Here is a 55,804-nt window from a genome sequence, read left to right as displayed (position 1 = left end):
AGGGGATGCGGATTTGAATGGTGCGAATGTGATTGCGCTCTTGGGGGCTGCCGTAAACCAGCCTAGAGGTTCGGGCCTGTTTTGTTCTCTGGTAGGGCAGAGCAGGCTCAGGGCTACTGAAAGCCCGCTCCGTACCGCTTTAGCGGTCGGAGTCGGGTAGTTTACAGGACAATCCCTTTCACGACAACAGAAGAGATCCCGGAGCTGTTCTGCTTAAGACCTAGGGAGTCGGTGTGGCAGAGGGGATGCGCAGCTCCACAGCCGTATCCAGGCGAGAGCGTGGGGGTGGGGCTTCTCCCTGAGCCAGTTCTAGGTACTGGGCCAGCGGGTGATGCTCCTTCCAGCGGGATCCCACCTCAGCAGCCATCTGGGTGACTTGGATTTGATAAAGCTGGGCCAGCTCGGCAGCATTGAGGTTGCCCCGCTCCACCTGATCGCGACTGGCCTCGGCCAAGACATCCGCCACCAGGTTGCCTTGCTCATCAAACCGCCACAGTTCCAGGCGGCTGCGGGAACGCAGGCTCAACTCCGTTGGCGAAGCCGGTCGGGTGAGGACATCGACGCGGGCAATGACGATGGCTTCCAGGCCCAGGTAATCGAAAAATTGGCCTACTGCTTCGGGCTTGCGGCGATCCCACTCAAACAGTTCGTAGATGGGCCAGCCCACCTTCTGCAAAATGGGCTGAATGCGACGGTTGTCCAGAGGCACCACCTTCTCGCCGTTGGGGATCAAGCCCAGACGCACCGCCTCTATGGCCAGGCGCTGGCCCAACAGTTGGGTATGCTCCAACCCTCCCACCCCCAAAATGCCAAGGCGACGGCGGGGTTGAGGCCGAATCGGCACCTGCAAAACCACATCCACAGGGGTGGTCAGGCCCGCTTGCAGGAGGATCTCCTGCTCTGCCTTTTCATAGTCGGGGTGCCACACCGTCAACAGCCAACGCCCGGCTGGGGCTTGGTCTAGCTCAAAAGCGCCCCGCTCATCGGTTTGAATCGGCTGATTGGGGTTCTCCATGCCCTCCAACTGCACCTGTGCCCCCGCCACAGGTTGCCCCACGCTGTTGCTCACCTGCCCCACCAGCCGCGCCGTTCCCTGGGGCTGCCCTCTGTTTTGGGAGGGAAACAACGGCGTCAACCGCGGAATGGGGGTGGCCGGAGCCTGAGCCAGCGCTCCTGAAGCCAGTGCCAGCCAGCCGCAGAGGGCCAGACTGCCTGTTCGCGAGAGCGTTGCGTAGCGATAGCTAATCCTGTGCCGGAGAGGATGAAAGAAGAAAAAAGGCATGGCGAAGGTTGCACCCGGTAGTAGCAGTCGGTTCTATTCTGCTCCGCACCCCTGACGCGAACAGGGCAAGATCCTGCTGCAGGGATCCTCACCCAGAAAAGGGGTTGTTGGTTTGCCATTGTTGGACAAACACCGGCACCATGTTGCGCACCTGCAGCCGAAATAGGCCCGCTGCCGCATCTTCAAACATCGGATCCCCGCCCACATCATCCCGCCCATAGGCTTCGTAGTAGCGAGCCCGATCCCCAGGCCGATCCCTCTGCAAGTCCACCACCACCACCACCCCGCGGCTGCGCAACTGGTTGGGGGTGAAATTGGGAATTTCCACCGGCACCGTCGGGGCCACAAAGCGTAAGGCTGTATTCAGCAGAGAGTTGCCCTGGCGGTTGTAGTCCCGCGAGATCTGCATCTGGGTCAAAAGGATGTAGCGCAATCCCAGGGCATCCCCGATCACCTTCAGCTTGGCCAAATCGGAGGTGTAGCGCTCATCCCGATCCAACAAAGTCAGGCCCTGGGTGAGGGGCAGAAGCGGCTCAAACCAGGGATCCGGCCCCAGAGGCCCCTTCAAGAGCAGTACCGGTCGCTGGGGCTGCAACTCCTTCAGGGCCATGCTGAGGTGGCGGGCCAGCTCATCCGAGTAAACGGGTTCATCCGGCAAAAGGCCAATGCCCTCCGGCTGGCGGGTCGGTTCCCCTGGCGGCAGGCGAATATCCTGAGTGGAGACAAAGCCGGCCCGGACTTCCACCTGGGTGCTGGTCAGGGGAAAACCCGGCACCTCCACATCTACCAAATACAGGCCAGCCGGCAGTTCCGGCAGCACATAAGTGCCGTCGGCAGCAATGCGAACAGTTTGCTGGGGTTGGGTTGGCGTGGCGGCCAAGTGCAAAACCCCGGTCTGAACGGGTTGGCCGGCAATATCCAGCACCCGCCCGGTCACCACACCGCGGTTGCCTGGAGAGGGGACTCCCCCGTTCAGGACCTCTGTCCCGCCGTCGCCAACTTGAGCCTGAATATCCTGCAAACGGCGCAAGGCCGGGATCCCTGCTGCCACCACCCACAGATCCCGCTCCCCCAGCATCACCAGACCCGTCGGCTGTCCCTGCAGCCGCAGCGAGGCCACCAATCGCCCCGTCTGTAAATCCACCAGCTGCAGGCGGTCGCTATCGCGGGAGGTCACGTAAGCCCAACGTCCATCCGGGGAAAGGGCCAGCCGCGTCGGTCGCCAATCCAGGCCAACCCGCTGCAGGGCCTCGCCGCTGCGGCTCAGATCCAGCACTGTTAGATCTTGGCTGCCGGAGTTGAGCACCACCAAGCGTTGCCGTTCGGCATCCAAAGCCATCGCTTCCGGAGTATTGCCGCCGCGCCAACGGGCCAACAACTCCCCATTGTCTGGGTTGACCACCAGCAAACTGAGGGGATCCTCCCCGGCTAGGCCCACAAACAGGGATCCCCGCTGCGCATCATAGGCCAGCGCCAAGGGGGGGCCGGGCATCGGCAAATTGCGGGCTTGCGGCTGCTCTGAGGGGGCGCTTTGGCGTTTGTGCTCCGCACCGCTGCTGCGAAGGGGAGCAGCCATCACCGCCAAACTCTGGGCAGAGGGCAGGGAGGCAAAAACCCGCCCTGTGGCCGCATCCACGGCAATATCCAAAACTCCCGCCGGCAACCCATAAGCCTGAATCAGCTCCCCCGTCAGCAGATCGAGGGCCACCAGCCCAGGGGCATTGGGGCCAGAGGCGTAGACCACCTGCCGTGCCTCATCCACCCGCACCACACTGGGAGCAAACCCCACCGCCACCTGCCACAGGGGATCCCCGCTGGCCCCATCCAGCAGGGTCACGGCCTGCTCCTCCAACAGCCCAACCGCAACCCAGCCCCGATCCGGTACCCCATCGATGCGATCGGCAGAGCTGCGCAACGGCAAAAGCCAATCCCCCTCTGTCCTCAGGCCGTTCCCGTCCGTCGAAAAGTTCTCCACCGCAGAGGAAGAGCCTGCCTCCGGCAAAGGGATCCCTTGCCCCAGCACGGGGGATCCCAGCCCCAGCACGCTGCTCAGCACAACCAGCCATTGCCACCGCATGACCTTCCTCACTCCACAGCCGCGCCTGCTTTGACTCAGGAGATCCTTGCCCAACCAGCATAGCCAACCCGACCGTCCCCTCGGTGCCGGAAAGCCCAAACCCATTTTTTGACAGGCTGCCCAGACGAACATAGAATGGATATTCGCTGGTTTTGTCAGGATCAACCATGAAGGTACGGCCTTCCGTCCGTCGGATCTGCGAAAAATGCCGGGTCATCCGCCGCCACGGTCGGGTGATGGTCATTTGTTCTTCCAACCCCAAGCACAAGCAGCGGCAGGGCTAGAGGGTCGATGGTGGGTGGGTTCAGCCTGCAACGGGAGACAGAGGCAAAGGCTTCCGACACAACCGAGCAAAACGTTGGCTAGACCTCTCGGTGAGCATGGATCCCAAGACCAGCATCTCCACGGCCACATCCCCCTGAATAAAAATCCCATCTCAGGCAGGCAACTTGGTTTGATTTGATTTCGATAAGGTACCCCTGACTATGGCACGGATTGCGGGAGTTGACATCCCCCGAGAAAAGCGAGTGGAGATTGCCCTCACCTACATTTACGGCATTGGGCTAACCCGCTCCCGCCAGATTTTGGCGAAGACCGGTATCAATCCGGATACTCGTACCCGCGACCTCACCGACGCTGAGGTGGCCGCCCTGCGAACGGTGGTGGAGGGCGAATACCAGGTGGAAGGGGATCTGCGCCGCCAGGAGGCGATGAACATCAAGCGGCTGATCGACATTGGCACCTATCGAGGTCGTCGCCACCGCCTGGGTCTGCCCGTGCGTGGCCAGCGCACCCGCACCAACGCCCGCACCCGCAAGGGGGTCAGGAAAACGGTGGCCGGCAAGAAGAAAGCTCCTGCCAAGAAGTAGTCGCTCGGCTTTGCGCGGAAGGCAAAACTCTTCCACCATCCCGAATCCCAACCCCAAACAGTCGATTGCAAGGACACCTGGATCATGGCTCGGCAGCAACGGCGCGGACGTAAAGTCAAAAAGAACATCCCCAATGGGGTGGCCTACATTCAGTCCACCTTCAACAACACCATCGTCACCATCACGGATCCCAACGGCGATGTGGTGTCTTGGGCCTCGGCAGGTTCTACGGGCTTCAAAGGGGCCAAAAAGGGCACTCCCTTCGCCGCCCAAATGGCAGCAGAAAGTGCGGCGCGTCAAGCCATGGAGAACGGCATGCGCCAGATCGAAGTGATGGTCAGCGGGCCGGGAGCCGGTCGAGAAACCGCCATTCGCGCTCTACAGGCAACGGGCCTGGAAATTACTCTGATTCGAGATATTACCCCCATTCCCCACAACGGTTGCCGTCCTCCCAAGCGGCGGCGTGTCTGAAGGATCCCGCGTTGAGGGCTGGTCGAGCGTCTGTAGGGGGGTTTCTCCAGAGCTACGCCATGCCCCAGCGAAGGTCTGCCCAAGCGTGAGATGACCTCGAAGTTTCATCAGTTCTCCAAACGGATATCGAGCCAGACGGACGGGGCCACCATGACGATTCAAACCAGCCGAACCCTCTCCCACTCTCTGGGCAGCAGAGCGAGCGCAAGTGCTGTTGCCTACCAGACCGAGTGTGTTGAATCTCATCGGGATGATAACGGCGTTCACTACGGCAAATTTGCTTTGGGGCCGCTGGAGCGCGGCCAAGGGATCACGGTGGGCAACGCCCTGCGGCGGGTGTTGCTCTCCAATCTGGAGGGGACGGCGGTGACTGCTGTACGCATTGCCGGGGTGACCCACGAGTTTTCCACGGTGCCGGGGGTGCGGGAAGACGTGATGGAGATCCTTCTAAACATGAAGGAGCTGGTGCTGCGCTCCAGTTCCCCCGAGACTCAGGTGGGCCGCTTGGTGGCTCAGGGGCCAGGGGAAGTTACTGCTGAGAAGCTGCAATTGCCCAGCGATGTGGAGGTGATCAACCCCCGTCACCACATTGCCACCCTGGCGGAAGGGGCGATTTTGGAAATGGAGTTCATGATTGGCCGGGGACATGGCTACCGCGCCGTCGATTACTCCGACAGCAAAGCGATGGCGATTGATTTTCTGCAGATCGACTCTGTCTTCATGCCGGTGCGCAAGGTGAACTACGCTGTGGAAGCAGCTCGGGTGGGCCAATTCCTGGAAAAAGATCGGCTAGTATTGGAAATCTGGACCAACGGCAGCCTCACCCCGCAAGAGGCCCTCAGCCAAGCGGCCCGCATTTTGGTGGGCTTGTTCGCACCGCTGCAGGAGGTCAGCTTCGATGCTCCTGTGCCGCCCAAGCCAGAAGAGGACAACCAAAAAAACCAGATCCCCATCGAGGAGCTGCAGCTCTCGGTGCGGGCCTACAACTGTCTGAAGCGAGCTCAGATCAACACGGTGGCCGATCTGCTGCTCTATACCGAGGAAGATCTGCTGGAGATCAAAAACTTTGGCCAGAAGTCTGCCGAAGAGGTGGTGCAGGCTTTGAAAGCCCGCTTTGGTCTGACACTGCCCCGCACCCGCGAAAAAGGCAAGGCCTAGAGTTTAGGTTCCGTCTCAAGCATCTGCACCGCTAGCACAACCGCGTCAAAACGCAAGGATCCCCGAAGAGTGTAGGACACAAGACAGAGGTTACCATGCGCCACCGCCGTCGTACCCCCCACCTCAATAAGCCCGCCGACCAGCGCAAGGCCCTGATGCGGGCGCTGACCACGGCTCTGCTGCGGGAAGGGCGGATCACCACCACCAAAGCCCGCGCCAAAGCCATTCGGGCCACCACCGAGAAGATGATCACCCTGGCCAAAGAGGGATCCCTGGCGGCGCGGCGACAGGCGCTGGCCTACATCTACGACAAGGAGCTGGTGCGCTCCCTGTTTGAGCAGGCTCCTGAGCGCTACCGGGATCGGCCCGGTGGCTATACCCGCATCTTGCGCACCGTGCATCGGCGGGGGGATGGAGCAGAAATGGCGGTCATCGAGCTGGTGTAGCGGAAAGGGATCCATGCCGTACCGTCGCATTGCCCTGAGAATTCAGTACCTCGGCAGCAGGTTCTATGGCTGGCAGCGCCAGGCAGCCCGCCGTACCGTGCAAGGGGTGCTGGAGGAGGCGATTGCGTCGCGGGCGGGGCATCCGGTAACCCTCTATGGGGCCGGTCGCACCGATACGGGGGTTCATGCTGCAGGCCAGGTGGCCCACTTCGACACCACCTCCGGCATCCCTGCGGCGGAGTGGTCGAGGGTGCTGAACGACTGTCTGCCGGAAGATGTGGTAGTGCTGGCTTCTGCTCAAGTGCCTGACTCCTGGCACGCCCGCTTTTCGGCTCGCTGGCGCCGCTACCGCTACCTGATCCTGAACCGGGAGCGACCGGATGTGTTCTGGCGCCTCTTTAGCTGGCAAGTGCGTTGGCCTCTGCAGGTGGAGCCGATGGCGGAAGCCCTGAATTCCCTGCTGGGGGAGCACAGCTTGGAAGCCTTCCGGCGGCGGGGATCGGATCGGCCCCACTCGCGGGTACAGGTGCAGGAGGTGCTCTGCCAGCGGCTGGGGGACTTGATCAGCATCGAGGTGCAGGCCAGCGGCTTCCTCTACCGGATGATGCGGCTCTTGGTGGGATCCCTAGAGGTGGTGGGCCGGGGCCAGCTCAGCCCGGCACAGTTTGTCCACCTGTGGCAACACAACGACTGGAGCCAGATGCGCACCCGCTACAGCGCTCCTCCGCAAGGGCTGTGCCTGACGGATGTGGGCTATGCTGCGGATCCCTTCGGTCAACAGTTCGCCCACTCGCTGCCCTTTTGGGCCTTGCCCACAGAGCCTCCCTCCGCCCTCCGGTCGCCGGCTGCGTTGGCCCATTCCTGCGGTTGATCTGGGCGATCTCCAAGCTTGTCCTGATATGTTTCCTTGCCTGCCATGAACAAAACTCCCCTTCCCAACCCCGAAACTCTGGCGCCCCGCTGGTATCTGGTGGATGCTGCCAATCAGCGCCTGGGCCGCTTGGCCGCCGCTGTGGCCACCCTCTTGCGGGGTAAGCACAAACCGGACTTCACCCCTCACCTGGATACGGGGGACTACGTGGTTGTGATCAATGCTGAAAAAGTGGTAGTTACCGGCAAAAAGCGCACCCAAAAGCTCTACCGCCGCCACTCCGGCCGTCCTGGCGGCATGAAAGTGGAAACCTTTGCCCAACTGCAGGCGCGGCTGCCGGAGCGGGTGGTGGAAAAAGCGGTCAAGGGAATGTTGCCCCACACCCGTTTGGGCCGGCGGCAATTCACCAAGTTGAAAGTTTATGTCGGGCCAAACCACCCTCATGAGGCCCAGCAACCCCAGGTTTATCCCCTCAACACGATCCCAGGAGCCAAAGCATGACTCAAGCGAGCAGCCAACGAGCCGTTTATTGGGGAACCGGACGCCGCAAAACCGCCGTTGCCCGCGTGCGTTTGGTGCCCGGCACGGGCAAAATCATCATCAACGACAGGCCGGGAGACCAGTATCTGCAGTATCAAGAAGCCCTGCTGGCCAGTGTGAAGGGGCCGCTGGAGATCCTTGGTCTGGAAAACTCCTACGATATTCTGGTGCGAGCCCATGGCGGCGGCGTTCACGGCCAGGCGGATGCGATCAAGCTGGGGGTGGCGCGCGCCCTCTGTGAGGTGGATCCGGCCAATCGCGGCCCTTTGAAAGTAGAGGGTTATCTGAAACGGGATCCGCGCGCCGTGGAGCGGAAGAAATACGGCCTGCGCAAGGCCCGCAAGGCTCCCCAGTACTCGAAGCGCTAGGGATCCCTGCCGTTGTTTTTAGAGGAAGATGTTGATAGACAAGGGTATAGAAACAGGCCCAGAGGAGGAAAGGGTTATGCCCAAAAAAGGATTGCACCCGCAGTGGTATCCAGAAGCCAAAGTCATCTGCAACGGCGAAGTGGTGATGACGGTGGGATCCACCAAGCCGGAGCTCAAGGTGGATGTTTGGTCGGGCAACCATCCCTTTTTCACCGGCAGCCAGAAGATCATCGACAGCGAAGGCCGGGTGGAGAAGTTCATGCGCAAATACGGCATGAGCGGTGGCAAAAAGGCCAAGTAGAGGTTCCCCCATCTGGGTGTGGGCAATACTTGGATTCCTGGGTATCGCAAGTCTATGGCTTCTGCTCAACTGATCGACCAGCTTAAGAATGTCGAAGCCACCTTTCAGGAGCTGACGGTGCGCTTGGCCGATCCAGACGTGGCCACGGATCCAGCTGAGCTGCAGCGGATTGCTAAGGCCCGCTCCTCCTTGGAGGCCACCGTCCAGGCTTTTCACGACTGGCAAAAGCTGAATCGCGATCTGCAACAGACGGAAGAACTTTTGCGGGAATCGGCCTCCGACCCGGAGCTGGAGGCGATGGCAAGAGCGGAACTTGAGCAACTGCGGGCCCGCCAAGAACAACTGGAGGAAAAGCTCACCCTGCTGCTGCTGCCCCGGGATCCCAACGACGACAAGAACATTATGTTGGAGATTCGCGCCGGCACCGGTGGGGAGGAGGCGGCGCTGTGGGCGGCGGATCTGGCCCGCATGTACACCCGCTACGCCGAAAAGCTGGGCTGGTCGGTGCGTCTGGCGAGCCTATCGGAAGGAGAGCTGGGGGGCTACAAAGAGGCGATCCTGGAGATTCAAGGGGATCAGGTGTACAGCAAGCTCAAGTTTGAAGCTGGCGTGCATCGGGTGCAGCGGGTGCCCGTCACCGAAGCGCAAGGCCGTGTCCACACCTCGACGGCCACGGTGGCGGTGATGCCAGAGGTGGACGAGGTGGAGGTGGTCATCGACCCGAAAGACATCGAAATCAAAACGGCACGTTCTGGGGGGGCAGGCGGCCAAAACGTGAACAAGGTGGAGACGGCGGTGGATCTTCTCCACAAGCCCACCGGGATCCGGGTGTTTTGTACCGAGGAGCGTTCCCAACTGCAGAACCGCCAGCGGGCCATGCAGATTTTGCGGGCCAAACTCTACGAGATGAAGCTGCAGGAGCAACAGGCCTCCATTAGCTCTGCTCGGCGCATGCAGGTGGGAACGGGATCCCGCTCGGAAAAAATTCGCACCTACAACTACAAGGACAACCGCGTTACCGACCACCGCCTTAACCAGAATTTCCCTCTGCAGCCCATCTTGGATGGGGAGCTGGACGACTTGATCCAGGCTTGTATTGGCCTTTACCAAAAAGAGCTGTTGGCGGAGCTATCCTAGGCCAAGCTGAGTTACCGCCAGCGGATGGGATCCCTTCTCGAGGACCTTTCCTCTGCCGAGCTAGCGGTAGAATAAATACCCACGTCGAGTGCCTAAACCCCCATGCTGGCCGAATACCGCCAACACGCCGCTGCCCGCGAGGCCCAAGGGATCCCGCCGCTGCCCTTAAACGCTGCCCAGACCAGCCAGGTGTGCGAGCTCCTGAAGGCCCCGCCTGCCGGCGAAGAAGCCTTTTTGTTGCACCTCTTAACAGAGCGCGTCCCGCCGGGGGTCGATGAAGCCGCCTATGTGAAAGCGGGCTTTTTGGCCGCTGTGGCCAAGGAGGAGGTTGAATCCCCGTTGATCACTCCCCTGCGGGCGGTGGAGCTCTTGGGCACCATGCTGGGGGGCTACAACGTCCAAGTTTTGCTGGATCTGTTGCGGGATCCCCGGAGTGAGATTGCAGCGGCAGCAGCCCGCGCCCTCAGCCACACCCTGCTGGTTTTCGATGCCTTTCACGACGTGCTGGAGCTGAGCCAGTCCGGCAATGCCTATGCCCAACAGGTGATCGAGTCCTGGGCCAAGGGCGAATGGTTTACCGCCAAAGCTCCCCTGGCCGCAGCCATCACTGTAACAGTGTTCAAGGTTGCCGGCGAGATCAACACCGATGACCTTTCCCCCGCCGCCCACGCCACCACCCGCCCGGATATCCCCCTCCACGCCCAAGCCATGCTGGAGTCCCGCGCTCCAGGATCCCTGGTTACCATTGCCGAGCTGAAGCGCCGCGGCCATCCCGTTGCCTTTGTGGGGGATGTGGTAGGCACGGGATCCTCCCGCAAATCCGCCCTCAACTCGCTGCTCTGGCACATCGGCCACGACATTCCCCATGTGCCCAACAAGCGGGCTGGGGGGGTGATCCTGGGGGGCACCATTGCGCCCATCTTCTTCAACACCGCCGAAGATGCCGGGGCCTTGCCCATCCAGTGCGATGTCTCCCGCCTGGAAACCGGCATGGTGGTTACCATTTGCCCCTACGAAGGCGTGATCCGCTCTGAGGCCGGCCAGGTTCTCTCCACCTTTTCCCTGCGGCCCGTGACCCTCCCCGACGAAGTGCGGGCGGGGGGACGTATTCCCCTGTTGATTGGCCGTGCCCTCACCGACAAAACCCGCCAAGCCTTGGGTTTGCCTCCCTCGACCTTGTTTATCCGCCCCACTCCACCGGCAGACACCGGCAAAGGCTATACCCTAGCGCAAAAAATCGTGGGCAAAGCCTGTGGGCTGCCAGGCGTGCGCCCGGGCACCAGTTGTGAGCCCCTCATTACCACGGTGGGATCCCAGGACACCACCGGCCCCATGACCCGCGATGAGCTGAAGGAGCTGGCCTGTCTGGGCTTCAACGCCGACCTAGTGCTGCAGAGCTTCTGCCACACCGCCGCCTATCCCAAGCCGGTGGACATCCAGATCCACAAAGAGCTGCCCGACTTTTTCGCTTCCCGCGGGGGCGTTGTCCTGCGTCCCGGCGATGGCATTATCCACTCCTGGCTCAACCGCATGCTCCTGCCGGATACCGTCGGCACCGGGGGCGACTCCCACACCCGCTTCCCCTTGGGGATCTCCTTCCCGGCGGGATCCGGTCTGGTGGCCTTTGCCGCCGCCATGGGGGTGATGCCCTTGGACATGCCGGAATCGGTGCTGGTGCGCTTTAAGGGGGAACTGCAGCCGGGGATCACCCTGCGGGATATTGTCCATGCCATCCCCTACGTGGCCATTCAGAGGGGGCTGCTCACCGTTGAGAAAAAAGGCAAGAAAAACGTCTTTGCCGGGCGCATCATGGAGATCGAGGGCCTGCCGCATCTGAAGGTGGAGCAAGCTTTTGAGTTTACCGATGCCTCGGCAGAGCGCAACTGTGCCGGCTGTACCATCCAGCTGAGCCTCGAGACGGTCTCAGAATATCTGCGCTCCAACGTGGTGCTGCTGAAAAACATGATTGCCCGCGGCTACCAGGATGCGAGAACCTTGCTGCGGCGCATCGCCAAAATGGAAGCCTGGCTGGCCAGCCCCACCCTCCTGGAGGCGGATGCCGACGCTGAATACGCCGAAGTCATCGAAATCGACCTCAGCACCATCACCGAGCCAATTGTCTGTGCCCCCAACGATCCCGACAAGGTGATGACCCTGAGCGAAGTCCATGCCCAACACGCCGCCGGCAACCCCGATACGCCGATCAAGATTGACGAAGTTTTCATCGGCTCCTGCATGACCAACATCGGCCACTACCGCGCCGCCGCCAAAATCCTGGAAGGCCAAGGGCGGGCCAAGGTGCGCCAATTCTGGATCTGTCCGCCCACCCGCATGGATGAGGCACAACTGCGCTCGGAAGGCGTATACGGCACCTTTGCTGCCGCCGGGGCCAGAACGGAAATGCCGGGATGCAGCTTGTGTATGGGCAACCAAGCCCGCGTGGAAGATGGGGCCACCGTCATGTCCACCTCCACCCGCAACTTCAACAACCGCATGGGCAAAGACGCGCGGGTTTATCTGGGATCCGCCGAGCTGGCCGCTGCCTGCGCCCTTTTGGGCCGGATCCCCACCCCTGAGGAGTACCGAGAGATCGTCTCCACCAAGATCCAGCCCTTTGCCGGCGAGCTGTATCGCTACCTCAACTTCCACGAGATCCCCGGCTTTGAGGACGAAGGGCGGGTCATCCCCCCCGAGCAAATGCCCAAGATCGAGGATTTGCTCGGGATCCGTTCTTGAGCAGGGTGGAGTAGGATTCCAAATCTGCCCTGGGTCGCCCTGATAGCATGGCAGGGATCGCCCCATTGCCCTGGAGAAAGCTCAATGGCCCTGAATCCAAAGAGGATCCGCCGCATCCACCGCACCCTTGCCCCCATCCTGGCCTTGCCTTTGGTGGTGACGGTGCTGACGGGATCCCTCTATCAAATTGCCCGCCTTAACGAAAACTTCGACTACTACTGGCTGATCCAAATCCACAAAGGGCAGTGGGGCCCCCTCGATCTGCAAGCGGTTTACCCCTTCTTAAACGGACTGGGGCTGCTGGTGATGGTGGCCACCGGTCTCAGTATGTGGTTACCCACAAAACTCCATCGCCGCCCCAAACATACGGAGTCCCAGAGGGTTTTGGATGGATAAACCTGTAGGGTAAACACCTAAGAAACATTCCAGAAAACCCTACACTTCTCGGAATAGATTTGAATACACTAGAAGCATAGAGGTTTTGCTTATACCTCTAAAGTTGAGCCCCGAAAGCTAAGCTCCAAACTCGAAGTGGAAGTCAAAAAAGCAAAGTAATAGAGGAGGAGGATGCTCTATGGCTCTTGTCCGCTGGGATCCATTTCGGGAAATTGACGAAATTCAACGGGAAATGAACCGGATGTTCGACCGGCTGATCCCTCGCACCACCGAAGCTGACGGCTTCGCCTTCATGCCGGCAGTGGAGATGCACGATGATCCCGAAACCATTACCCTGAAGCTGGAGCTGCCCGGCTTGAACCCCAACGACTTGGATATCCAAGCCACAGCCGAAGCGGTCTCCATCACTGGGGAACGGCGATTTGAGAAGCGCTCTGAAGACAAAGGGGTAACCCGGACTGAATTCCGTTACGGGCGCTTCCAACGGGTGATCCCACTGCCGAACCGGATCAAACACGATCAGGTGAAAGCCGAATACAAAGATGGGATCCTCACCCTCACCTTGCCGAAGGCCGACTCTGAAAAAGCCCAAGTGGTCAAAGTGAGCGTTGTCTCCTGATGGCCTAGAGGTTAGGCAACTTCCTAATAGGGAAAAAGGATCCCATAGAGGTAGGCGATGAGCCTACCTTTTTTTACATTTCGGTTCAAGATTCCATGGCTTCCCAGCTCCCCTCTCCTTCTGGGAAAGGGGCCGGGGCAAGGGCAGGGGCAACGACCATAAACTGGCTTCGCTGCAGGGATCCCCAGCTCTCCCTACCGAACTCAACTCAACTCGATTTGACTTTTGCCCGCCGCTTTGGATAGGGTTTGAGTGCGCAACGGAGCCAAGGTTGAGAGCATGGCCAGCGTTACCTACGAACACGTTACCAAGCGCTACAGAGACACCACCGCCGTCCATGACCTGAACATCACCGTCGAAGACGGGGAATTTCTCGTCTTTGTCGGCCCCTCCGGCTGCGGCAAAACCACCTCCCTGCGCATGCTGGCCGGCTTGGAAGAAGTGAGCGCCGGCTCCATCTACATTGGCGACCGGGTGGTGAACGATGTCCCCCCCAAGGATCGGGATATCGCCATGGTCTTCCAATCCTATGCCCTCTACCCCCACATGACCGTGGCCGAGAACATGGCCTTTGGCCTCAAGCTGCGCGGCCTGCCACGGGCGGAGATCGAAAGCCGGGTTAGGGGGGTGGCCAAGCGCCTTGGGATCGAGCACTTGCTCAACCGCAAGCCCAAGGAACTTTCGGGTGGGCAACGGCAGCGGGTTGCCGTCGGGCGGGCCATCGTGCGCAATCCGGCGGTGTTTTTGATGGATGAGCCCCTCTCCAACTTGGATGCCAAGCTGCGGGTACAGGCGCGGGCCGAGATCAGCAAGTTGCACATGCAACTGGGCACCACCTTCATCTACGTTACCCACGACCAGGTGGAGGCCATGACCATGGGCAACCGCATCGCCGTCATGAAGGATGGCCGCCTGCAGCAGGTGGATACCCCCCACACCCTCTACACCCGCCCGGCCAACCTGTTTGTGGCCGGGTTCATCGGCAGCCCCGCCATGAATTTCTTCCAGGCCAAGCTGCGGGAGCAGGAGGGCACCCTCTGGATCGATACCGGCGCCTTCCGCGTGGCCATCCCGCCCCACCAGGCAGAGCCCTATTGGCAATACGTCGGCAAGTCGGTCATCTTCGGCATCCGCCCGGAAAACATCCACGATCCCCACTACCAACCCCCAGGGATCCAACCTGCCCCGGTGCGGGCTAAGGTCTCGGTAACGGAGCTGGTGGGCCATGAAGTAATCCTCTATCTCAGCACCAGCGACCGAGAAGGGATCCTGGCCGAGCAGGAGTTTATTGCCCGCGTGGATCCCCGTACCCAGCTGCGCGTCAACCAGTGGGCGGAAGTGATCTTCGACATGGATCGCTTCCACCTGTTTGACCCGCAAACCGAGCAGCGGCTGGGATAAGCGCTGGGGTCGCTTTAGAATCCTAATAAGCTTAGAAAGGCAGGGATCCCTATGCCGGAGCAATCCACTTCCAAGTTGGTTCAGGCACAGTTTGACGAGTTTCCGTACCCGAATGTGCCGATTGAGCAGACGGTTACGGATAACTTCGCGCTGTTTGCCAACAGCCTCACCACCGCTTACTATCGCCGCAACCGCAAGGTGGTGAAACCGGAGGGCAAAGTAATGCTCAACGCCGGCTGTGGCTCCGGCTGGGAGACCCTCGTGCTGGCCACGGCCAATCCGGGTGCCACCTTCGTCGGGGTGGACATCTCGGCAGAATCCCTGAAAATGGCCCGGCAGCGCTTTGAGTTTCACCAGATTCCAGACGTGCGCTTCGAGGTGATGGACATCACCGACCTGAGGGCCTTGGGGGAGCAATTCGATTTCATCGCCTGCAACGACGTGCTCTACCTGCTGGACGATCCGGTGGCGGGGCTGAAAGGCATGCGCCAAGTCCTCAAACCGGACGGCATCATCCGCACCAATGTCCACAGCCTTTACCAGCGCCAGTTTATCTTCAACATGCAGGATGCCATGGAGCTGCTGGGGGTGATGGATGAGCCGGCTGCCAAAGCCGTTCCCATCTTGAGGGAAGTGATGGATGCCCTTCACGAGGGCAGCTTCGTCAAAAGCCACTGGCAGGGGGATGCCATCAAAACCACCAATGGGATCCTGGCCAACTTTCTGCTGCGCAGCGACAAAGGCTTTACCGTGCCTCAGGTTTTCCAGATGCTCCGCCAGGCCGGGCTGGAGTTCATCAGCATGGTCAATTGGCAGCAGTGGAAGCTGGAGCGGGTCCTCACCAAGCCCGTTCCCTACGCTCTGCGGCAAATCAAAAAGCTCAACCAAGAGGAGCTGCTGCACTTTATCGAGTTAATCTTTCCTAACCTGACCCGCCTGATCGACTTCTGGTGTGGCCACCCCACCGGAGCGACTTCTCCTCAACCCTTCAGCAGCGAGGAATGGAGAAATGGCTCGGTACAGGCGCATCCTCTGCTGCTGAGGCTCAACGCCAAGGCTGCCTTTGAGAATGCCATCCGCGACAATGGCCCGGTCAATATCAACGGTTGGCCCGGATCCGAGGGCAACATTGCCATCGATCCCTTCTCGGTGCGCTGGCTGGTTGATGTGTTTGGGGAGAAACCTGTGCCTGTGCAGGCTCTGGTGGCCAAGGCCCTGGATTTCATGGATTGGACCCCAGAAGAAGCCTTTAACCAGGTGGTGGCCAACCTGAAGTTTCTGGAAGAGCGGCTGGTGGTGCTGTTGGACTCTCCCCTGCGTTAACAGGACTTGCTCCCTCAGGAGCTGTCCCACCTAAGGCTGGGATCCGGATCCCTCTGAGTCTGCTTTGAGTACCCTGATTTGCTCGGCCCGAATGGCTGCTGGGATCGATCCTTCCGCATCGACGTTGACGGCGAACCGAACGGTGCCTTCCATTTCCACCACATCTCCCGGGAGCAGATCCAGCCAGCTGGCAGAGCGGCCAAGGCGAGTCACTTGCACCTCCTCAGCGGGAACCACCGAGACCCACGTGCCCGCGTAGCGCTCCAAGCTGGGGCTGACTTTTTCCAAGTTGACCCCAATCCAGCCCTCCTTGCGGTTGAGCAGCCGCACCGTCCCAGTTAGTTGGAAAGGCTGTGCTTCTTCCGCTAACTTGATTGGCTCGTAGAGAACCTCTGTATTTAAAGGCTGCAGCCGAGCCAACTCCACCCGCCACCCTTGAGCCTGGCGATAGAGGGTAACCTCCATAACTGCGCGCAGCCGACCCTCCGGCAAAGGCTCGTAGAAGCCCAACTGAGAGCGAAAAGGGCGAAACCGGGGATCCTCCCGATCCGGCTCTGTTAAAAATCGTTGCAGCTCCTCGGCAGTGAACTGGAAACGCAAAGTCGGCACCACCGCTTCTGGCTTCAGGATTGCCTCCACCCGGAAAATGGCCGTATTGCCCACCGCTTGAATGGGGGTGAGGGTAAACTCCTCCGCTGAGGGCCACGATTGATCCAAGGCCCCCGGAGGGATCCCTTTTAGCAGCCGCGGAGTGAGCAGGGCTTCTGCGGTGGCAAAATCGCGGGCATTGGCCGCCTGGACAAACTCCCGCAGCGTTTCCTCCGCCGTTTTGGCCTGCCAGCAACCCCCCAGAGGCAGCAAAGCCAGCACCAAGAAAAACCACGCTCTCACATCCACACCCTCCCCAATCTCCCTGCAGGTAACAGTCCTAGGGGTTCTCGGTTGGAGATGCAGAATTTTCACCGGGATCCGCTGCTTCTGTCTCTTCTGGGTTTTCCGACTGGGATCCCGAAGCAGCAGGTGGCTTATCCGGCTGCCACACTTCAATTCGCCAGCCGCGATCTTGCTGGTAGAGGGTGATCTTGACGCGGGAGGTTACCGTCTCTCCCTCCAGGCGCATCCCCACCAACTGGGGGGCCAACTGCTGATAGGTCGGATCCGCCAGATCCGGCTGGGTCAAATACTTGCGCAACGTCAAGGGATCCAGCCCCAGGCGCTGGGCCGCATCCTCCAGCGAGTCGGTGCCCTCCACCCAGACATAGGCCGTCTTCCCGGTCACCTCTTGGTTGCGCACCTGCACGTTTTTCCCCACCGTGCCCCAAATCGAAGGCAGGGATCCCGGCCGGAGGGCATTGCTGAAGCGCTCCGTCAGGTAGCTGTCTGCCGTGCCCCAGTCCCCCTTCTCGGCAGCAGCGATGAAAGTGCTCACCACCTGGTCAGGAGTTTGCACAGGAGCTGCCTGCGTACAGGCGATCCCTCCTGCCAGGGCGGCAGCAGCAATCCAGACGGGGAAACGGCGTACCATGAACACTCCTCAACAACAAGCAGCACTGCTTCCCTAGATAGACTACCTGATACATTCACGCTGAACTCTCCTGAACATGGTTCAGGAAAGAAGCGATCGCATCCTGCCTATCTCTGAGCAGGAAGGCGGTATCCCGCAAAGCCCTGAGGAATACCCCCCGAGCGCTTTCCCCCTTCACTTCCCGGCAACCGTTGCGGTGGACTCAAGGATCAGGGGGAAACTTGGTCTACTATATCCCTCTCAATGACTTTTGCCAAACCGCTTAAAGCTCAGTAAATTCAGCAAAGTTCAGGGTTTTGGGGGTTAGAGGCATGCTCTCTTTTGCTGCTTCAGAGAAGGATGAGTTCCGGCAAAGTGATAGGATAGTCCAGCAGCTTAGTCAGCCAAGCCATGGGGATCCCCACCACTGCCGATGAATGTAACGAGCTGGGCATCTCTCACTGCTTGAAGGCCCAGCAAGCCAAAACCTCGCGGGAGCGACGTGCGGCTTGGGCCATGGCTCTGGCAGCTTGGCGGCAGGGTTTGGATCTCGATCCCAACCATCTCCCCTCCCAGTTCAATCGCCTCCATGCCCTTTTGGCCTTGGGAAGCGGCTACACGGCCCTCCAAGAGGGAAAAGAGCTGCTCTCCCGGCTTTTGACCCAGCGTTACCTAGAAGATCCCAGATTGGGCCTAACCGGATCCCAGCCCAGGCTGGCTTGGGATCCCCCTCGTCTGGCTTCTGCTAGCAAAAAGGCCCGCCGCTCTTCTAAGGCCGCTTCTGCTTCCCGCCTTGGCCCCCGCGAGCGCTACCTCCACACTCTAGCCCGTTGGCTAGCCCACCACAGCGGAGTCGTTTACCGACCGGAGCCATTGCCCTACTGGCGGCTGGCTGCAGCCATTGACCCAGAGGATCTAGAGGCGCAAATGGTGGTTGCCATGAATGCGGCGGCCCAAGCGCAGCCGGAAGGGCCTTTTTTGCTGCAGAAAATAGCGGATCACTTCCCTGGCCAAAAAGATCGGGCCATGCAAGTGCTGCAACTGGTTCTAGATCGCTACATTCCGCGGCAGGATCCCTCCAAGGCAGAGTCGGATTCAGCAGAGCAAGAGTTAGAAACGCCTCCTAACGGAGATCCAGCCTCGGAGGCGGTGGCCAGTATGGAGATTTGGACTCAGTATGAGGGGTACAAGCTAAGGCTAGAGCCAGATCTTAAAAGCATTGTGACCTTCGTCCTCCTGGCTCAAGATCGCTGGTTTGAGAGTGAAATCGAGCTGTGTCGGCAAATCCTCAAGCCGGGCATGAACGCCATTGACGTGGGGGCCAACGTTGGGGTTTACACCTTTCTCTTTGCCCGCTGTGTGGGCGAGTCTGGAAAAGTCTATGCCATCGAGCCCACGCCGGGATGTTTGCAGTGCTTGCGGGCAACTGTTGCTCAAAACCAACTCGATCCCTCTGTACAGGTCGTGGAAGCTGCAGTTGGCGAAGAGCCTCGGGAAGTTTATTTGGTTTGCGAAGGGGCCAGCGTTTTCAACCGCATCGTCACGGATCCCATGTCGGTTGTAGAAGAAACCAAGCCGGTGCAGCAAATTACCTTAGACGAGCTGTGGATCTCAGAGGGCAGCCCCGACATTGATTTGCTCAAAGTCGATGCGGAAGGGGCAGAAGTTCCCGTTTTGAAGGGGGGGAGAAAGCTGATCGAGACCTGTACCCCGCTGATCCTGTTTGAAAACCAAAATGTCGGCCAGTTTTCAGGTTTGGAGTCGGCGAAGCTTCTCGCCGAATTAGGCTATCTCATTTATGTTTACAACCCGATGATCCAAGATCTCAGTACCGTTCAGGCTTCTGTGCAACTGCCAACTGCGCTAAACTTGGTTGCCGTGCATCCGAATCGCTTTTCTCTGGCGAGCAAAGCTGGTCTGATCTAGCCGTTTCTGTGGAGTAGAGTAATGCCTTTCCCGATTAGCGAGATCCTCGGCAAAGACATGCCTTTTATCCGAATTGCAGACGTGGGGGCGATGTTTCTGGGCGGCGATAACTTCGACAAGCTGGTTCAGGAAGGGCATGCCCAAGTGATAGGATTTGAGCCCCAGAAGGAAGAGTGTGAAAAGCTCAACGCCAGAGCCCTAGCCGAGGCTCCTCGCGCCGACAAAGTGAAGCGGCAATACTTTCCCTATTTCATTGGGGATGGATCCCGCCGCAAGTTCTATTTCACCAATGCCGGCTACACCTCCTCTCTTTACGAGCCCGATCAGGAGCTAGCCCAGCATTTTGAGAACTTGGCGGAAGTTTGTCGGGTAACTCGGGTCGAGGAAGTCCAGACTACCCGCCTGGATGATATTCCAGAGCTGGGCGAAGTGGACTTTCTCAAGATGGATGTTCAGGGAGCTGAGCTGGATGTCATCCGGGGTGCTAGGAAAACTCTACAGAGTGTTACTGTCATCCAAACAGAAGTGGAGTACATCCCTCTCTACAAAGGCCAACCTCTTTTCAGCGACGTAGATATTGCCCTTAGGGAAGAAGGCTTTCTCCTCCATGGCATGACCAGCAACTTTGGCGCCTGCCTCAAGCCTTTCTCCTCCAGAACCTATCGCCCTTACACCCAAGTGTTGTGGTGCGACTATGTTTACGTCAAAAACTTTATGCACTTGGGTCGGCTTTCCTCGCGCCAGCGGCTGGCTATGGCGGTAGTTTTGCATGAGATTTACCTGTCCTACGATCTGGTAGCTTTCATCCTGGGCGTCCATGACCAAATTGCCCAAACCCGTTACAAAGACTTCTACCTGGCCAAAATGTTTGCCGCTCTCAATGTCTCTTAAATTGCTCAGACGAGGTGGGGGATGATCGTCATCGACGGGGTTATCTGGCAGTCGGAAGGGTTTTCTCGCTCTCCACTTTTGGATCAGTCCTACCTGTGGCTGAGCCTCATTGAAGAATGGGTCAAGGCCAAGAAGGCAACGGAGTTTGTGGTGCTCACCCGCGGGCAAACTTGGCTGCCGCCGGGAACTTTTTTTTCCGAGATCCCCCGCTTTGCTTTTGCAGAGGCAGATGAGGATCGCACCGGCCTGCAGAGCACCTGCGACCAGCTCAAGGCCAGGCTGTTTCTCTCCACCGGCTACACCACCCCCATCTCCACCCCTTCCATCGCCTTCATCTACGACCTAGAAGCAGAGGCTGGCAGCCAGTTTCATCCAGAATACATCGAGAAGAAAAACGCCATCTTGGCTGCTTCCCACTACGTTTTCTTCTCCGATGAAGTGCTTGCTGGCTTCCGAACCCACTACCCCGGGATCCCTCCCGAGCAGATGTCGCTAGTCTACCCGGCCATTGAAGGCTGGGCCAAGCCGGCTGCTCCCGATGCCATGGCCGAGTTTCGCCGCAAGTTTCAGTTGACTCGCCCTTTTTTCTTGGCCGTCTTGCCCGAACAGCTGGCTGATTACCGTGGCATCCAGGCTGTCAGCCAAGCTTGGGAGATCCTGCAGGGCCAAAGGCTCTCCCGCACCGAGCTGGTCTTTGCCTTTCCCAGTCCTCTGGAGGTGGATCCTGTCAAAGCGCAACTGCCCCAACGAGAAGGCCTTCGCTACCTCAGCCTGAACAATCCCGAGCTTGCCTGCGCCTATTCCTCGGCTCTGGCGCTGGTTTTCCACTCCACCTTTCGGCCCAGCAGCCCCCTTGAGGCGATGGCCTGCGGCTGTCCTGTGGTGCATTACCGGGATGAGCAGCCAAATGCCTCCGGCTCGGAGTCGGCAACTGCCTCTGGAGAGAAAAAAGATAAGGATCCCTTGCAGAACTCGACAGCCCTGCTCTGCCAAGGCTCTCTTCAAGAGCTGGTTGACGCCTTGCAGCGCATCCAGAGCTACCCGGTACGCTCTCCCCTCATTGCCAAAGGGTTGGAACAGGCCAAGGAGCTGAGCTGGGCAACAGTGGCCGCCAAGCTGTGGGACATTTTCGAGCAGGTGGCTCCTTCGGAATCCGAGGAACCTACTGACCGCTGACCACCAAGTTTTTCCACATCTGCCGATAGGCCCGCTCCAGGGCGCGGGCATGGCTTTGCGGATCCCGCAGGGGCGATTTCTCCATCATGCCTCGCAGGCTGTGGCGCAAATGGCGCAGCCGCTCCAGATCACTGGCCAGGTTCACGGCAATTTCCACGTATTCTTCCGGCGTTTGGGCCACCAGCTCCGGCAGCCCCACGTTAGTGAGGATGGAGACCCCCACCCGGCAGACATGAGCGTTGCCCGCCAAGACCACCACCGGCGCACCGCCCCAGAGGGTTTCACAGGTGGTGGTGGTGCCGTTGTAGGGGAAAGGATCTAGGCCAATGTCAATCTCGCTGTAGATCTGGAGGTGCTCTGGAATGCTGCGGCGATCTCCCACCAGGTGCACCCGCTGCCGATCCACCCCGTGCCGCTCAAAGTGCCCCCAGAAGATCTCGCAGACGCTGCGGTCGGTGTAGCGCATGTTTTTGAGCAGGATGCGGGCATTGGGCAGCCGCTTGAGGATCCCCGCCCACACTGCCACCACGTTGGGGGTAATTTTGGTGGGGTTGTTGCAGCAGCCAAAGGTGATGTAGCCCGCCGAGAGGGCCGGCAGCTCGGAAACCGGCGGGAAAATATCCACAGGGTTGTAGCAGAGAAAGCTTTTAGGCAGGCGCATCAACTTTTCTGTGTGGTACCTTTCCGTCATGCCCGGCGGGTCGGCATAGGCATCGGTGATGCGGTAGTCCACCAAGGTCAGGCCGGTGGTGTTGGGGTAGCCCAGATAGGTGGCCTGGATGGGGGCAGGTTTGAGGGCCAGCACGCCCAAGCGGTTGTAGGCCGTGTGGCCGGCCAAATCCACCAGAATGTCGATCTTGTCCTCGTGGATGAGGTCGGCCACCTCCACATCGGAGCGGATCTTGTGGATGTCTCGCCAGGCATCGGCCTTTTCCTTCATCCGCTCGGTCACAATGTCCGAATACGGCCCGTTGGAATAGCAGTAGATCTGGAAGCGCTCGTGGTTGTGGTGGTTATAGACATGCTCAAAAAACATGCTCACGGAGTGCAGCTTAAAGTCTCCGGAGATGTAGCCGATGCGCAGAGGCCGCTTCAGATCCCGATCCCGGTGGTAGGGCCGCCGCAGATGGGCCACCGAGGCTTGGGTGGCATCCCCCCACTTCTTGTGCTCCCGCAGGGTCTCTTCGGGATCGAAATCGGGGGCGTAGTGCAGGCCCATGAGGATGTTGCCGTGGAAAGCGATCACCCCCGGAGCCAGCTTGGCCGACTTGCGGTAGGCTTTGATGGCCTCCTCGTGGCGGCATTGCTGGAGGAAGGTGCCTGCCAACCCTGCATAGGTGGAAGGATCCTCGGGGTTGATTTCCAGGGCGCGCTGAAAAGATTCCAGCGCCTCGGTTAGGCGGTTCAACTCTTTGTAAACGGATCCCAGGGCCCGGTGCACCTCCAAAAAGTCCGGCTTGAGGCGGGCGGCCTCCTGCAAAACCGGCAGGGCCTCTTCGTTGCGGTGCTGGCTTTGCAACAACAGCCCCAAGTTGCAGTAGGCTTCTCCCAGTTCTGGGTCGTGCACCAGCGCCTGCCGATATTGAATCTCTTCTTTTTCCGGCTCGTTCAAATGCCGATAGGCTAGGCCCAGGTTGTTGTAGGCCAGGGCAAAGTCAGGCTTGTGCTCCAGGGCCGCTTCCAGCAAGGGGATGGCCTCCTTAAACCGCAGTTGATCCAATAGCAGGCAGCCGGCCTCGAAGTAGGCTTCGGCAAAGTCGGGCCGCACGCCCAGAGCGCGGCTGAGGTGGGCCATGCTATCGGCCATGCCGCAAGGGAACACCTTGCGAAACCCCCGATCCGACAAAAAACCCGCCAAGCCCCGGTAGGCTTCGGCATATTCAGGCTGCAGGCCAAGGGCCACATGGTAGTAGTCCAGCGCCCGTTGCGGCTGCTTCAGCTTGCGATAGGCTGTGGCCAGGTTGAAGTAAACCCGCGGGCGATCCGGCTGCAGCGCCAAAGCCGCCCGATAGGCTGCGATGGCCGCCTCCGGCTGTCCCTGCTCCAGCAGGGCGGTGCCCAGGTTGATGTGAGCTTCCACCAATTGCCCATCCAGGGCCAGCGCCTGACGGAAAGCGGCAATAGCTTCCTCCCAGTTCCCTTGCTCTGCCAAGGTCAAGCCCAGGCCGTTGTACAAGGCCGCTTGTTGCGGATCCTGCTCCAGAAGCTGGCGGTACAGCTCAACGGAGCGCTCCAACTGCCCCGCCTCGCGGCAGAGCTCGGCCAGTTCTTGCGCCCGCTCTGGGGTAAACTCTAGCGCCAGCGCCTGCTCTAGATGGTCGATGGCCGTTGCCGGCCACCCCTTCTGTCGGTAGATCTGGGCCAGCTCCGTCAGGATCTGGGCATCCTGGGGCTGCAGGATCAGCGCCCGCCGGTAATACAGCTCAGCCTGGTCGTACTGGCCCAGCTGGAAGTGGCAGAGGCCCAGGTTGAAGAGGGCCTGCAGGTGATCCGGCTGCAGCGCCACCGCTTGGCTGTAGCATTCGATGGCTGCTTCCCGCTTGCCCAGCGCTTGATATACAGCGCCCAAGTTGCTGTGAAAAGCTGCCTGCTCTGGCCGCAGCTGCGTGGCCTTGGCCATGTGGGCCGCGGCTTCCTCAAGGCGGCCCGTTTGGTAGCAGAGGATGCCCAGAAAATGCAGAGCCTCGGGCTGCTCGGGCTGGAGAGCCAACACCTGCCGGTAGGCCGTCTCCGCCTGCTGCAGATCCCCTGCCTGGTGGTGGCGGATGGCCACTTCCAAAGTAGCTATCAGCGCATCGGGTGTCACTTGGCCTGGATCCCTAGATTTCATAACCTCTAATCCTACACCCATCTGAGTTCCGCGAGAAAAAAACGGGCCTGAACTTTCAGGCCCGCAGAGGGGTTAAACAGCCTGCCGACTAGCGCGGGACAGTGAAGGTGATGTCCAGCCGCGGCCCGCGAGCGGTGGTGATAGGGGAAGCACCCGTACCCGTGGCCGGCTCTTTGTCGAACTCGGCGCGGCAGGTGCCCGTAGCCCCCTGGCTAATCTCGAAACCAGCCGCATTAGCTGGCGTCCCCGCCACGCTGGTGCTGGTGCTGAAGCTGACCGAGAAGCTGGCCGTGTAGGAGAAGGTCTGGTTGGGGATAACCAGGGTCAGGTTGACCGGGCCAGCGAGCTGACTGCCAGAGGCAGTGAAGGTTTGGGCAGAGGGAGAAGCTACAGTACCAGTAACCGACGGACCGGTAATTGAGAAGCTAAGACTAATTCCAAGGTTACTTAGCTGTTGGATACCCTGCGTAATGGTAGTCTGACCAGTGGGTAGGAAAGCAGTAAAGGTGCTTCCTGCAGCACTGAAGCTTACCGTAACTGGGTTGGTGGCCAGGAGGGTAATCGTGAGCGTGGCTGGGGAGGTGGGCTCAACTCGATAGGTGCTTGCACTGCTATTATTATTTAGGGTAATGTTCCCAATGAACCCTACTGCCACAGGAGCCACTGCGTTAAACTGAGGAGCGCCACTGGCCGTGCCACCGGCCGAGCTGGAGACGGAGATGGAAACCGACGCGAACACAGAGGTAGCCTGGTTGTTCCACACCTCCTTGGCACACTGCAGCCGCACCTGGTAGAAGCGCGGGCCTGGCGCCGACACCGCCCGCTGCACCCCAGGCCCCACATCCGCCAGCCGCGGCCCCGCCGACGCATCGTTCCCCAGCACGTTGCCCGTAAAGCTCAAAGCCACAAAGCCAGAAGTCGCCGGCGCAAAGAAGTCGCTGGACACCACGTTGTCAACCGCGCCCAGCCGCACTTCTTGGAACACCACACTGTTGGCCGCTAGGTTGTGGGGAGTGACATCCAGGAAGAAGAAGCCCCGCCCCTTCTCGCCAGTAATACCAGGAATGGTGGTCGAGTCGTTGGAGGGCAACTGCACCAGCGTCAACTGCGCCCCCTGCACAATCGCGTTGCGGGGAATGGCGTCGGGAATGGGGAAGGAAAGCACCGCTCGGAAGTCAGAGTAGGTGGCCAGCGGCAGGTTCTCGGCTGTGCCGGAGCGGCGGATGCCAAAGCCAACGGGAATGACAATGGGGTTGGAGAAGACTAGTCCCCCCGGAGTGAGAGCGGCCAGTTGGGTGGGCAGAGCGCTGATGGGGCCAGCAGTGGTGGGAGTGGGAGCAGGAACAGGGGTTGGAGGTGGTGGCGGCGGAGCCGGGGGAGCCGGTGGGGGTGGTGGGGGCGGCGGCGGTACGGGTGTGACGGTGCCGGTGCTGCTTTCTTCGCCGCAGCCGGTGAGCAGCAGGGGCAGCAGCACCACTGTGGAAGCCAGAGACAGAGACCCGAGTGACTTCAGGAGCCACTTGTGCATTGTTCCGTTCATTGTTCTCCTCTTAACCAAAAAAGTGGGGTTCGGCTGAACACTTCCCTTAACTTACCCGATCAACTCGCCCAGGGCAAGCCAGGCCGTAGGAAAGAGCCAATCGAGGAAAGACGCACACGCGCTTGGATAAGCGGCTCGTCTGTTTACTCTGCTTATCATACAAGCCCATTAGCCCGCTTTGGCAAGTACTGCCGATTTTTTCTGGACAAGATCAAAGGTGACGTGGGTCACAGACACCGGGCAGGGTCCCGGGAAGGAGTCGGGTGGCGGCTTCTGGGAGCAAAGCAGGTGGAGCCACCGGAAGAGCAGTCAGCTAGAAATCGCAGGAGCCCCGCACTGTACCCGTAGGGTCAGTGTCGGGAAGAATGCGGAAGTTATGATAGAACCATGATCCAAGTCCTGACCGTCTCCTGCAAGCTCAAGGTGTCCCAGTCGCAAGCCGCCAAATTGGACGCGACGATGGACGCTTTTGGCCAAGCCTTGAACTGGGCCAACCAGAACACGCCGGAGAAGATCGTCAACGCGGTCAAACTGCAATCCCTTTGCTACTACGAGATTCGAGCCCGGTTCGGCTTGTCCAGTAACTTGGCTCAACAGGTGTGCAGACGGGTGGCAGGCGCTCGCAAAGTGGCGAGACAGCACAACCGTCCGGTTAAAGAGTTCAAGCGTAGGTTCGTTACCTACGACGCACGTATCTTTTCATTCCGCGAGAAAGACTGGACGGTGTCGCTGACCACGGTGGAAGGGAGAGAACGCTTTGAGCTAGCCATTGGTAACTACCAGAGGGGAATGCTGGCTGGCTCTAACCCCAAATCGGCCACCCTAGTCCAGCGGAAGGATGGCTCCTACTACATCCAGATTTGCGTAGAGAAAAAACCACCCAAGCAACAAGATACCGACAAGGTGATCGGGGTGGACTTGGGAAGGACAGATATTGCCCATACGTCAGAGGGGAACAACTGGAATGGACAGCAGCTGAACAGAGTCCGCGACCACTACTCCCGACTGAGGGCGGCACTCCAACGTAAAGCCAGTAAGGGCACACGCAGTTCGCGGCGCAGATGCCGTCAACTGTTGCAACGGCTGTCTGGCAAGGAGAGGCGCTTTCAGGCGTGGGTCAATCATCGCATCTCCAAAGCTATTGTCTCTAGGGCAAAGGCGACAAACAGCGCTATTGCTCTGGAAGACTTGACAGGGATTCGGGAAAGGGTCAATCAACAACCCCGCAGCAAAACCGAGCGGCGCAGGGCCAACAGTTGGGCGTTCTACCAACTACGCCAGTTTCTGGAATACAAGGCGAGGGTTGCAGGGGTTTCTCTGATTCTTGTTCCGCCTGCCTACACGTCGCAGACCTGCCACCGGTGTTTGCACATTCATCCCGATCCTGCGCAATCCTACCGCAGTGGCAAGTCGTTCAAGTGTGGACACTGTGGATGGGAAGGGGATGCGGACTTTAATGGTGCGAATGTGATTGCGCTTTTGGGGGCTGTCGTAAACCAGCCTAGAGGTTCGGGCCTGTTTTGTTCTCTGGTAGAGCAGAGCAGGCTCAGGGCTGCTGAAAGCCCGCTCCGTACCGCTTAGCGGTCGGAGCCGGGTAGTTTACAATCCTTGCCCGGCATGGCTTTTGCGGATCCACCTGGAAAAAACCGGAAGATTTGCCTATTTCCTCACAAAAGGATGCTTGATCCGGGGCAGAAGGGTGGCAGGATGAGGAGTGGATGTTTTTTCTGGAGACCCAACCAGGATGGCTACCTACAAGGTCACTCTGATCAACGAGGAGCAAGGCTTAAACGTCACCATCGATGTGCCGGATGACGAATACATTTTGGACGTGGCGGAAGAGCAAGGGATCGAGCTGCCCTATTCCTGCCGCGCCGGTGCCTGTTCGACCTGTGCCGGCAAGCTGGTGAGCGGCACGGTGGATCAAAGCGATCAGTCCTTCCTGGATGATGATCAGATCGAGCAGGGCTATGTGCTGACCTGTGTGGCTTACCCTACTTCCGACTGCACCATCATCACCCACCAAGAAGAAGCCCTTTACTGATCGAGCTTGAATTTCCGTCCTCAACCCCAGCCCCTCTTCCAAAGAGAGAGGGGTTTTTGTTTTGGGTGGCCCAAGGGGGTGTTCGAGCGCTCCGCGCTGCTGAGGCCCTCACCCAGAGGGAGAGGAGCATGACTCTAGTCAATGATACGCTGGACTATACTGAAAATAATGTACAGTATGTTCAGTATGGCTGCTTGGTATGGCTAGGTATGTGAAACCGAGAGAAGCGGCGGATTACTTTGGGGTGTGTCTCCACACTTTGAGGCGATGGGAACAGAAGGGCTGGATCAATGCAATACGTACACCATCCGGTAGGGCGAGAAGGTATGACCTCGACAGCTACATCAGAGCGCCCAGAAAGGCCAAGCGAGTCGTTTTGTATGCCCGAGTCAGCAGTCGAGGGCAGAAGTCAGACTTGGAGCGACAGATTGCAAGACTGGTTAACCTCTATCCTGGAGCCGAAGTGGTCGGAGAGGTTGGCGGCGGTCTCAACTTCAAAAGACCAAAGTTCCTTGCCTTATTGGAACGAGTTCGTGCGGGAGATGTCGGAACAATTGTGGTCGCTCACCGGGATCGACTCTGCCGGTTTGGATTTGAGTTCGTTGAGTGGTACTGCCGCCAATACGGGTGCGAAATCTTGGTTCTCGATGACGATCACTTTTCTCCCCAACAGGAACTGGTTGAGGATATCCTCGCCATCCTGCACTGCTTCAGCAGTCGGCTCTACGGACTCAGGAAGTATCGGGCTGCAATCGAGAAAGATACGGATTTATCCGGAGCCAGCGCTGGCTAAGGCTTGGAAGCATTGGCAAGCGGCATGCCGGTACTGCTACAACCAAGCGATTGCCTATCAGCGTCAGCATGGCGCTCCAAGAACGGCCAGAAAGTTGCGGGATATCATCCTGCGTTCCGCCCTACCCCAGTGGGTGAAGGACGCCCCCTGCCACATCAAACAGAACGCGGTCGTCGAGGCGTGGTTAGCGTTTCACCGGAGTAAGGACGCGAGGTTTCGCAGTGTGCGGGACAGGTCGCATACGCTGCAATTCAACGCCGGCAACTTTCGCAATGGGACGTGGTATCCGAAACTCACCCGAGGCCTGACATTCCGTGCGTCCGAGGAGATACCCAGAGAATGGGCACGCGGAACTGAGCTAATGCGGGTGAAAGACAGATGGTATGCCATCTTTCCTGGGCCCGTGAACGAGCAGTGTTCGTTAGCGAAGGGGGTGATTGCGCTTGACCCTGGAGTAAGAAGCTTCTTCACAGGGTTTGATGGAGCAGGTTTTGTAGATATCGCCAAGGGGGACTTTGGTAGAATCACTCGGCTGTGCTACCACCTAGACGACCTGCAATCCAGGCTGAGCAAAGCGCCGAGGCTCAAGCGTAGGCGAATGCGGCAGGCGGCGTTTCGCTTGCGGGAGAGAATCAGAAACTTGGTGGCCGAGTGCCATCGCAAGGTAGCGGCGTTCCTAACGGATAACTACCGATTGATATTCCTCCCCACTTTCGAGTCAACCCAGATGGTTGCCAAGGCAGGGAGGAAGTTTGGTAGCAAGACGGCGAGGGCGATGCTCACCTGGGCGCACTATCGGTTCAAGCAGTTCCTGAAGTTTCAAGCCCAAAAGAAAAACGTGGTTGTCGTGGAAGTATCGGAAGCGTACACCAGCAAAACCTGTACCAAGTGCGGGCACATCCATACTAAGTTGGGTGGCGCAAAAGTGTTCACATGCCCAAAGTGCAACCATAGGCTACCACGAGATTGGCAAGGCGCTCTGGGCGTCATGCTCAGAGCTTTGCGGGATACCGCCTTTCTGTTCGGAAATGGACAGAATGCTATCGCTTCACCGTTGAGCAGTAATGGTCAGCAGTGTTCAGCGTAAATGTATCAGAATTGGCAGTGGTAGGATTTCCTTATTCTGTAGTGCTTCAGCAACCATGACCCCTGAGCAAGAGCAGTGGCTGATTCAAGCCATCCAGGAGCTACAAGCCTCCCAGAGAGAATTGCAAGCCTCCCAGAGAGAATTGCAAGCCTCCCAAAGAGAATTGCAGGCCGCTCAGCAGGAGCTGCGCCTTGTCCAACAAAACCAGCAGGTTTTGATTCAAGAGCTGCGGGAAGGACAGGCGATGCTGGCCCAGTTTTTTCGCGAGTCAATGGATCGGTTTGATGAGCGCACCCGGGCTATTGAACGGCGCACCGAAGCTGTGGAGCGCCGCACCGAAGCTTTGGAACGGCGCACTGACGAGATGGCCCGAGAGATGCGGGAGATGCGGCAGGAGATTCGGGATCTGCGCCGCGATTTTCTGGAACGGCGTTAGCTTCCATCCAACCCTGGCCCAAGCGCTCACAGCCCCTTTCCCAGGGAGAAATGCAGGGTGATAGGATTTTTTTATTCTTCTGTAACCCTCGCCGACCATGACCCCTGAGCAAGAGCAGTGGCTGATTCGCGCCATCCAAGAGTTGCAAGCTGCCCAGCAGGAGCTGCGTCTTGTCCAACAAAACCAGCAGGTTTTGATTCAAGAGCTGCGGGAAGGGCAGGCGATGCTGGCCCAGTTTTTTCGCGAGTCAATGGATCGGTTTGATGAGCGCACCCGGGCTATTGAACGGCGCACGGAAGCTGTGGAACGGCGCACAGAAGCACTGGAACGGCGCACCGACCAGATGGCGGAAGAGATGAGGGAGATCCGGCAGGAGATTCGGGATCTGCGCCGCGATTTTTTGGAACGGCGTTGACTGCCAACAGACCGAGCGCTCACAGCCCTGCTCCCAGAGGAAGAGAGGGGTTGTGCGAGATGACAAGGCTAGTATGGCAGCAAAGAGACTTTTGGCCGAGACGGTTTATGGCTTTGGCAATGGGATCCGTTTCTGCACCATCAAGAGCTCGCCTGAGTTTGGCGGAATACCTTGCTTATTCGGATGGCAGTGATACCCGCTATGAGCTGGTGGCAGGGGAGTTGGTGCCCATGGCTCTTCCAACCGGGCGGCATGTGCAGATTCAAAACTTTCTCAGCCGAGTTTTCGAGGCAGAGATTGCACGGCAGCAGTTGCCCTGGACAGCGATACAGGGGAGCCCAGGGATCCAGTCTCCGCGGGGCAATCGGTGGGCTACGGTGCGGATCCCGGATGTGGTGGTGCTGCCTTTGGAACAGTGGCAGGAGATGGGATCCAGAGAGGCGTTGATTCGCCTGGAGGATCCGCCGCCGCTACTGGTGGTGGAGGTAGTCAGTGAGTCCAGCCGGGCAGCAGACTACCGGGCCAAGCAAGCAGAGTATTGCGTTTTGGGGATCGGCGAGTATTGGGTTGTGGATCCCTTGGAGGAGAAGGTGAGCCTGCTGCTGCTTCATGAAGGCTGGTACGATGTGCTGGAGCTGAAGGGATCCGATCCGGTATCCTCAAAGGTCTTTCCCAAGCTGGAGTTGCAGGCGGGGGAGATCTTGGCTGCGGATTCGGGTTATTCTGGTAAAGCTACGGGGAGTTAGCTCAGTTGGTAGAGCGCTGCGATCGCACCGCAGAGGTCAGGGATTCGAGTTCCCTACTCTCCATTGAGGTTTTGGATTTGGATCCCTTGCCCCCGATCCCTCTCCCAGGAGGAGAGAAGAGTTAGTGGTGGTAGGATTTCCTTATTCTGTAGTGTTTCAGTAACCATGACGCCCGAGCAAGAACAGTGGCTGATTCAAGCCATCCAAGAGTTGCAAGCCTCCCAAAAAGAATTGCAAGCTGCCCAGCAGGAGCTGCGTCTTGTCCAGCAAAACCAGCAGGTTTTGATTCAAGAGCTGCGGGAGGGACAGGCGATGCTGGCGCAGTTCTTTCGCGAGTCAATGGATCGGTTTGACGAGCGTACTCGGGCCATCGAACGCCGCACAGAAGCACTGGAACGGCGCACCGACCAGATGGCGGAGGAGATGAGAGAGATCCGGCAAGAGATTCGGGATCTGCGCCGCGATTTTTTGGAACGGCGGTAGCTTGGGCTCAAGCGCTCTGCGTTGCTAGTGTAACCATCCCCGGATCCTTCTCCCAGGAGGAGATTTAGGGTGGTAGGATTTCCTTGTTCTGTAGCGCCTTGGTAACCATGACACCTGAGCAAGAGCAGTGGCTGATTCGGGCCGTCCAGGAGTTGCAAGCTGCCCAGCAGAACCAGCAGGTTTTGATCCAAGAGCTGCGGGAAGGGCAGGCGATGCTGGCACAGTTTTTCCGGGAGGCGCTGGATCGCTTTGACGAGCGCACCCGAGCCATTGAACGGCGCACGGAAGCTGTGGAGCGCCGCACCGAAGCTTTGGAACGGCGCACTGACGAGATGGCCCGAGAGATGCGGGAGATGCGGCAGGAGATTCGGGATCTGCGCCGCGACTTTTTGGAACGGCGTTGACTGCCAACAGCCCAGGCGCTCGGCGCTGCTGATGTGATCATCCCTAGATCCTCTCCTAGCAAGAGAGGGGGATCCACGAGATCTTTAGGGAGTTAGGGTTGGGAAGGGATCCCATCTGGATTAGTCTAGAGGGAACTTGGTCTGGCCTCATCGGCGTTTGCCATTCCCTGCGAGTTTGCCTATGTCTGTGATTCGCGCCCTACACAGCCAGTTGGTAACCAAAGAGCGCTCTGCCGAAGAGATCGCCCGCGAGTACCTGGAGCGCCTGGCCCAACTGGAGCCGCAGCTCAAGAGCTTTATTACTGTGACCGAGGAACTGGCTCTGCAACAGGCCAGGGCGGTGGACGCCCGCATTCGGGCCGGGGAAGAGATTGGCCCTTTGGCCGGGATCCCGCTTGCCGTGAAAGACAACCTCTGCACCCAAGGGATCCGCACCACCTGCGCTTCCCGGATGCTGGAGGGGTTCATTCCCCCCTACGAGTCAACAGTGACGGCGCGGCTGGCGGCTGCGGGCATGGTGACGGTGGGCAAGACCAACCTAGACGAGTTTGCCATGGGCAGCTCCACGGAAAACTCCGCCTTTCAGCGCACCGCCAATCCCTGGGATCTGACGCGGGTGCCAGGGGGATCCTCTGGGGGATCGGCGGCGGCGGTGGCTGCCGACCAAGCGGTGGTGGCTCTGGGCTCGGATACGGGGGGATCCATCCGCCAACCGGCAGCTTTTTGTGGGGTGGTGGGCCTCAAGCCCACCTACGGGCTGGTGTCTCGCTACGGGCTGGTGGCCTTTGCTTCGTCTTTGGATCAGGTGGGGCCGTTTGGGCGCACGGTGGAGGATGTGGCCTTGCTGCTGCAGGGGATCGCCGGCCATGACCCGATGGACTCCACCAGCCTGAAGGTGGATATCCCGGACTATAGCCAGGCTCTGATCCCGGACATCAAGGGCTTCAAAATCGGGGTGATCCGCGACTTGCTGGGAGAAGGATGTGGGGAGGAGACCCGCGCTGCCGTCCAAGCAGCCATTCAACATCTGCAAGAACTGGGGGCCGAGATCCTGGAGATCGACTGCCCCAGTTTTCGCTACGGCCTTGCCACCTATTACATCATTGCCCCTTCGGAAGCCTCTGCCAACTTGGCCCGCTACGACGGGGTGAAATACGGCCTGCGGGAACCTGCCGACTCGCTGCTGGCCATGTATGGCAAGACCCGCGCCCACGGCTTTGGGCCAGAAGTCAAGCGGCGCATCATGATCGGCACCTATGCCCTCTCCTCGGGGTACTACGACGCCTACTACCTCAAGGCTCAGAAGGTGCGCACCCTCATCAAGCAGGACTTCCTCAAGGCTTTCGAGAAGGTGGATGTGCTGGTCAGCCCCACCACCCCCACCCCGGCGTTCAAGATCGGCGAGCGGGAGGATCCCCTCAGCATGTACCTCTGCGACCTGATGACGATCCCGGTGAACCTGGCGGGTTTGCCGGGGCTGAGCCTGCCCTGCGGGTTTGCCGATGGGCTGCCCATTGGCCTGCAAATTGTGGGCAATGCCCTACAGGAGAGCAAGGTGCTGCGGGTGGCCTATGCCTATGAGCAAAGCACCGACTGGCACAAGCGACGGCCGCCGCTGGGGCAGCCCTCAGTTGAAGAGGGCCAGGGATCCGATCCCGGCCAACCTCAAGCCAAGCGCAGATCCGGCAAGAGGAGCAAAAAATCCAAAAGCTGAGGCGGGAAGGGCGGCAACTAGGCCATGCCCATCTGGTTGGCCGCTGAAAAGCGTTCCATAAAGCGCAGGAAGCGATCCCACTCTGCCTCGGTTTCCATGTCGTAGGTCACTTCCAGGGCTTTGAATTCCCCGTTCAGGAACTTGGCCCTGATGTTGCGGGTGGTCAGCTCCCCTTCCTCATCGATCATCCGCATGCCGAGGATGTTTTGCGTATCGGATTTTAGATCCTCGAAGCGGAAAATCGCGGATCCCCGGTTGCCGGTCTTGGATTTCAGCACTCGCACCTGGGTGGGCACCTCTTGGATGCCGGGGGAGAACTCGATACTGGCCATGATGTCCTACGAAACACGATGATTTAAGCCATTATAACCGGCCAATCCCCGCATCCTGCTCCAGAAAATCTCTCAGCTCCTGGGCCGTCATCTGCTCCAGGTGATGGCCGGCCTGCCGTTGGGCTTCTGCCACATCGGGGATCCGGTCGCACAGGGCGCCAACCCGAAGGGGAAGAGGCTGGGCTGCCAACCCAGCGCGCGCTGCCGGAGTCACCTGGCCACAGAGGATGAGCAGGGGTTTTTGGGCTTGGATAGCCTGCTCCAGCACGGCCCCCACCACCTTTCCCATCGCGCTTTGTTCGTCGAGGCAGCCCTCTCCGGTGACGACCAGATGGCAGCGGCGGATGCGCTCCGGCAGGGCCAATTGCCGCGCCAAGAGCTGGATCCCGGACTCCAGAGTGGCCTCCAAAAAAGCCACCAGACCTGCTCCTAAGCCGCCTGCGGCTCCGGCCCCCGGGATCCCGGCCACGGCCTGGCCCAAATCTCGCTCCACCACTTGAGCCCACTGCTGCAGCGCCTGCTCCAACTGCTGCACCTGGGAAGGGGTGGCGCCTTTCTGGGGGGCAAAGACGGCGGCGGCTCCCCACGGGCCGGTGAGGGGATTCTGCACATCGCACAGGCCGCGGATGCGTTTCCCCTGCCAGACAGGCTGTTCAGGGGACTCAATGCGCTGCAAACGGGCCAGCTCTCCCCCGCCCCAGCCGATGGGATCCCCAGCTCCATCCAACAGGCGATAGCCTAAGGCCTGCGCCATGCCCGCCCCTCCATCCACGGTGGCGGATCCCCCCAGTCCTATCCAGATCTCAGCAATAGGCTCTCGGCAGACGGCCCGCAACAGCTCCCCCAGGCCATAAGTGGTGGTGCGGGTGGGATCCCGCCGCTCCGGTGGCACCAAGGTCAGGCCAGCCACCTGGGCCAGCTCCAACAGGGCCAGCTCTCCTGCCACCCCGTACTCCGCCCAGACGGGATCCCCCAGGGGGCCGGTGACCCACAGACCCTTTTTCTCTCCCCCCAGCGTCGGCAGCAATACCTCTAGGGTGCCCTCTCCCCCATCCGCCAAGGGGAGCCGCTCCACCTCGACTTCCGGCAGCACCTGTTGGATCCCATGGGCTATGTGCTCTGCCGCTTCTGGTGCCCTCAGGGATCCCTTAAAACTATCCGGGCAAACCAAAATCCGCCGCGGTGGGCTGCTGAACTGGGATCCCTTTGCCTGGAAACCCGCATCCAGCATGGAACCTCCTCGGCGGCGCTAAAAGGTGGATTGCAAGCCTAGCCCTCCTCCTCTGCTGGCGAAGGCTGATCCGCGCTGGCAGGCTGGGAGGCACTGCCCAAAGATTGCTCCAGGGCTAGGCGCTGCTCCATGACCCGCAGGAAATAGCCGCCCATCATCGCGCCGGAGAGCATTTTGGCCAAGCTCTCGCGGTTGGTGATGATCTGAACCCCGAATTGATCGGAGGGCAAGCTCCCCACCAAGCTGCGGATGTTGTGGCCCAAGATCTCCAGCACTTCCGGAGAAGAATTGCGGGCAATATCCTGAAAGACACTGGGATCCTGAGACTGCAAGTATTGCCAGAGCCGGTTGTCGGGGCTCGGAGTTTGCAATGCCTCAAAACCAGGGATGAAGTTCAACGGGCTCGCCATGGAGTAACCAAGCTCCACAAACACAGCAGATGCCATCCCAACTGGGCTGCTCGGCCTGATCCCACAGGCCTTTGCCGTTCCCGGAATTTGGGCTATCCCAAAGGTAACACCCCATCCTCACCCTCTCCGGTACGGGATCCCACCCCTCTGCGGCGGCAAATGCCGTACCTAAGTAACGGCCGGGGATCAAGCGCTGGCTTCTGAGGTCTCCTCCTCGGCAACCAAGGCAGCGGGTACCACTGTAACTCCCACAATGCTGTCTTCCGGATCCAGGCGCTGCACCAGCACCCCGGTCGCCTCGCGGGACTGGGTGGGAATGGCCTTGGCCAACTGGCGCATGACAATGCCCCTGGCGGTTACCAACAGGATCTCGTCTTCGGCATTGACGATGCGCAGGGCCGCCAGCTCGTCCGACGCCTGGCGGAACTTGGTGGCGATCACCCCCTTGCCGCCGCGGTTTTGCTGGCGGAAATTGTCGATGGCCGAGCGCTTGCCCCGCCCTTCTTTGGTGATCACCAGCACCCAAGGGTTAGCCAGCTTCTCCCCCTCTCGCTCGGCAGCCATCACCGATTCGGCAGAGATAATATCCATGCTGACGATGTCATCGCCGGCGTTGAGGGTAATGGCCCGCACGCCCCGGGTGGCCCGTCCCAGAGGGCGCAGTTGCTCGTCATCCGCCCGGAAGCGAATGGACATGCCTTGGCGGGTTGCCATGACCACATCGTCGCTGGAGCGGGCGCGGCGTACCCAGCGCAGTTCGTCGTTTTCTTCCAGAGAGATGGCGATCAGGCCGTTGGAGCGCACATTGGCAAAGGCGCTGAGGGCCGTTTTTTTGATGTAGCCGCCGCGGGTGAGCATCACCAGATATTCGTCGTCGCTGAACTGGCTCACCGGCACCATGGACGTAACCCGCTCTTCCCGGGTGATCGGCAGCAACTGAACGATGGCGCTGCCGCGGGCGGCGCGGCTCCCCTGGGGGATCTGGTGGGCGGGCAGGGTATAGACTACGCCCCGATTGGTGAAAAAGAGGATGGTGTCGTGGCTGCGACAGGCAAAAAACTGTTCGATGGCATCGTCTTCTTTGATGCGGGCGCCGGCTTTGCCGCGGGTGGCTCGCCCCTGCACCTGGAACTCCTCAAGGCCCATGCGCTTGATATAGCCCTGCTCGGTTAGAAAGATAACCGTCTCCCGATTTTCGATCAGATCATCCGTTCCCAGCTCCCCATCCTCCAAACAGAGGCGGGAACGGCGCGGGCTGGCAAAGCGGGCTTTGAGCTGCTGCAGCTCTTCGCTGATGATCTGCATCACCCGTTCTCGGCGGGCCAGAATATCCCGCAGGTCGGCAATTTGCCTCACCAAGTCTTCGTGCTCGGCCTGGATTTTTTCCGCTTCCAGGGCGGTGAGGCGGCGCAGCTGCATCTGCAGGATCCCGTCGGCTTGGGCTTCACTCAGGCCCAACACCGCCTGCAATTCCTCTCGGGCTGTGGCGGTATCGGCGGCTCCCCGAATGAGGGCAATCACCCGATCCAACTGCCCCAAAGCCAAGAGATAGCCCTGCAGTAGGTGATCCCGCTCCTCGGCTTTTTGCAGCTCGTAGCGGGTGCGCCGCTCGATCACCTCTTCCCGAAAATCCAGAAAAGCCTGCAGCGCGTCCCGCAGGGTCAGGGTGCGCGGCTCGCCGTTGAGGATGGCCAGCATGTTGACCCCGAAGTTGGCCTGCAGGGGGGTTTGCTTGTAGAGGTTGTTGAGCACCACCTGCGGCTGGGCATCCCGCTTTAGCTCGATCACCACCCGCATGCCGCTGCGGTCGCTCTCGTCACGGATGTCGGCAATGCCTTCCAGTTTTTTCTCGTTGACCAGCTCGGCGATCTTCTCAATCATGGCTGCCTTGTTGGTCTGGTAGGGCAGTTCGGTGATAATGATGGCGTCCCGAACCGGTCGGCCCCGCTGCTCGATGGTTTCGACGGTGGCCACTCCGCGCAGGGTGATGGAGCCGCGCCCGGTGGTGTAGGCTTCGCGGATGCCCTCCTGGCCCATGATCAGCGCCCCGGTGGGGAAGTCGGGGGCCGGGATCCACTGCATCAACTCCAGGCTGGTCAGGTTGGGGTTGTGGATGAGGGCAATCAGGCCGTCCACCAATTCGCTCAAGTTGTGGGGCGGGATGTTGGTGGCCATGCCCACGGCGATGCCGGAAGAGCCGTTCAGGAGCAGCTGCGGGATCCGCGCCGGCAGCACCAGCGGCTCTTGCTGGGATCCGTCGTAGTTGCCGACAAAATCGACAGTGTTGGCGTCAATATCTTGGAGCAGGGCTTCTTGGGCAAAGGCAGTCAGCCGACACTCGGTATAGCGCATGGCTGCCGGCGGATCGTTGTCTACAGAGCCGAAGTTGCCGTGCCCATCCACCAGGCGCTCCCGCATGGAGAAATCCTGGGCCATGCGCACCAGCGCATCGTAAACCGCCTGATCCCCGTGGGGATGGTATTTCCCAATTACATCCCCCACGACGCGGGCACACTTGCGAAAGGGGCGATCCGCCGTCAGGCCCAACTCGTGCATAGCGTAGAGAATGCGGCGGTGCACCGGCTTCAGGCCATCCCGCGCATCTGGCAAAGCCCTCCCGACGATCACGCTCATGGCGTATTCCAGGTAGGACTGCGACATCTCCCGCTGCAGGTCGGTGGAGATGATGCGCGCCGTCGATTCGTTGTCGCTCATGGGGTTGGGTTATCCGTAAGGGATCCCAGTCGGCCTTGGCGCAGTGGGTTCATGGCAGTGGGTTCATGGAAGTTTATCGAGAAGCCAACCTTGGCCGTGGCAGAGTAAACTACCCGACCCTGACTGCTTCGCAGTACGGGGCGGGCTTTCGGTAGCCCTGCAGTTAGTAAACTAACCACGAGCCTCTGCGCTGGTTTACGGGCAGCCCCAATCGACCGTTACCAGTGCCCTAAACAGCCGTTTCTGGTGTCCGCAGAATTATTATAGCATTCCTCCCGACACTGACCCTACGGGTACAGTGCGGGGCTCCTGCGCTAGTAAGCTGAAGGTGATTGAATTGAGCAGAAAGCTTTTGTATTCCCAGTCTACCATTCGCCCTTTGTGAAGGCCGGCTGACTTCCAGTAGGAGAGGCTCGGTGGTTCATCGGCGGCCCTCTCTACAGCCTCATGGATCGAGATTTACAGGTGGGCCAAGCGGAGCTGATCATTACCCTGACCGGCATCGACGACACCTTTTCCCAAACCATCCATGCTCGCCACTCCTACTTGGCCGATGAGATTCTCTGGAGCCACCGATTTGCCGATATTCTCCACCTGGACAGCAATGGGCATCGCTATGTGGACTACTCTCACTTTCACACAACTCTACCGGCTCAAGCCCCATGCCCTCGCTTGGAGGGGAATCCTTGAGGGAAACTATAGAAGAAAATCTATTCTCTACCATGATCTCTATAGTAACGTTCAATGATAGGCTGCCCATAGCGTGGAGGGCTTTGGGGCATGCTGAGCCAAGCGAAAGAACAACAGTCCGGCAACAGGAGATTTCTGGATTGGCACCGACGTCTGAGCCTAGACAACTGGCGCGGGGATCTCTTCGGCGGGCTGACGACAGCGATTGTTTCCTTGCCGATGGCCTTGGCCTTTGGGGTGGCTTCGGGGGCAGGGCCGGTGGCGGGCTTGTACGGAGCAGTATGCGTGGGCTTTTTTGCGGCTCTGTTTGGGGGTACGCCCACGCTCATCTCCGAACCCACCGGGCCGATGACTGTGATGATGACGGCGGTGGTTGCTAATGTTACAGCCCGCTATCCGGAGCAGGGGCTGGGGCCGGCCTTCACCGTGGTGATGCTGGGGGGCTTATTTCAGATCCTGTTTGGATCCCTGAAACTGGGTAAATACATCACCCTCATGCCCTACAGCGTTATTTCCGGCTTTATGTCCGGGATCGGCTGGATCATGATTTTGCTGCAGATCCCGCCGCTATTGGGCCACGCCAGCCAGGGAGGAGTGATTGGGGCGGTGCAGAACCTACCGACCTACCTGCTCAACCTCAAGATACCAGAGCTGGGGTTGGGGCTGCTGACCCTTGCCATCCTTTTTGGCTATCCCAAGCCCTGGCGACGGGCGGTGCCGCCGCAGTTGGTGGCTTTGGTGCTGGGAACGCTGGTGGCCAGCTTGTTCATGGCCGATGCGGATCTACGGCGCATCGGCTCCATCCCCACTGGCTTGCCGCAAGTGCAATGGCCGCAGTTGCCCTTTTCCTCCCTGGCCAACTTGGTGCTGGATGGAGTGGTGCTGGGGATGCTGGGCTGCATCGATACCCTCTTGACGGCAGTCATTGCCGATAACCTCACCCGCACCCGCCACGACTCCGACCAAGAGCTGATCGGGCAGGGGATCGCCAATATTGTCTCTGGCTTCCTGGGGGGCTTACCGGGAGCCGGCGCCACCATGGGCACAGTGGTGAACATCCAGTCGGGCGGACGTACCCCTCTAGCCGGCATTACCCGAGCGTTAATCCTGCTGATGGTGGTGCTGTTTGCCGCTCCCCTCACGCAAGGGATCCCGATGGCGGTGCTGGCAGGGATCGCCTTTAAGGTGGGGGTGGATATCCTCGACTGGAGCTTCCTCAAGCGGGCCCACCGCCTTTCCCTCAAAGGGGCAGCCATCATGTACGGGGTGATGTTCATGACGGTGTTTGTGGATCTCATCGCTGCCGTGGGGGTGGGGGTGTTTGTGGCCAACTTGCTCACTATCCAACGCCTCAGCGAGATCCACTCCGAAGAGGTGAAAGCCATTACCGATGCCGATGATGCGGTGGATCTCACTCCCCGTGAGAGGGAATTGCTGCGCCAGGGATGCGGGCAGGTGTTGCTGTTTTACCTGAGCGGGCCGATGATCTTCGGGGTTTCCCAAGCCATTTCCCGCCAACATCAGGCGGTGGCCTCCTGCCAAGCGCTGGTGGTGGATCTATCAGATGTGCCGATGCTGGGAGTTTCGGCGACGCTATCCTTGGAAAATGCCATCCGCGAGGCCCTGGATCGGGGCAAACAGGTGTGGATTGTTGGGGCCAAGGGCCGGATCCGGCAGCGCCTAGAAAGCCTGCATCTGCCACTGTCCCCAGAGCGGTTTGTGGACAGCCGTGAGGTGGCCTTGGCCGAGGCTGTTGCCCAGTTGGGCTTGCCGCTCGAGGCCAGTCCCCTGGTTTGAGTAACCCCAATTGGCCTGAGCCACAAAGCTGCGGGATCCGTTTGCCAGATCTAGGTTAAGTCTGAGTCTATGCAATGGAAGGGTCGGGTCGCCTACTTGGCAACCCTGCATCGCAAAGAGCAGGTCATCGGCCCTCTCTTGGCCGAACATTTGGGGATCCAAGTTCAAGTAGTAGCTTTCGACACCGACCAACTGGGCACCTTCTCGCGGGAGCGGCCCCGACCGGGGGATCCCATCCACACTCTGCGCCTGAAGATTGCAAGGGCTTTGCAGGATCATCCTGAAGCTCTGGGCTTGGCCAGCGAGGGATCCTTTGGCCCCCACCCCCAGATCCCTTGGATCCCTTGGAATCAGGAGTGGGTCATGCTCAGGGTTTTTGAACCCGGCGCGGAGCCCTTGGAGCTGGTCGGCTATGCAGAGAGCACCCAAACCAATTTCAGCCATCGCTGGGTGCAGAGCTGGGCAGAAGCGCTGGACTTTGCCCAAAGGGCGGGTTTTCCCCAGCACGCCCTGATCGCCCTCGACCGGCCAGAAAAGCCCCAGGTTATCCACAAAGGAATCCAAGATGAAGAGACCCTGAAGCAGGTGGTGGGGGAGATGCTGACTCGGCAAGGGGGCCTTCATCTGGAAACCGACATGCGGGCCATGTGCAACCCAACCCGGCTCCAGGTTATCGCAGCCGCCACCCAAAACCTAATCGCCAAAGCCCAAAGCCTGTGCCCGGCCTGCGGCACTCCTGGCTACTGGCAGATCCGCTCGGTCTCTGGACTGCCCTGCGGCCAATGTGGCGCCCCCACCCCCGTGGCCAAGGCTTGGGTATATGGCTGTGCTCGCTGTTCCCACACCCACACCGAGCCTGTGGCAGAGCCCTGGGCGGATCCCGCTCAGTGTGCCTTTTGTAATCCCTAGCTTTGTCCCAAGCTTGACGTCAAGCCCAGGCTTTCATCCCCCCAGAGGGGCTGATGTAAGAAAATAGGGATCCAACCCAGTGGATCCCTACTTAACTTAACGACTTGAATGTCAGCGTAAGGACTCTGGGAACTAGAAAGCAAACACAGCCCGCAAGACACCCACGCCGATGGTTGGATCGGTATCCCCAGACTTGCTAGGCCCACCATTGGGATTGCTCACAAAGTAGGCTGCCGGGGTAAGGGTGAGGTACTCGTTCACCGGGAAGCTGTAGTAAACATCCACGATGAAAGGACGGCTGTCAAAAACTCCCTCCTCGGTGCTGACAATCGGTTGGCCAAACACCACACCGCCCTGAGCACCCTCAATGAAGAGATCCGGGAAAGCAAAGCCAAACAGGAACCCGTTGAAATCTTCATCACCCGGATCAATGGTGCCAGCCGGTACCACGTTGGGCAAGTTGTAATCCACATTGCCAGCAGTAAACCAGCCGGATACGGTAATTCGAGGGCTAAGCTCCCAGTTGGCTGCCACCGAGAAAGCATTGACACGGGCAGAAACATCTACCATCGTCCTCCGCAGAGGGCCACGGAAAAGGGCTGTACCGTTGGCCAAGAACTCAGGGCCATCGTTTGCCTTCTGCAGATAGGTACTGGCAAACTGCAGGTAGATCTCCAGGTTTTCGTTCGGCAGGAAGCCCAGCTCCACCGCGTGGGCACTGTCGCTACCGGTTATACCGCTGTCGCCGAAGCCGTTGCCCAAGGCTTGAGCGTTCCTGGTGCTGTAGCTGTAGGCCAAGCGTAGTTGATCCGAGAGTCGGTAGCGGAAGCCAAACAGAGCTCCACCTGGCACGTCCGCCGTGGAGTTGGGAGCATCAGCAAAGTCGGAGAGAGCTTCGAAGGGTGTGCTGTAGTTGAATACATCGAACACACCTGAGCCAACGATACCCGTGTAGATGGTAGCTGCTCGGTTGAAAGCTGGGAATTGGTAGATCAGCTTGGCCAGGGTGAAAGTGCCGCCGCCACGGCCGCCAAACTCAAGGCCGGGATCCCCATCAAAGAACTCAGTCACAGCATCGCGAGCTTGGAGACGAATGCGCAGGCGATCGCGACCCACAAAAGAAGCATCGAAGTTCAAGCGTACCCGATAGGGAAGAGTCATGTTGGCTTGGTTTTGCTCTGCTACTACCTTCCCATCAACAACTCTGTCTTCCGTGAGAGCGCTGCCTACAACAGCGGCGATGACTTGGGCATTCAACTTGGTAACCGGGTTGAAGACCTTCCCTTTCAAATCAGTAACATCGGCTTCCAGGGCATCCACCCGCCCGCGCAGGGCTGCCAGCTCAGCAGCAAATTCCTCTTGCAAGCGCTGCAGAGTGGCCAAGTCTTCCTTGGAGACTTTGTCGGCCAAACCGGCTGCAATCAACTCATTGATGCGATCCAAGCAGGCGTTCATACCGGCGGCAAACTCAAAGCGAGTCATAGCCCGGTTGCCGCGGAAGGTGCGGTCGGGGTAGCCGGCAATACAACCGTAGCGCTCCACCAAGGATTGCAGGGCTTGGAAGGCCCAGTCAGTGGGCTGCACATCCGAAAGCTCAGAGATGGAGGTGACCGGCCCGGTAGCTTGGGCATAAGCCACTCCAGGGGTCAGGATCGCTGCTGCACCCAGAGTGCCGGCCAGCAGCGTTTTCCAGTAGTTCGCGTGTTTCACGGGCATGTTTCTCTCCTTGTTCTTTTCCTCACACCTTTTTGGCTGTAGGGATGTCTTCTAGAGGTAACCAATTGCCTAACTCAAGAACAAGTCTGGCAACTGCGGACTTCGGTGAAGACATGATGTGGAGATTATGATACAGCCGAAGTCCACATCCTCTTGCTGTCCGGTCTGCCCTACAGTTAATGCGGTGTCCCCACATCTGTGGCCAAGACATGGGTATCTGTTCCCGCCATTCTCACACCTACACCGAGCCTGTGGCAAAGACCTGGGCAGATCTCACGCAGTGCGCTTTTTGTAGCCCATGGCCTCGTCTTAAGCTCAACCTCAAGCTCTTCAATGCCAGCATCCTTATCCCCACAGAGGAGTTGATTATTCTTATTCAATGAAGGGATCCAACCCAGTGGATCCCTACTTAGCAACTTGGATGTCAGCGCAGGGATTTTAAGAACTAGAAAGTAAACACAGCTCGCAAAGCCCCCACGCCAATGGTTGGGTCGTTGTCTCCGGGTCTGCCGCCATTGGGGTTGCTCACAAAGTAGGCAGCAGGCGTTAGAGTAATGTACTCGTTGACCGGGAAGCTGTAGTAGACGTCCACAACGAAGGGGCGAGTATCCCACACTCCGTCGTTGTCTGTGGTCACGATTGGCTGCCCAAATACAATCCCGCCTTTGGCACCCTCCACAAAGAGGTCAGGGAAAACAAAGCCAAAGAGGAAACCATTAAAGTCTTCCTCACCCGGATCCACAGTACCAGCCGGTACCACATTGGGCAGGTTGTAATCCACATTGCCAGCCGTAAACCAGCCAGACAAGGTAATGCGAGGGCTGATCTCCCAGTTGGCTGCGAACGTAAAAGCATTCACCCGTGCAGAGACATCTACCCGAGTTCTTCTTACCGGTCCACGGAAGAGACTTTTACCCGTGGCCAGGAAGGTGGGGCCGTCGTTCGCCTGCTGCAGGTAGGTGGAAGCAAACTGAAGGTAAAACTCCAAGCCCTTGGTTGGCAAGAAGCCCAGCTCGACGGTGTGAGCGCTATCATCACCTGTCAAGCCACTGTCGCCAAAGCCTCTCCCCAAGGCTTGCCCTCTTCTGGTGCTGTAGGCGTAGGCTAAACGAAACTGGTCGCTCAAACGGTAGCGAAAACCAAATAGGGTTCCGCTGGGCACATCTGCCGTAGAGTTGGGAGCATCGGCAAAGTCCGACAGGGCATTAAAGGGCGTGCTGTACTGCAGAACGCCCCCCACTCCCGTACCCGTAATGCCCGTGTAGATAGTAGCAGCGCGGTCGAAAGCAGGGAATTGATAAACCAGCTGGGCAAGGGTGAAGGTACCACCCGCACCCCCCTGGAAGCCAACGCCTGGGTCACCCTCAAAGAAGGTGGTTACCGCATCGCGAGCTTGGAGACGAATGCGCAGGCGATCGCGACCCACAAAAGAAGCATCGAAGTTCAAGCGTACCCGATAGGGAAGAGTCATGTTCGCCTGATTTTGCTCGGCTACCACTCTTCCTTGTACGACCCGGTCTTCTGTAAGAGCGCTGCCGAGAATTGCGGTAATGACCTGAGCGTTAAGCTTGGTAACTGGGTTGAAGATCTTCCCTTTCAGATCGTTAATCTCAGCCTCTGCCGCATCCACCCGCCCGCGCAGGGCTGCCAGCTCAGCAGCAAATTCCTCTTGCAAGCGCTGCAGAGTGGCCAAGTCTTCCTTGGAGACTTTGTCGGCCAAACCGGCTGCAATCAACTCATTGATGCGATCCAAGCAGGCGTTCATACCGGCGGCAAACTCAAAGCGGGTCATGGCCCGGTTGCCGCGGAAGGTGCGGTCGGGGTAGCCGGCAATACAGCCGTAGCGCTCCACCAAGGATTGCAGCGCTTGGAAGGCCCAGTCGGTGGGCTGCACATCCGAAAGCTCAGAGATGGAGGTGACCGGCCCGGTAGCTTGGGCATAAGCCACTCCAGGGGTCAGGATCGCTGCTGCACCCAGAGTGCCGGCCAGCAGCGTTTTCCAGTAGTTCGCGTGTTTCGCGGGCATGTTTCTCTCCTTGTTCTTTTCCTCACACCTTTTTGGCTGTAGAAGTGTCCTCATGGAAGCGACAAACTGCCTACCTCAATAACGAGCCTGGCAATTGGGGACTCTGGGAAGACATAATACAGCCGAAGTCCACATCGTCTACCACTTTACACACTTTCTGGGCAAGACTCAATGCAAGACCCAACTGCGGTAGATGATCGAGGCTCGATATCCACTACTCTACCTCAGGGATCCGGCTCTGGCTAGCGGGTGTATCTCAAACTGAGACAGAGCTCTCAAGCTGCAAGCTCCGGTGGGGATGGGCGGTACCGGACTCGAACCAGTGACATCCTGCTTGTAAGGCAGGCGCTCTACCGCTGAGCTAACCGCCCCCGAGGGATCCCAGTCCACCGAGTTTAGCATTCCCAAAGGACTATTTCCCCATACCCAAGCTCTGCGCCTTCTGGTACACCTTGCCCTCGGTCAGGAGGGAGGGGGCGATGCAGATCTCCACCTGCTGCATTTCTCGGAGATTGGCAGCCCCCAGGGTGGCCATGCTGGTGCGCAGGGCGCCCCAGAGGTTGTGGGTGCCGTCGTCCAGGCGGGCGGGGCCGCGCAAGATTTCTTCTAGGGTGCCGGTGGATCCCACGCGGATGCGGGTGCCGCGGGGCAAGATGGGGCTGGGGGTGGCCATGCCCCAATGAAAGCCGCGACCGGGGGCTTCATGGGCGCGGGCCAAGGGGGATCCGATCATCACTGCGTCCGCTCCACAGGCGATGGCCTTGCAAATGTCGCCACCGGTCACCAATCCCCCATCGGCAATCACAGGGACATAGGTGCCGGTTTCCGCCAAAAACTGCTCCCGTGCAGCGGCACAGTCGGCAATCGCTGTAGCCTGTGGTACCCCCACCCCCAACACGCCTCGGGAGGTACAGGCAGCGCCAGGGCCGATCCCCACCAAGACACCGGCAGCTCCGGCCTGCATCAGCTCCAGAGCGACATCGTAGGTAACGCAGTTGCCCACCACAACAGGAATGGGCATCGACCGGCAAAATTGGGCCAGATCCAGCAGTTCCATGCCTTCGGGAACCTTGTGGTGCACCGAAACCACCGTGGCCTGGACGAAAAACAGATCCCCCCCGGCTTCCGCCACCAGGGGGCCGTATTGGGCGGCGTGGGCGGGCACGCAGCTAGCGGCGGCAATGGCGCCAGCAGCTTTGATCTGGCGGATGCGCTCTTGAATCAGATCCGGCTTTACAGGTTCGCTGTAGAGGCGCTGCATCAGAGGCACAAACTCGTCTTTGCCCACCGACGCGATCTGAGCCAAAACCTCATCGGGATCGGCGTAGCGGGTTTGGATGCCATCCAGGTTCAGCACCCCGAAGGCCCCCAGCTCCGAGAGCAAAATGGCCATTCGCACATCCACCACGCCGTCCATAGCGCTGGCGATGATGGGGATTTGCCGTTGGATCCCTCCCAGAGTGAAGTGGGTGTCCACCAGGCTGGGATCCAGCGTTCGCCTGCCCGGAGCCAGAGCGATCTCATCCAGCCCATAAGCGCGTCTCGCCTGCCGATTGCGGCCCAGTTGCACGTCCATTGTTCCCCTGTTCTGCGGATCCTTGTTCTTATCATGCCGCCAAGGGGGGATCCAAGGCCAGCGAGAGTCTTGTTCTTCTGGTTGGGATTTCCACCTGCGATCCCGGAGCGGGTCTCAATCAGCCTCAGAGGTTCGAGGGGGCAAGGGCGTGAAAATGTGCCCTTCTTGCAGGTTGCCGAAACTGCGGCAGCGCTCGGATCCCCAGCGGAACCCGTAGAGGGCGATGTAAGCACACATCAAGGCATCCACTTGATCTTCGTAGTTTTTGAGCCGACGGCCCTTGAGGGATCCCACCTCCACTTGGAGCAGCTCTTCGTGATCCTGGAGAGCCGGGTCAGCGGCAGCCAGAGAGCGCAGATGATGCTGGTAAAGTTGCCAAGCTTGTTGCCGTTCTGGCCAGGTGCGTCGGGGGCGGGCCTTGTATTTCAGGGTGCGGCTGAGGCCGAAGAGACTGACCAAGGCGCTGTGGGGGAAGACCTCGGTCACTTGGCGGGTAAGTTTTCCTCGCTCGATGCTGGCCTGCTCCCGAAAGCCATAACTGGCTAGGGCTTGCACCAAGGCTTCCCCTCTCACCTGGCCGTTTTTTTCTAGAAGCCGGCGGTTGGCCGGGTGGGCCCCGGCTGCATAGGCGCGAAACACCCGGTTCAGTTCGGCCTCGGCCCGTCGCTGTCCGCTGAGGTTGGGGACGCGCAGGGGGGCATCCACCGCCACCAAGCAGGGATCTTCGCCCGCCTGAGCTTGAATGTAGTCCAGGATCTCCTCATCCGTTTGGAGAATGCGGCTATCGACCAGATGGCCTGTCAAGTTTTGCCTGCCGGGATCCCCGAGCTGGACTCGCAGCGTGGCCAGACCGGAAGGGTTGCGGGTTGACCAGGCCAGATCCAGGCCAATGCAGATCAACTGAGCCACACCGCCTTCCCCTTCTCTTCAAGTTGGACAGAATCAGAGTCGTTATCAAAAAACCAGTTTGAGGCAGTTCCCGATTGCATGGCTCCGGCGCCCTCACCCCCAGCCCCTCTCCCAAAGGTAGAGGGGGATCAACGTCACAGACAGTTGCGCTGCTGTTGCATGGGTATTGGGAATGATCCCGCCAGCTCGCCTGTCTTGATAAAAAATAAAAATCCATAAAAAAGGGATCCCACCAGGGGATCCCGAAAGATTCATCCAAGATGCCTGGCCAGGAAGCGAAGTGCCCATGGGCTCTTCGGTGAGCCTCAGGGATCCGCCTCCCTGTGGCAATCAACAGATCAGTAGTCGTAGTCACTCATGCCGCTGCCGCTGCTTGCCGGCGTGTTGGTTTTGGGCTCGGGCTTGTCCACCACGATTGCTTCGGTGGTCAGCACCATCCCCGCAATGGAAGCGGCGTTTTGCAGGGCGGAACGGGTAACCTTGGCCGGGTCTACAATGCCCGCTTCGAACATATCCACGAAGGCGTCGTTCTGGGCATCGTAGCCGGTGTTGAAGGGCTTGTCTTTCACCCGCTCCAGCACAATGGAGCCGTTTTGGCCGGCGTTCTCAGCAATGCGGCGCAGCGGAGCGCCCAGAGCGCGGGCGACCAGGTTGGCCCCCACCAGTTCATCGCCGGACAGATTGGCTTGCGCCCACTCAGTCACCACCGGGATCAGGTGTGCCAAGGTGGTGCCGCCGCCGGGAACGATCCCTTCTTCTACCGCCGCTTTGGTGGCGTTGATGGCATCTTCCAGGCGCAACTTGCGGTCTTTCATCTCGGTTTCGGTGGCCGCGCCCACTTTGATCACCGCTACACCGCCGGAGAGTTTGGCCAAGCGCTCTTGCAGTTTTTCTTTGTCGTAGGTGGAGTCGGTTTCCTCAATTTGGCGACGAATTTGCTCGCAACGGGCTTTCACAGCCGCTTCGTTGCCTTCCGCCACGATGGTGGTGTTGTCCTTGGTCACCGTGACGCGACGGGCAGTGCCGAAGGAATCGAGGCGAGCGTTCTCCAGCTTCAGGCCGCGCTCTTCGCTGATTACCTCACCACCGGTCAGGATGGCGATGTCTTCCAGCATGGCCTTGCGGCGATCCCCAAAGCCAGGCGCTTTCACCGCCACCACGCTCAGCACACCCCGCAGCTTGTTCACCACCAGGGTGGCCAGCGCTTCTTTCTCAATGTCTTCGGCGATAATCAGCAGGGGACGACCGGCGCGAGCCACTTGCTCCAAAACCGGTACCAGGTCTTGAACCAGGGTGATCTTCTTGTCGGTGATGAGGATGTAGGGGTTTTCCAGAACCGCCTCCATCCGCTCGGTATCGGTGACGAAGTAAGGGGAGATGTAGCCCTTGTCGAAGCGCATCCCTTCCGTCACTTCCAGCTCGGTGGTCATGGACTTGCCTTCTTCCAGGGAGATCACCCCTTCGCGGCCCACCTTGTCCATGGCCTCGGCAATCATGCGGCCCACCTCTTCATCGTTACCGGCGGAAATGGCCGCCACCTGGGCAATGGCTTTGGAATCTTCCACCGGGCGGGCATGCTCGGCGATTTTGTCTACCAAAAACTTCACCGCCTTGTCGATCCCTCGCTTTAGGGCAATCGGGTTGGCGCCGGCAGCCACGTTTTTCAGACCTTCCTTCACCATGGCGTGGGCCAAGACCGTGGCCGTGGTGGTGCCATCTCCAGCCGTGTCGTTGGTTTTGGAAGCCGCCTGACGGATCAAGGAAACGCCGGTGTTCTCAATGTGGTCTTCCAGCTCGATTTCTTTGGCAATGGTTACCCCGTCGTTGATGATTTGGGGGGCGCCAAACTTCTTCTCCAGCACGACGTTGCGCCCTTTGGGACCCAGGGTAACGGCTACGGCTTCTGCCAAAATATCCATGCCGTGCTCTAGAGCGCGGCGGGCTTCTTCACTGAAGATGATTGATTTGGCCATAGTCAACCTCTCCGATGCAAATGCAGGTAAGGGTGAAACAGAGTCTTAAGGATTCAATCGTTCGTTGAACTGCTGCTGAATCACTGACCATTACTGAACAATGGCGAGAATGTCCCGCTCCGCCAACAGCACATATTCATCGCTGCCCAGCTTGACTTCGGTTCCGGCATACTTGGAGTAGAGCACTTTGTCGCCGGCTTTCAGTTCCATCGGGATCAGCTTGCCCTCGTCGTTGCGCTTGCCAGGGCCAACAGCAACCACTTCCCCCACCTGGGGCTTTTCCTTGGCAGTGTCCGGCAAGAAGATCCCACCTGCGGTTTTCTCGTCCTGCTGAGCGATTTTGACCAGCACGCGGTCGCCCAGCGGCTTCAGGGTAGAGACGTTAAGAGCTACTGCAGCCATGACGAATGTCCTCCGTGATCCTAAAGCACGAAGCTGAAGTTTTCATTTCCATTAGTTCCACTTCCCCGAAGGGAAGCGACTTAGCACTCTCGACTTACGAGTGCTAGTTTATCAGCCAACTTTCTGGCCTGACAATAGCCTCTGTCGGTGGGATCCCGCTTTTGGCGGGTACGGTCGGGGTGCGGATCCCCCTACTTTTGGTGCCGGTGTGGGATCATGGCCTGAGTTGGGCTGGGTTGAGAACGTGCGGATCCCGTTTTTTCAGGTGGATGCATTTACGGCGGTGCCTTTCGGCGGCAATCCGGCAGCGGTGTGTCTGCTGCCCCAGGAGTTGCCGCAGGCGCTGATGCAAGCCATTGCGGCGGAGAACAATGTATCGGAGACGGCTTTTTTACTTCCCCAGGGATCCCAGGGCGAGGTTCCCCACTATGGGCTGCGCTGGTTTACGCCGACGACGGAGGTGGATCTCTGTGGCCACGCCACCTTGGCTGGTGCCCATGTGCTGTTCACCGAGGTGCATCCTGAGGCGGAGAGGGTAGCCTTTTCCACCCGCAGTGGCCTGTTGCAGGTGCGGCGGCAAGGGGATCGCCTGGCCATGGATTTTCCTGCTCAAACTCCGGAACCTTGGCCAGAAGCCAAGGAGCAGGTGGCAGCGGCTTTGGGGATCCCACCTGTGGAGCTGTACCGCGGGGGTATGGGGGTGGCGGTGCTGGCTTCGGCGGGACAGGTGCAGCAGGTGCAACCGGATCTGGCCCAGGTTCAAGCACTCCCCGTTCCGGGGTTGATCGTCACAGCCTCTGGGGCGGCTCTGGGGAATGGGCCGGATTTTGTCTGCCGCGTTTTTGCCCCTCGGCTGGGGATCCCGGAAGATCCAGTGACGGGATCCGCCCAGTGTCTTTTGATGCCCTATTGGGCCAAACGCCTGGGCCGACTTGATTTGAAGGCTCACCAGCTCTCGGCCCGCGGGGGCGAGCTGTGGTGCCGAGATCGAGGATCACGGGTGGAGATTGCTGGGCAAGCGGTGCTGGTGATCAGAGGAGAGCTGAGGCTGCCTTAGAACCGTTGTCGACTAGGGTGCTAGCGGCAGGGAACAAGGCCTCCGGCCCGCTAGGGCGAGCAGTTGAAATAGATGGTAATAAAAACCACGACTGCTATCAGCCCTACACCACGACTGCTATCAGCCCTACAGAACAAAAAACACCTCGGATACCTCCGAGGTGCAGGCCAGGAAAGAGCTTGAGCTAGCCGAGGATTTCGGCGGCTTGAATGAGCTCCACCTGCTTTTTCTTCAGCACCAACAGCACCTGGGTAATGGTAATGGCTGCCAGGAAGGCCACCAGCCATTTCACCCGATCCGGGCTTTGCAGCACCAGATCCCGCTCCACCTGGCCAAAGCCGCCCACATTGGGATTGTTGGTGACGGGATCCCCTTCTTTGACGCTGTCGCCAACGGCAACCACCAGTTCCGGCCCAGGCGGCACCACCAGGTTTTGGATCCCACTTTCGCTCTCGAAGCTGAGAACTCTCGTGCCCGGCAGCTCGTATTCCGGGGGCACCAGGCTGGCCAATTCAGCCGGCAGATCGCTGATATCGGAGTTGAGGGTGGCGATGTTGACCAGACGCCCGGTGGCCGGAGCGCGGAAAACGTTGTTGTTGCTGAGGCTGCCGTCGGGGTTAAGCTGACCGCGACCCCGGTTGGCCCCAATGTAAACGCGATACTTCATGAAGGCCACCGAGGGATCCTCTTTCGGGTCAGGGGCCACCACTGGAAAGACGATTTCTTGATGCTGCTCGCCCGGCAAAGGCCCGACCAGGAGGATGTTGGGCTTCGCGTCGCTGTAGGGGGTGATGTAGGTCTCGGCAGTTTCTTGCCGTTGTTCCTCGGTCATCTCGGCTTCGGTGGCTAAACGGAAGCCCTCCGGCAAGACCACCACCGCGCCCACATTCAACCCACCCTTGCTGCCGTCTGCCAGCACCTGCTGCTTGCTTAGGTCATAAGGGATCCCAACTTTGATGGTGAACACCTGGCCGGGGGTGACGGCCTGGGGCACCTCGGCGCGAGTGGGCATGGCGTTCAGGTGGCAGTTGGCACAGACAATTTTTCCAGTCGCCTCGCGGGGGTTGTCGTAGGCCATCTGGGCATAGTAGGGGTAGGCTGCCGCCGGACGTGCCCCCATCCCCAGCAACAGCAGCAGCCCACAGAAGGCCAAGCAGATTCGCTTCATAACTCTCAGCTCAGAATGAATTTCCATCACAGGTTTAGGACACAGTCTTGGAACAGCCATCTCGACAATTTGCCCCAAATCGTTCGGCAAAAGCCGGCACAGCCAGGATCCTTACCTCACCATCCTTCTAGATCAGGGAGATCAGGGGCCGGTCAACAGTTGGACTGGAAAGGTGCTCCGCACCGCTGACGCAATTGCCTGGGCAGAACCGGCGGGATCCCTTGCCCTTTAGGTCTCCCGGAAATCAGGGCCTTGCCAGGGGCTGAAGCGAACGTTGTCGCCATCCACAGTGGCGCTCACCAGCTCCAGCGAGCGGGGAGCCGGTCCCCGGATCACCTTGCCATTGGCCGCATACTGGGATCCGTGGCAAGGGCACTTAAACAAGTTTTCCCCCACATTCCAGGGCACCACGCAACCGAGGTGGGTACAAACCGCGTTGAGGCCATAGTTGGCCACCGCCCCGTTGTCGATCACGATGTAGGTGGGATCCCCCTTCAAACCTTGGGCCAGCACCCGATCCGTAGCGGCATGGGTGGCCAACAGCTCACTGACACTGATGGGCTTGCCGAGAGCGTCCTGAGCTATGAGGCCCTCACCCCCTCCACCGGAAGAGGGCGGGATAAAGTACTTCACCACCGGGTAGAGGGCGCCCACCACCACGACTCCCACAGAGCCGCTGAGCAGGGCATTGAGAAGAACCCGCCGGCTCATGGGGGGCGCTTCAAAGTTGCTAACCGCTTCCGTCATAATGGCAAATGCAGACCTGAGAAGTTTTAACGTTCGTTGACAAGCGACATCATCCTAACCGACCCCTCTGGCCAATATCGTTAAGAAATGCAACGCTGTAAGAGGCCGTGGCCTTCCTTCCCAAGGTGAGCGGCCCACCCAGCGCGATTGGAGCCAGATCCAAGCCAGCCTCAGACAAGTCTGATGAAGGGATCCGACTTTCAAGCTTTGTTGCGCGAGAAGTGGGGCTGTTCCTACGACGTACAGTTGCGCCGTATCCAGCAGAAGGTGGTGCTGCTGGTGATGTGGCGCTACCTGGAGCAGCCCTCCTTTCCCTTGAGCGAGGCGGAGTATCTGGCCCACTTGGAGAACGTGCTGGCCCATTTGCAGGCTTGGGGGGTGTGGGAAGCGGTGCGTCGGGAAATCGAAGCCACCCGTCAGAGACCTCGTATGGGCAAGGCGGTGGCCATTCCTCTGGATTTGCAGAAGGTGGGGGAGCGGGTCTCCGAGTGGTTGCTGTGAGTTCTCCGGGGGAGAAAAAAGTCCAAGCAAACCCAAGCGCCGGATTCTCCGGCTGGGCAAGAAACTCGAATGGGTCTCAGCTCAAACGGCAGACCGGGAGTTTGCCCAACGGCCATGACCTCTCTAGAGGGGACGCGGCTTGCGCACTTGTTCGGTTTCGGGGCGATCCTGCTGAGCTTTGGATTCCAAAAGTTGGCGGAATGCCGGCTCGTCCAGACGGTAGTCCCGCTGCTCGATCAAATCCCGGTCGGTTGAGTAAATGGTGTCCGACTCTGGCACAACTTCTTGACGGCGGAAGCGGCGGGCAAAGTTGAGTTTGCGCAGCAGCGCCTCTGTGGGATGCTGCAGATGCTCTCGCCAAAGCTGCCGGACACGATTGCGACGCTCCACTCCCTGGTTGCGGATTTGCAAGGTCAACCACCGAACGGCGGGCACCGCCAAAAACAGCGTGCCGTAGAGGAAGAGGAAGCCGATCAACGGGTAGATGAAGGCCAAAAAAGCATTGCTGCCGGCTGCCGCTGCCACCTCCTCCCGTGCCCCATAGAGAATGGCGGCCAGAAAGAAATTGAGAACTCCCAAGCCTCCTGCCAGGGTCAGTTGACCAGGCGTGGCCCGGCTGAACACCCAAGGTTTCTCCTGCAACACCTCAGGGATCCCCTTGGGCTTGCGCTCTGAGGCGGCCACCTGCAGCTCTGGGAAGCGGTAGACAATGTCCCCATCCTCGCTGACCTCCGGCTGGCCGTCGAACTTGAGCAAAATGGGCAGCATGTAATCTTCGTATTCCAAGGCCGGGGATCCCGGCTCCACATCCAGGTAGGGCAACACCTGTTCCGCTGCGATCACCCCCCCATTGGCACGAATCAGTTGGCCAATGAGGGCATAGCGCTCCTCCTCCAGGTTGGCATTGGGATCCCCGTCCCCAAAGAGGAAGCTGTACACCGCTTCCAGGAAGTTCAGCTCGGATTTTTGCGGCTGGCGGGGGCGCGTCCGACCGGAGTAGCTGCCATAGTAGGGATAGGGATCCCAGAAGGGGTTGCCGATCCAAAGGTTGGGGAAGTAATAAAACCCTATCCCCCGCGACCGGCTGCGATTGTCCTGCTCGCGGCTGCTGGCCATTTGCAAGGCAATCAACGCTAGGACAATCAAGACAATTGACACCACCAGCAGAATGCCAAAGGAGATGCGCAACCCATAGAGGAAGCCCCCCCACAACCGGCGACGCAGGGCTGCTAGCCGATCCTGCTGCTCCTTGCGCTTGAGAATGCTGCGAAAATCCGGTGGAAAAACGTAGGTAATCTCCCCCTGCCGGGAAACCTGGAGATGCCCCTCCGCCTTTTGGGCCAAATTCAGCAGCTCTTGTTTGGCCTCGTGTAGAGCCAAGCCCGTGCTGGATGCAATATCTCCCAGCGTGACCCGCAGGCCCAACTGCTCCACTGCATCCATCACCAATGTTTGTGTAGCCACTCTTAACCTCCGCTTTCTGCCCCAATTGCCGAGGAGCCTGTCGGGATCCCTGGACGCAGATCCGCTCCCCTGAGCTAGACCTAGCGTCTCCTCTATTCCCAGTATCTGATACATTCACGCTGAACTCTCCTGAACATGGTTCAGGAAAGAAGCGATCGCATCCTGCCTATCTCTGTTCGCGTCAGCGGGACGGAGTC

Annotated in this window: 53 protein-coding genes, 2 tRNA genes and 1 pseudogene; 35 read left to right on the top strand and 21 right to left on the bottom strand. The window is 59.4% G+C overall.

Going from position 1 to position 55,804, the window contains the following annotated elements; genetic code table 11:
- Positions 1-160: pseudogene (locus ACVWYY_RS08615) on the top strand (RNA-guided endonuclease TnpB family protein); the annotation flags it as partial.
- A 60-nt stretch (positions 161-220) separates the two neighbouring features.
- Here the strand turns inward: ACVWYY_RS08615 and ACVWYY_RS08610 are convergent.
- Together ACVWYY_RS08610 and ACVWYY_RS08605 are read right to left on the bottom strand one after the other, a co-directional pair.
- Positions 221-1,282, bottom strand: a complete 1,062-nt coding sequence (locus tag ACVWYY_RS08610; protein WP_457402604.1) for a carboxypeptidase-like regulatory domain-containing protein — start codon at positions 1,280-1,282, stop codon at positions 221-223.
- A gap of 88 nt (positions 1,283-1,370) precedes the next feature.
- Entirely contained in the window at positions 1,371-3,359 is a 1,989-nt protein-coding gene (locus ACVWYY_RS08605) for a carboxypeptidase regulatory-like domain-containing protein (protein WP_457402602.1), read from the bottom strand.
- 167 nt (positions 3,360-3,526) lie between these two features.
- On the opposite strand from ACVWYY_RS08605, the gene rpmJ reads away from it, so the two are divergent.
- From rpmJ to ACVWYY_RS08530, 15 genes are all read left to right on the top strand, one after another.
- Positions 3,527-3,643 (top strand): 50S ribosomal protein L36, encoded by a 117-nt coding sequence (rpmJ, locus tag ACVWYY_RS08600; RefSeq protein WP_011433187.1) that lies wholly within the window; start codon positions 3,527-3,529, stop codon positions 3,641-3,643.
- 201 nt (positions 3,644-3,844) lie between these two features.
- The gene (rpsM, locus tag ACVWYY_RS08595) at positions 3,845-4,228 is read left to right on the top strand and encodes a 30S ribosomal protein S13 (RefSeq protein ID WP_011433188.1); all 384 of its coding nucleotides are present in this window, start codon (positions 3,845-3,847) and stop codon (positions 4,226-4,228) included.
- Between the two features lie 84 nt (positions 4,229-4,312).
- Positions 4,313-4,699, top strand: coding sequence for a 30S ribosomal protein S11 (rpsK, locus tag ACVWYY_RS08590; protein ID WP_011433189.1), 387 nt, complete (start codon positions 4,313-4,315; stop codon positions 4,697-4,699).
- Positions 4,700-4,849: 150 nt separating this feature from the next.
- Positions 4,850-5,857, top strand: a complete 1,008-nt coding sequence (locus ACVWYY_RS08585; protein WP_457402600.1) for a DNA-directed RNA polymerase subunit alpha — start codon at positions 4,850-4,852, stop codon at positions 5,855-5,857.
- Between the two features lie 95 nt (positions 5,858-5,952).
- Positions 5,953-6,303 (top strand): 50S ribosomal protein L17, encoded by a 351-nt coding sequence (rplQ, locus tag ACVWYY_RS08580; protein ID WP_011433191.1) that lies wholly within the window; start codon positions 5,953-5,955, stop codon positions 6,301-6,303.
- 13 nt (positions 6,304-6,316) lie between these two features.
- The gene (gene truA, locus ACVWYY_RS08575; protein WP_414409114.1) at positions 6,317-7,174 is read left to right on the top strand and encodes a tRNA pseudouridine(38-40) synthase TruA; all 858 of its coding nucleotides are present in this window, start codon (positions 6,317-6,319) and stop codon (positions 7,172-7,174) included.
- Positions 7,175-7,219: 45 nt separating this feature from the next.
- Positions 7,220-7,675 (top strand): 50S ribosomal protein L13, encoded by a 456-nt coding sequence (gene rplM, locus ACVWYY_RS08570; protein WP_457402598.1) that lies wholly within the window; start codon positions 7,220-7,222, stop codon positions 7,673-7,675.
- Positions 7,672-8,082 carry a 30S ribosomal protein S9 gene (rpsI, locus tag ACVWYY_RS08565; RefSeq protein WP_011433194.1) on the top strand — a complete coding sequence of 137 codons (411 nt, stop codon included), beginning with the start codon at positions 7,672-7,674 and terminating at the stop codon, positions 8,080-8,082. The genes rplM and rpsI overlap by 4 nt, the downstream gene beginning before the upstream one ends.
- 76 nt (positions 8,083-8,158) lie before the next feature.
- Entirely contained in the window at positions 8,159-8,383 is a 225-nt protein-coding gene (gene rpmE, locus ACVWYY_RS08560; protein ID WP_011433195.1) for a 50S ribosomal protein L31, read from the top strand.
- 54 nt (positions 8,384-8,437) lie between these two features.
- Positions 8,438-9,520, top strand: coding sequence for a peptide chain release factor 1 (prfA, locus tag ACVWYY_RS08555; RefSeq protein ID WP_011433196.1), 1,083 nt, complete (start codon positions 8,438-8,440; stop codon positions 9,518-9,520).
- A gap of 102 nt (positions 9,521-9,622) precedes the next feature.
- Entirely contained in the window at positions 9,623-12,256 is a 2,634-nt protein-coding gene (gene acnB / locus ACVWYY_RS08550) for a bifunctional aconitate hydratase 2/2-methylisocitrate dehydratase (protein WP_457440249.1), read from the top strand.
- Between the two features lie 84 nt (positions 12,257-12,340).
- A complete protein-coding gene (locus ACVWYY_RS08545) occupies positions 12,341-12,652 on the top strand; it encodes a PepSY domain-containing protein (protein ID WP_414383494.1) in 312 nt (103 codons plus the stop codon).
- 178 nt (positions 12,653-12,830) lie between these two features.
- Positions 12,831-13,271, top strand: a complete 441-nt coding sequence (locus ACVWYY_RS08540) for an Hsp20/alpha crystallin family protein (protein WP_011433199.1) — start codon at positions 12,831-12,833, stop codon at positions 13,269-13,271.
- Between the two features lie 279 nt (positions 13,272-13,550).
- Positions 13,551-14,672 (top strand): ABC transporter ATP-binding protein, encoded by a 1,122-nt coding sequence (locus tag ACVWYY_RS08535; protein WP_457440247.1) that lies wholly within the window; start codon positions 13,551-13,553, stop codon positions 14,670-14,672.
- A 51-nt stretch (positions 14,673-14,723) separates the two neighbouring features.
- The gene (locus ACVWYY_RS08530; RefSeq protein ID WP_457440245.1) at positions 14,724-15,995 is read left to right on the top strand and encodes a class I SAM-dependent methyltransferase; all 1,272 of its coding nucleotides are present in this window, start codon (positions 14,724-14,726) and stop codon (positions 15,993-15,995) included.
- A 30-nt stretch (positions 15,996-16,025) separates the two neighbouring features.
- Here ACVWYY_RS08530 and ACVWYY_RS08525 read toward each other — a convergent pair whose 3' ends face one another.
- Positions 16,026-16,892 (bottom strand): hypothetical protein, encoded by an 867-nt coding sequence (locus ACVWYY_RS08525; RefSeq protein ID WP_457440243.1) that lies wholly within the window; start codon positions 16,890-16,892, stop codon positions 16,026-16,028.
- 31 nt (positions 16,893-16,923) lie between these two features.
- Entirely contained in the window at positions 16,924-17,520 is a 597-nt protein-coding gene (locus ACVWYY_RS08520; RefSeq protein WP_143597107.1) for a hypothetical protein, read from the bottom strand.
- A gap of 390 nt (positions 17,521-17,910) precedes the next feature.
- On the opposite strand from ACVWYY_RS08520, the gene ACVWYY_RS08515 reads away from it, so the two are divergent.
- From ACVWYY_RS08515 to ACVWYY_RS08505, 3 genes are read left to right on the top strand one after another with little or no spacing between them, the layout of a single operon-like run.
- Positions 17,911-19,425: an FkbM family methyltransferase gene (locus tag ACVWYY_RS08515; protein WP_457440241.1), complete on the top strand. Its 1,515-nt coding sequence runs from the start codon at positions 17,911-17,913 to the stop codon at positions 19,423-19,425.
- A gap of 21 nt (positions 19,426-19,446) precedes the next feature.
- On the top strand, positions 19,447-20,316 hold the full coding sequence (locus tag ACVWYY_RS08510; protein WP_457440239.1) for an FkbM family methyltransferase: 870 nt from the start codon (positions 19,447-19,449) through the stop codon (positions 20,314-20,316).
- A gap of 21 nt (positions 20,317-20,337) precedes the next feature.
- The gene (locus tag ACVWYY_RS08505; protein ID WP_457440237.1) at positions 20,338-21,492 is read left to right on the top strand and encodes a hypothetical protein; all 1,155 of its coding nucleotides are present in this window, start codon (positions 20,338-20,340) and stop codon (positions 21,490-21,492) included.
- Here ACVWYY_RS08505 and ACVWYY_RS08500 read toward each other — a convergent pair.
- Together ACVWYY_RS08500 and ACVWYY_RS08495 are read right to left on the bottom strand one after the other, a co-directional pair.
- The gene (locus ACVWYY_RS08500; RefSeq protein WP_457440235.1) at positions 21,479-24,322 is read right to left on the bottom strand and encodes a tetratricopeptide repeat protein; all 2,844 of its coding nucleotides are present in this window, start codon (positions 24,320-24,322) and stop codon (positions 21,479-21,481) included. The two genes, ACVWYY_RS08505 and ACVWYY_RS08500, sit on opposite strands and share 14 nt — an antisense overlap.
- An 88-nt stretch (positions 24,323-24,410) precedes the next feature.
- Positions 24,411-25,862 carry a hypothetical protein gene (locus ACVWYY_RS08495; RefSeq protein WP_457440233.1) on the bottom strand — a complete coding sequence of 484 codons (1,452 nt, stop codon included), beginning with the start codon at positions 25,860-25,862 and terminating at the stop codon, positions 24,411-24,413.
- 387 nt (positions 25,863-26,249) lie between these two features.
- On the opposite strand from ACVWYY_RS08495, the gene ACVWYY_RS08490 reads away from it, so the two are divergent.
- The 11 genes from ACVWYY_RS08490 (at position 26,250) to gatA (ending at position 33,984) form a co-directional block, all read left to right on the top strand.
- The gene (locus ACVWYY_RS08490; protein ID WP_457440231.1) at positions 26,250-27,443 is read left to right on the top strand and encodes an RNA-guided endonuclease InsQ/TnpB family protein; all 1,194 of its coding nucleotides are present in this window, start codon (positions 26,250-26,252) and stop codon (positions 27,441-27,443) included.
- Positions 27,444-27,606: 163 nt separating this feature from the next.
- Entirely contained in the window at positions 27,607-27,906 is a 300-nt protein-coding gene (locus ACVWYY_RS08485; RefSeq protein WP_011433206.1) for a ferredoxin, read from the top strand.
- A 199-nt stretch (positions 27,907-28,105) separates the two neighbouring features.
- A complete protein-coding gene (locus ACVWYY_RS08480; RefSeq protein WP_457440229.1) occupies positions 28,106-28,699 on the top strand; it encodes an IS607 family transposase in 594 nt (197 codons plus the stop codon).
- On the top strand, positions 28,587-29,786 hold the full coding sequence (locus ACVWYY_RS08475; protein WP_457440227.1) for an RNA-guided endonuclease InsQ/TnpB family protein: 1,200 nt from the start codon (positions 28,587-28,589) through the stop codon (positions 29,784-29,786). Before ACVWYY_RS08480 ends, ACVWYY_RS08475 begins: the two co-directional genes overlap by 113 nt.
- Positions 29,787-29,841: 55 nt before the next feature.
- On the top strand, positions 29,842-30,222 hold the full coding sequence (locus tag ACVWYY_RS08470) for a hypothetical protein (RefSeq protein WP_457440225.1): 381 nt from the start codon (positions 29,842-29,844) through the stop codon (positions 30,220-30,222).
- Between the two features lie 97 nt (positions 30,223-30,319).
- Positions 30,320-30,637, top strand: a complete 318-nt coding sequence (locus ACVWYY_RS08465; protein WP_011433208.1) for a hypothetical protein — start codon at positions 30,320-30,322, stop codon at positions 30,635-30,637.
- A 59-nt stretch (positions 30,638-30,696) separates the two neighbouring features.
- Entirely contained in the window at positions 30,697-31,383 is a 687-nt protein-coding gene (locus ACVWYY_RS08460; protein WP_457402579.1) for a Uma2 family endonuclease, read from the top strand.
- A tRNA-Ala gene (locus ACVWYY_RS08455) sits at positions 31,374-31,446 on the top strand. Before ACVWYY_RS08460 ends, ACVWYY_RS08455 begins: the two co-directional genes overlap by 10 nt.
- A 102-nt stretch (positions 31,447-31,548) precedes the next feature.
- The gene (locus ACVWYY_RS08450; protein WP_457387240.1) at positions 31,549-31,866 is read left to right on the top strand and encodes a hypothetical protein; all 318 of its coding nucleotides are present in this window, start codon (positions 31,549-31,551) and stop codon (positions 31,864-31,866) included.
- 107 nt (positions 31,867-31,973) lie between these two features.
- Complete coding sequence (locus tag ACVWYY_RS08445) at positions 31,974-32,270, top strand: hypothetical protein (RefSeq protein WP_457385995.1); 297 nt, start codon at positions 31,974-31,976, stop codon at positions 32,268-32,270.
- Between the two features lie 181 nt (positions 32,271-32,451).
- Positions 32,452-33,984, top strand: coding sequence for an Asp-tRNA(Asn)/Glu-tRNA(Gln) amidotransferase subunit GatA (gatA, locus tag ACVWYY_RS08440; protein WP_457402577.1), 1,533 nt, complete (start codon positions 32,452-32,454; stop codon positions 33,982-33,984).
- A gap of 17 nt (positions 33,985-34,001) precedes the next feature.
- On the opposite strand, the gene psb28 is transcribed toward gatA, so the two are convergent.
- The 4 genes from psb28 to gyrA all read right to left on the bottom strand — a co-directional run bounded on the left by psb28 (position 34,002) and on the right by gyrA (position 38,672).
- Positions 34,002-34,316, bottom strand: a complete 315-nt coding sequence (psb28, locus tag ACVWYY_RS08435; protein ID WP_011433213.1) for a photosystem II reaction center protein Psb28 — start codon at positions 34,314-34,316, stop codon at positions 34,002-34,004.
- A gap of 31 nt (positions 34,317-34,347) precedes the next feature.
- Complete coding sequence (locus tag ACVWYY_RS08430; protein ID WP_457402575.1) at positions 34,348-35,547, bottom strand: glycerate kinase family protein; 1,200 nt, start codon at positions 35,545-35,547, stop codon at positions 34,348-34,350.
- Positions 35,548-35,585: 38 nt separating this feature from the next.
- Entirely contained in the window at positions 35,586-35,957 is a 372-nt protein-coding gene (locus ACVWYY_RS08425) for a DUF760 domain-containing protein (protein WP_414330541.1), read from the bottom strand.
- A 186-nt stretch (positions 35,958-36,143) separates the two neighbouring features.
- The gene (gene gyrA / locus ACVWYY_RS08420; protein ID WP_457440223.1) at positions 36,144-38,672 is read right to left on the bottom strand and encodes a DNA gyrase subunit A; all 2,529 of its coding nucleotides are present in this window, start codon (positions 38,670-38,672) and stop codon (positions 36,144-36,146) included.
- A 423-nt stretch (positions 38,673-39,095) separates the two neighbouring features.
- Between gyrA and ACVWYY_RS08415 the strand changes: the two genes are divergently transcribed.
- From ACVWYY_RS08415 to ACVWYY_RS08405, 3 genes are all read left to right on the top strand, one after another.
- Positions 39,096-39,362: a hypothetical protein gene (locus tag ACVWYY_RS08415; protein ID WP_457440255.1), complete on the top strand. Its 267-nt coding sequence runs from the start codon at positions 39,096-39,098 to the stop codon at positions 39,360-39,362.
- A gap of 90 nt (positions 39,363-39,452) precedes the next feature.
- Complete coding sequence (locus ACVWYY_RS08410) at positions 39,453-41,159, top strand: SulP family inorganic anion transporter (RefSeq protein ID WP_457440221.1); 1,707 nt, start codon at positions 39,453-39,455, stop codon at positions 41,157-41,159.
- 69 nt (positions 41,160-41,228) lie between these two features.
- On the top strand, positions 41,229-42,068 hold the full coding sequence (locus tag ACVWYY_RS08405) for a DUF6671 family protein (RefSeq protein WP_457440219.1): 840 nt from the start codon (positions 41,229-41,231) through the stop codon (positions 42,066-42,068).
- Between the two features lie 132 nt (positions 42,069-42,200).
- On the opposite strand, the gene ACVWYY_RS08400 is transcribed toward ACVWYY_RS08405, so the two are convergent.
- The 8 genes from ACVWYY_RS08400 to groES form a co-directional block, all read right to left on the bottom strand.
- Positions 42,201-43,784, bottom strand: coding sequence for an iron uptake porin (locus tag ACVWYY_RS08400; protein WP_457440217.1), 1,584 nt, complete (start codon positions 43,782-43,784; stop codon positions 42,201-42,203).
- Positions 43,785-44,229: 445 nt separating this feature from the next.
- Positions 44,230-45,810, bottom strand: coding sequence for an iron uptake porin (locus ACVWYY_RS08395; protein WP_457440215.1), 1,581 nt, complete (start codon positions 45,808-45,810; stop codon positions 44,230-44,232).
- A 299-nt stretch (positions 45,811-46,109) separates the two neighbouring features.
- A tRNA-Val gene (locus ACVWYY_RS08390) sits at positions 46,110-46,181 on the bottom strand.
- Between the two features lie 41 nt (positions 46,182-46,222).
- A complete protein-coding gene (locus tag ACVWYY_RS08385; RefSeq protein WP_457440213.1) occupies positions 46,223-47,386 on the bottom strand; it encodes a GuaB3 family IMP dehydrogenase-related protein in 1,164 nt (387 codons plus the stop codon).
- Positions 47,387-47,500: 114 nt separating this feature from the next.
- Positions 47,501-48,295 carry a DUF429 domain-containing protein gene (locus ACVWYY_RS08380; RefSeq protein ID WP_457440211.1) on the bottom strand — a complete coding sequence of 265 codons (795 nt, stop codon included), beginning with the start codon at positions 48,293-48,295 and terminating at the stop codon, positions 47,501-47,503.
- Between the two features lie 93 nt (positions 48,296-48,388).
- On the bottom strand, positions 48,389-48,583 hold the full coding sequence (locus ACVWYY_RS08375; protein WP_414400084.1) for a hypothetical protein: 195 nt from the start codon (positions 48,581-48,583) through the stop codon (positions 48,389-48,391).
- 50 nt (positions 48,584-48,633) lie between these two features.
- Positions 48,634-50,268, bottom strand: a complete 1,635-nt coding sequence (gene groL / locus ACVWYY_RS08370; RefSeq protein WP_011433224.1) for a chaperonin GroEL — start codon at positions 50,266-50,268, stop codon at positions 48,634-48,636.
- A 90-nt stretch (positions 50,269-50,358) separates the two neighbouring features.
- A complete protein-coding gene (groES, locus tag ACVWYY_RS08365; RefSeq protein WP_011433225.1) occupies positions 50,359-50,670 on the bottom strand; it encodes a co-chaperone GroES in 312 nt (103 codons plus the stop codon).
- A 244-nt stretch (positions 50,671-50,914) separates the two neighbouring features.
- On the opposite strand from groES, the gene ACVWYY_RS08360 reads away from it, so the two are divergent.
- Positions 50,915-51,727, top strand: a complete 813-nt coding sequence (locus tag ACVWYY_RS08360) for a PhzF family phenazine biosynthesis protein (RefSeq protein ID WP_457440253.1) — start codon at positions 50,915-50,917, stop codon at positions 51,725-51,727.
- Between the two features lie 184 nt (positions 51,728-51,911).
- On the opposite strand, the gene ACVWYY_RS08355 is transcribed toward ACVWYY_RS08360, so the two are convergent.
- Together ACVWYY_RS08355 and ACVWYY_RS08350 are read right to left on the bottom strand one after the other, a co-directional pair.
- Positions 51,912-52,895 (bottom strand): apocytochrome f, encoded by a 984-nt coding sequence (locus ACVWYY_RS08355; protein ID WP_457440251.1) that lies wholly within the window; start codon positions 52,893-52,895, stop codon positions 51,912-51,914.
- A gap of 228 nt (positions 52,896-53,123) precedes the next feature.
- The gene (locus ACVWYY_RS08350; RefSeq protein ID WP_414351678.1) at positions 53,124-53,642 is read right to left on the bottom strand and encodes a cytochrome b6-f complex iron-sulfur subunit; all 519 of its coding nucleotides are present in this window, start codon (positions 53,640-53,642) and stop codon (positions 53,124-53,126) included.
- 183 nt (positions 53,643-53,825) lie between these two features.
- Here ACVWYY_RS08350 and ACVWYY_RS08345 point away from each other — a divergent pair, with 183 nt between their 5' ends.
- On the top strand, positions 53,826-54,143 hold the full coding sequence (locus ACVWYY_RS08345) for a DUF3067 family protein (protein WP_414421662.1): 318 nt from the start codon (positions 53,826-53,828) through the stop codon (positions 54,141-54,143).
- A gap of 123 nt (positions 54,144-54,266) precedes the next feature.
- Here ACVWYY_RS08345 and ACVWYY_RS08340 read toward each other — a convergent pair whose 3' ends face one another.
- On the bottom strand, positions 54,267-55,607 hold the full coding sequence (locus ACVWYY_RS08340) for a hypothetical protein (protein WP_457402558.1): 1,341 nt from the start codon (positions 55,605-55,607) through the stop codon (positions 54,267-54,269).
- Positions 55,608-55,804: the final 197 nt, after the last annotated feature.

This window comes from Thermostichus sp. MS-CIW-34 (assembly GCF_054060435.1).
The sequence above is the reverse complement of the archived record's forward strand: the minus strand, read 5'-3'. Positions and strand labels throughout refer to the sequence as shown.

Excerpts from the sequence above, each read along its gene's own strand:
- ACVWYY_RS08545 (WP_414383494.1), top strand. The coding sequence starts at position 12,341 with ATGGCCCTGAATCCAAAGAGGATCCGCCGCATCCACCGCACCCTTGCC.
- ACVWYY_RS08520 (WP_143597107.1), bottom strand. The coding sequence starts at position 17,520 with ATGGTACGCCGTTTCCCCGTCTGGATTGCTGCTGCCGCCCTGGCAGGA.
- ACVWYY_RS08500 (WP_457440235.1), bottom strand. The coding sequence starts at position 24,322 with ATGAAATCTAGGGATCCAGGCCAAGTGACACCCGATGCGCTGATAGCT.
- rpsK (WP_011433189.1), top strand. The coding sequence starts at position 4,313 with ATGGCTCGGCAGCAACGGCGCGGACGTAAAGTCAAAAAGAACATCCCC.
- ACVWYY_RS08430 (WP_457402575.1), bottom strand. The coding sequence starts at position 35,547 with ATGCTGGATGCGGGTTTCCAGGCAAAGGGATCCCAGTTCAGCAGCCCA.
- ACVWYY_RS08355 (WP_457440251.1), bottom strand. The coding sequence starts at position 52,895 with ATGAAGCGAATCTGCTTGGCCTTCTGTGGGCTGCTGCTGTTGCTGGGG.
- rpsM (WP_011433188.1), top strand. The coding sequence starts at position 3,845 with ATGGCACGGATTGCGGGAGTTGACATCCCCCGAGAAAAGCGAGTGGAG.
- ACVWYY_RS08485 (WP_011433206.1), top strand. The coding sequence starts at position 27,607 with ATGGCTACCTACAAGGTCACTCTGATCAACGAGGAGCAAGGCTTAAAC.
- ACVWYY_RS08465 (WP_011433208.1), top strand. The coding sequence starts at position 30,320 with ATGACCCCTGAGCAAGAGCAGTGGCTGATTCGCGCCATCCAAGAGTTG.
- ACVWYY_RS08460 (WP_457402579.1), top strand. The coding sequence starts at position 30,697 with ATGACAAGGCTAGTATGGCAGCAAAGAGACTTTTGGCCGAGACGGTTT.
- ACVWYY_RS08510 (WP_457440239.1), top strand. The coding sequence starts at position 19,447 with ATGCCTTTCCCGATTAGCGAGATCCTCGGCAAAGACATGCCTTTTATC.
- rpmE (WP_011433195.1), top strand. The coding sequence starts at position 8,159 with ATGCCCAAAAAAGGATTGCACCCGCAGTGGTATCCAGAAGCCAAAGTC.
- ACVWYY_RS08410 (WP_457440221.1), top strand. The coding sequence starts at position 39,453 with ATGCTGAGCCAAGCGAAAGAACAACAGTCCGGCAACAGGAGATTTCTG.
- acnB (WP_457440249.1), top strand. The coding sequence starts at position 9,623 with ATGCTGGCCGAATACCGCCAACACGCCGCTGCCCGCGAGGCCCAAGGG.
- rplQ (WP_011433191.1), top strand. The coding sequence starts at position 5,953 with ATGCGCCACCGCCGTCGTACCCCCCACCTCAATAAGCCCGCCGACCAG.
- rplM (WP_457402598.1), top strand. The coding sequence starts at position 7,220 with ATGAACAAAACTCCCCTTCCCAACCCCGAAACTCTGGCGCCCCGCTGG.
- ACVWYY_RS08400 (WP_457440217.1), bottom strand. The coding sequence starts at position 43,784 with ATGCCCGTGAAACACGCGAACTACTGGAAAACGCTGCTGGCCGGCACT.
- gatA (WP_457402577.1), top strand. The coding sequence starts at position 32,452 with ATGTCTGTGATTCGCGCCCTACACAGCCAGTTGGTAACCAAAGAGCGC.
- truA (WP_414409114.1), top strand. The coding sequence starts at position 6,317 with ATGCCGTACCGTCGCATTGCCCTGAGAATTCAGTACCTCGGCAGCAGG.
- ACVWYY_RS08345 (WP_414421662.1), top strand. The coding sequence starts at position 53,826 with ATGAAGGGATCCGACTTTCAAGCTTTGTTGCGCGAGAAGTGGGGCTGT.
- ACVWYY_RS08445 (WP_457385995.1), top strand. The coding sequence starts at position 31,974 with ATGACACCTGAGCAAGAGCAGTGGCTGATTCGGGCCGTCCAGGAGTTG.
- ACVWYY_RS08480 (WP_457440229.1), top strand. The coding sequence starts at position 28,106 with ATGGCTAGGTATGTGAAACCGAGAGAAGCGGCGGATTACTTTGGGGTG.
- ACVWYY_RS08470 (WP_457440225.1), top strand. The coding sequence starts at position 29,842 with ATGACCCCTGAGCAAGAGCAGTGGCTGATTCAAGCCATCCAGGAGCTA.
- ACVWYY_RS08425 (WP_414330541.1), bottom strand. The coding sequence starts at position 35,957 with ATGGCGAGCCCGTTGAACTTCATCCCTGGTTTTGAGGCATTGCAAACT.
- groL (WP_011433224.1), bottom strand. The coding sequence starts at position 50,268 with ATGGCCAAATCAATCATCTTCAGTGAAGAAGCCCGCCGCGCTCTAGAG.
- ACVWYY_RS08535 (WP_457440247.1), top strand. The coding sequence starts at position 13,551 with ATGGCCAGCGTTACCTACGAACACGTTACCAAGCGCTACAGAGACACC.
- ACVWYY_RS08605 (WP_457402602.1), bottom strand. The coding sequence starts at position 3,359 with ATGCGGTGGCAATGGCTGGTTGTGCTGAGCAGCGTGCTGGGGCTGGGA.
- ACVWYY_RS08515 (WP_457440241.1), top strand. The coding sequence starts at position 17,911 with ATGGGGATCCCCACCACTGCCGATGAATGTAACGAGCTGGGCATCTCT.
- rpsI (WP_011433194.1), top strand. The coding sequence starts at position 7,672 with ATGACTCAAGCGAGCAGCCAACGAGCCGTTTATTGGGGAACCGGACGC.
- prfA (WP_011433196.1), top strand. The coding sequence starts at position 8,438 with ATGGCTTCTGCTCAACTGATCGACCAGCTTAAGAATGTCGAAGCCACC.
- ACVWYY_RS08350 (WP_414351678.1), bottom strand. The coding sequence starts at position 53,642 with ATGACGGAAGCGGTTAGCAACTTTGAAGCGCCCCCCATGAGCCGGCGG.
- ACVWYY_RS08395 (WP_457440215.1), bottom strand. The coding sequence starts at position 45,810 with ATGCCCGCGAAACACGCGAACTACTGGAAAACGCTGCTGGCCGGCACT.
- psb28 (WP_011433213.1), bottom strand. The coding sequence starts at position 34,316 with ATGGCCAGTATCGAGTTCTCCCCCGGCATCCAAGAGGTGCCCACCCAG.
- ACVWYY_RS08490 (WP_457440231.1), top strand. The coding sequence starts at position 26,250 with ATGATCCAAGTCCTGACCGTCTCCTGCAAGCTCAAGGTGTCCCAGTCG.
- ACVWYY_RS08585 (WP_457402600.1), top strand. The coding sequence starts at position 4,850 with ATGACGATTCAAACCAGCCGAACCCTCTCCCACTCTCTGGGCAGCAGA.
- ACVWYY_RS08505 (WP_457440237.1), top strand. The coding sequence starts at position 20,338 with ATGATCGTCATCGACGGGGTTATCTGGCAGTCGGAAGGGTTTTCTCGC.
- ACVWYY_RS08610 (WP_457402604.1), bottom strand. The coding sequence starts at position 1,282 with ATGCCTTTTTTCTTCTTTCATCCTCTCCGGCACAGGATTAGCTATCGC.
- gyrA (WP_457440223.1), bottom strand. The coding sequence starts at position 38,672 with ATGAGCGACAACGAATCGACGGCGCGCATCATCTCCACCGACCTGCAG.
- ACVWYY_RS08375 (WP_414400084.1), bottom strand. The coding sequence starts at position 48,583 with ATGGGCACTTCGCTTCCTGGCCAGGCATCTTGGATGAATCTTTCGGGA.
- ACVWYY_RS08495 (WP_457440233.1), bottom strand. The coding sequence starts at position 25,862 with ATGAACGGAACAATGCACAAGTGGCTCCTGAAGTCACTCGGGTCTCTG.
- ACVWYY_RS08450 (WP_457387240.1), top strand. The coding sequence starts at position 31,549 with ATGACGCCCGAGCAAGAACAGTGGCTGATTCAAGCCATCCAAGAGTTG.
- ACVWYY_RS08530 (WP_457440245.1), top strand. The coding sequence starts at position 14,724 with ATGCCGGAGCAATCCACTTCCAAGTTGGTTCAGGCACAGTTTGACGAG.
- groES (WP_011433225.1), bottom strand. The coding sequence starts at position 50,670 with ATGGCTGCAGTAGCTCTTAACGTCTCTACCCTGAAGCCGCTGGGCGAC.
- ACVWYY_RS08405 (WP_457440219.1), top strand. The coding sequence starts at position 41,229 with ATGCAATGGAAGGGTCGGGTCGCCTACTTGGCAACCCTGCATCGCAAA.
- ACVWYY_RS08385 (WP_457440213.1), bottom strand. The coding sequence starts at position 47,386 with ATGGACGTGCAACTGGGCCGCAATCGGCAGGCGAGACGCGCTTATGGG.
- rpmJ (WP_011433187.1), top strand. The coding sequence starts at position 3,527 with ATGAAGGTACGGCCTTCCGTCCGTCGGATCTGCGAAAAATGCCGGGTC.
- ACVWYY_RS08540 (WP_011433199.1), top strand. The coding sequence starts at position 12,831 with ATGGCTCTTGTCCGCTGGGATCCATTTCGGGAAATTGACGAAATTCAA.